Below are 56,544 nucleotides of genomic sequence, written 5' to 3'. Positions count from 1 at the left end.
AGTGGTACTGCGTCTGGCTGGCCGTCAGGCGAGACACCGGAGGCAGTACGCCGAACGCATCCGCCGTCAGGAAAATAACCTTCGTGGCATGACCCGCTTTTGACACCGGCTTCACGATATTGTCGATGTGGTAGATCGGATAAGAGACGCGGGTGTTTTCCGTTTTCGACGCATCGTCGAAGTCGATAGAGCCGTCGGCACGCACGGTGACGTTTTCCAGCAGCGCATCGCGACGGATCGCGTGGAAGATATCCGGCTCGGCCTCTTCAGACAGGCGAATGGTCTTCGCGTAGCAGCCGCCTTCAAAGTTGAACACGCCGTCGTCATCCCAGCCGTGTTCGTCATCGCCAATCAGACGACGTTTTGGATCGGTAGACAGGGTGGTTTTGCCGGTGCCGGACAGGCCGAAGAAGACCGCCACGTCGCCTTTTTCACCGACGTTAGCCGAGCAGTGCATGGAGGCGATGCCCCGCAGCGGCAGCAGGTAGTTCATGACCGAGAACATCCCTTTCTTCATTTCGCCGCCGTACCAGGTACCGCCGATCAGCTGGATACGCTCGGTCAGGTTGAAGGCAACAAAGTTTTCGGAGTTCAGACCCTGCTCTTTCCACTGTGGGTTGGTACATTTCGCGCCGTTCATCACGATGAAATCAGGGGTGAAGTCCTGCAGCTCTTCGTCGGTTGGACGAATAAACATGTTTTTCACGAAATGCGCCTGCCAGGCCACTTCGGTGATAAAACGTACGGAGAGACGGGTGTCGGCGTTAGCGCCGCAGAAAGCGTCGACAATAAACAAACGCTTGCCGGAAAGTTGATGGGTGACGAGCCCTTTCAGGTGCTGCCAGGTTTCCGGAGAGAGCGGTTTGTTGTCGTTCTTCCCTTTGCCCTTGTCAGCCCACCACAGCGTATCGCGGGTGGTTTCGTCTCGGACGATATACTTATCTTTCGGCGAACGACCGGTAAAGATACCGGTATCGACGGCGATAGCACCAAGATTCGTCAACACACCACGCTCGTATCCTTCCAGTGCTGGATTGAGCTCTTCCTGATACAGCGTATCGTAGTCGGGGTTGTAGACGATTTCCTGGACGTCGTGAATACCATAAGCCTTGAGATCTTGCGGGGTTAAACCAGTAACACGCATATCACTGCTCCTTAGCCAATATGTACTGCCTGAAATTGTAGGGTTTTTCTGGGGTTGTTTACCGCGACGGGGCTCATAGATTCATGCATCTGGACAAAACCCTTACTAACGGAAAACGCTGCGACTCCAGTCACAGCGCAGGCGGATTATCGCAGGAATCGCTTTTTGGGTGGGGAAAATGTTCCGAAAAGGTTAAAGACTGGTGATTTTATCGGAAGGAATGTGAATGTAATCGCATACACGTAAGAAAATTACGTAAGAGTTACATAGGGAAAACGATTCAGCTTGGGTGGAGTTTTTACCCCTCACCCCAGCCCTCTCCTCAAAGGGGAGAGGGTTATAGGGTGAGGGGAAAGAGGTTTAGTGAACCTGTGGATCTGCCGGGGAGGCGTTATTGCGGATCTCAGCGATATCCATTGAATTGAACACATAGTGCGTACCGCAGTAGTCACAGTGCATATCAATTTCACCGTCTTCCGCCATGATGCTGTCGATCTCTTCATCCGGGAGGGTTTTCAGTGCGCCAGCGCAGCGTTCGCGGGAGCAGGTGCACTTAAATTCCACGGACTGCGGGTCGTAAACGGTCACTTCTTCTTCGTGGTACAGACGCCACAGCACGTCAGTCGCTGACAGGTTGAACAACTCTTCCGCTTTGATGGTTTCTGTCAGCGTCGCTAGGTGCTCAAAGTCATTGGTCTGTGCGTCCTGCGCAGGCAGAACCTGCAGCAGCATACCGCCCGCAGCAGGCTGACCGTCCACTTCACCGGTGCGGATGAACAGACGCGTCGGCAGCTGTTCAGAACGCATGAAGTAATCTTCCAGGCAGGCCGCCAGGGTATCGCCTTCCAGACCCACCACGCCCTGATAGCGCTCACCTTCCTCAGGGGAGATGGTGATCACCAGGTAGCCATTACCCACCAGCGTTTTGAGGTCTGCATTTTCAGGCACGTCGCCCTGAACGCGCGCGACGCCGCGCATCTGCTGCTGGTTATTGCCGTTAATGACCGCCAGCGTCATCGGGCCGTCACCCTGCAGCTGCACGGTGATATCACCGGCAAACTTCAGCGTCGCCGTCAGCAGGCTGGTGGCAACCAGCAGTTCGCCCAACAGGGTCTTCACCGGCAGCGGGTAGTTGTGGTTTTCCAGAATCTGTTTCCAGGTTTCAGATACGGTGACCAGCTCGCCGCGCACGGCGAATTGTTCAAACAGATAGCGGTGTAATTGGTCGTGTTGGGCCATTTTCATCTCTCGTGCGGGTGAGGTTATTCAGTCTCACCGTGTTTAAATTTCATCAGGTCGCGGCGCTCTTTTTTATCCGGTCGCCGGTCCGGGTGAGGCATCGTCAGCGCGTTCATTTTGCGCGCCAGCGCGGTCTTCTCGCGCTTTTCAATGCTCTCCGCCGTCTCTTCATAAAGCAGTACGGCTTCCGTTGCGGGTCGACGTTGTTCGGTAATGGCTTTAATCACTACCGTACGTTCATCGTTGCCCTGACGCAGCGTTAAGGTGGCATTCAGCTCAACCAGCTTGCTCGGTTTGCTGCGCTGGCCGTTGTAATGCACTTTTCCGCCGTCAACCATCTCGCGGGCAAGGGCGCGCGTTTTATAAAAACGCGCCGCCCACAGCCATTTATCCAGTCTTACCCCGTCAGAGGGTTTTTCTTTCATGGCGTCTCCTTCACGGTCAGTGAGGGGATCATCTGGCGATAGTCGTTCAGTCCAGGGTGGCGCAGATAGCTTTTTTCAGCCAGGCCAGAGTCAGGATTGGTAACGCCCAAACAGTAGCGGATGCCAAACTTTGCCGCGGAATCCAGAATGGGCTCGCTGTCATCAATGAACAGCGTACGTTCTGGCTGCAAACCCGTCTCTTCCTTCACCGCATGCCACAACCGCTGATCCTCTTTCGGATAACCAAATGTGTGGGTGGAAAGTAATAAATCAAGGTGCGACGCCAGACCCGTATGCTCCAGCTTCACCGCCAGATTATGTGGATGCGCGTTGGTTAGTAAAATACGGCGCTTGCCGCTTGCTTTCAGCGCATCCAGGAACGGAACCGTATCCTCGCGCAATACGGCGCGTGGACCCTGGGCGGTGGTCATGGCACAAATATCCAGACCGAGGCGTTCGCTCCAGTAGTCAAGACAGTACCAGTTTAGCGTATGTTGGACCGCGCTATATTGCGAACGAATGAATGCCTGCGCTTCTGTCGGGGAGATCCCCTGCTGCTCGCCATAGGTTTCAGGAACCAGCGTTTGCCAGAAATAGTTATCAAAGGCGAGATCGAGCAGCGTGCCGTCCATATCCAGCAGAACGGTATCAACCTCCTGCCAGGCGATATCAAGGTGCATAAGGGGGAACTCCAGCCAGAAGAAACGTGCGCGACAGGGTAGCACATCTTGTCGCGCAACGACGTTATCAGATCAGGCTCTCAGACGAGGGGATCAGCTTAGGATTGAGGCAGTTTTCATAATACTGCTGGATGTCGGCAAGCCGGGTGCGCGAGCGCTGGTAGCGGCGCAGGGCCATAAAACCGTTCCAGAAAATGGCAATCAGCATCGCGGTCATCAGCAAAGAGGTGCCAACGTAACGCCATAAACCTGCGCTATCCGGCATCCGGTGCAGGCCGATATGGCGAGTGCCGTTGGCATCGGTGTAGAGGCTTGTGACAATCCCTTCGGCGCTGAACGGCGTTTGCATCAGCATCTGTGCCAGGCGCTGGAATTGGCTCCACTGCTCCTGCGCCGGGTAGTCATAAAGCGCAACCTGCGGGTAAGGCTGATCGACCAGGTCGCTGCCTTCATCGCTGACGATCACAAACCCGCCCGGTGCCGGGCTGTTCAGCGCCTGAGCCGCACGGGTGGTCTCGCGCATCATGAACGGCGAGGTGGAGGTGGCGACCAGGTTATCCAGCGATTCAGCGCTCACCGGACGCAGCAGCACGTTAACACCGTCCAGTCGTCCCGCTTCGGCGCGTTTCACCAGCGAGTCCCAGTCTTTACTGTTACCCAGGTTTACCAGGGCGTTTTTAAGACGTATGCACTCATCCTGAGAGGAGCATAAATCCTGCGTTTTCAGGACGATGTCACCAAAATCATCCAGCAGAACCATGCCTGATTTTTGAATGGCCGAGCGCAGAGCGGGACTGACGCGCGAGTCATCGTCCGTTTTCGGGTGCAACTGACGGTTCACCGTCTGGGTAAGGGCCGTGGCTTTATTCACCACTTCGGATTCCGGCAGCGGCAGCGGCGGTGCGTCGTTCCAGATAATTTGCGAGCAGTCGAACGGCATAAACGGCGAATTCTGGCGGGTGTTCCACGCCCCCGGGGTGTGAATATTACACATCCCGGTACCCTTCAGGCGCAGCGTGTCCCCCACGCGCACACCGGCTTCATCCAGCTTGTTGACGCTGGTCGCTTCGATGGTTTGCGCCCCTTTGATCCACGACAGGGTGAATTTGATGGGCATATCCAGCGGCACGAAAAGCAGCAGCATGACTAAGACCAGCGCCGCGCCTCCGGCAATGACCGTGCTGCGAAGCCAGTGCTGAAGCGGGAAATTTTTCACTTCATCATGCAGGGACAAGAAGCGCCCCTGACGCACAACGTGGCGGTCAAGATAGATATCAATATCCGTTTTCTGACCCAGGTCCTGCGCAATCCACGGTTGCCAGTGGCGCGGGTAGATCAGATCGATAATACCGAGCGAAATATTATTGAGATGTTCCTGATCGTTTTCACCGAACAGGCCCCAGCGCTTTGGCGTACCGCGCAGGCAGTGGATCTCACGCAACGAGGTTTTGGCCGGTGGGGCAAAGAGACCCCAAAGCCCGGCCGCCAGCAGCAGCACCGCGCCTCCCGCCAGCCAGGGGACAAACACATCCGGCGTCAGTAGACAGACAAAAAAGAGCAGGAAGGCGGAGACGATCAGAAGCGCTTCACGAATGCCGTCCGGGCGGCTCAGGGCGTACTCTTCATGGGTTTCCTGGCGAATATTCAGCAGTTCGATCTGCTCAGTCTCTTCGCCACGAATGGAAGCCTGCGTTGAACTCGCACGCTCCAGCGCAAAACGCGGGGCTTCCTGAAGATATTCATTCAGCGTGTGGCCGTTAAGCGAGATAACCAGGGGCAACGAATCGGTGTGAATCAGCTCAACGCTGTTTTCGTCATTAATGTATTGCTCCCAGGATGGAGGGAGATGCACTTCGACGGAATCCAGGTAATAGCGCCATTTGTTGGGGTCATCAGTGGTGATGCCATAGCGCGTGATGGAGCGCGTCACGCAGAGCACGGTATCACTTTGCGCATTGAGCTTTAGCGCGACGGGTGCGGCGGTAGCTCCCGTTGGCCCAGGCGTGAGCTGAGAACGGTTCAGGATTTCGAGATAGTTTTCAACTGCATCGCGCTCGTCTTGCGTGAGTTTACGCGTGGTCGCGCCCGCAAATGCATTTAAAAAGGGCAGACGATAACGGCGCTGTACGCGGCGCCTGTACATCCACCCTGCAACCAATGCGCCGGCCAGCATAGCAGCGAGAACAATCAAAATGGTGCTCATGCTTTCCCCATCTTACTTATCTTACAGGTGTAGTCAGTAGCACCTTTACATTGAATGAGTGTCTGTGGTTGGCTATCGGCAAGTATGGAGTCGAACTTGAGCATTCTGAAGCGCATCCCAGTGACCGGTGATGATAGCAAAGCCTGTTATGGCGCGATATCAGCAAATTCCTGGAAACATTTCAACCTCTTGACATTTGTTTTGAATTGAGGATTGATTCCTGCTAGGTTGCACAAATGTAAATACAGAACAATTGACATTGCCGAAACCGTGCGGCGTATCGCACAATAACCCCAGTTCTCACTGCTAAGACCCATCACGATGAGCAAACCACTACAAAAACCCACCATTCTGAATGTTGAAACTGTCGCCAAATCGCGGCTGTTTAATGTTGAAAGTGTGGACCTGGAGTTCAGCAACGGTGTGCGTCGCGTTTATGAACGTATGCGCCCCTCGTCGCGCGAAGCGGTGATGATTATTCCCATTATCGACGATCATCTGATTTTGATCCGCGAATACGCTGTGGGCACGGAATCTTACGAGCTTGGGTTCTCGAAAGGGCTTATCGATCCGGGTGAAACCGTCTTTGAAGCGGCCAACCGCGAGCTGAAAGAAGAGGTCGGTTTCGGGGCGAATGAGCTTTCATTCCTGAAAAAACTGAGCATGGCGCCGTCCTATTTTTCCAGCAAAATGAATATTGTGGTCGCTGAAGATCTCTATCCTGAATCGCTGGAAGGGGATGAGCCGGAGCCGCTGCCGCAGGTTCGCTGGCCGCTGGCGCACCTGATGGATCTGCTGGAAGACCCTGACTTTAATGAGGCTCGCAACGTGAGCGCGCTGTTCCTGGTACGGGAGTGGCTGAAGGGGCAGGGGCGACTGTAGGCCATAAAAAAGCCGGGTGGCGGCTTCACCTTACCCGGCCTACGATGCTTTGCCCGGTTTTTACCGGGCATTTTTATTTTTAGAACAGCTCGTGCGTTTCGCCGTTGTCAATGATCTCTGTACCCACCTCGTGCACCGCCTGTGTGGTTGGCTGCGTGCCCTCAATGAAATACTCTTCGCGACTGTTACCGCCGTTGGCGAGCTGGCCCGTGCTGCGGTCGATATTGACCGTCACCACGCCTGGCGGTGGCGTCAGCGGCTGCTCCGGCACGCCTTCAAGAACGGACTTCATGTAGGCGTCCCAGGCCGGCTGCGCGCTCTTCGCTCCGCCTTCGTAGCCGGAAATCTGATCCTTAATCGCGCCGGAGGCCGTTGTACGACCTAAGTCGCGGCGGTGATCGTCGAAGCCGATCCAGACCGATGTCACCACGCCCGGCCCGTAACCGGAGAACCACGCATCTTTCGAGCTGTTGGTTGTCCCCGTTTTACCGCCGATATCATGGCGCTGCAAATCACGTCCTGCACGCCAGCCGGTACCCTGCCAGCCCGGTTCACCGAAGATGTTGGTGTTCAGCGCGCTCTTGATCAGGAACGACAGCGGCGTGTTGATCACATGCGGGGCATACTGCTGCGCACCGGTCTGCGCCACCAGCGCCTGGTTCGCCTGTTCCAGCTGCGGCTGCGGCACAACGCCGTTCTGCTGCTCCTGCGACACGGCCGGGTCTTCCATGTCCTTGTTTTCAAGCACGTCGGATTTCGGCGTATTGCCATAAATGACTGGAATATCGCAGTCAGGGCAGGCAATTTTCGGCTTCGCTTCAAACAGCACGCCACCCTGGTCGTTCTCGATCTTGCTGATGAAGTACGGATCAATCAGGAAGCCGCCGTTGGCCATCACCGAGTACCCGCGTGCAACCTGAAGCGGCGTAAAGGAGGCTGAGCCCAACGCCAGCGACTCGGTGCGAACGATATTCTGCGCCGGGAAGCCGAAGCGCTGCAGATACTCTGCGGCATAGTCGACGCCCATCGCGCGCATGGCGCGTACCATCACCACGTTTTTCGACTGTCCCAGGCCCTGACGAAGACGAATAGGACCGGCATACTCCGCAGGGGAGTTCTTCGGCTGCCAGTCGGAACCGGCACCGGCATCCCAGCGGGAAATTGGCACGTCGTTAAGGATGCTGGCGAGGGTCAAGCCCTTATCCATCGCTGCCGTGTAGAGGAACGGTTTGATATTGGAACCGACCTGACGCAGCGCCTGGGTGGCGCGGTTAAATTTGCTCTGGTTGAAATCAAACCCGCCGACCAGGGCCAGGATGGCGCCGTTCTGCGGGTTGATAGAGACCAGGGCCGAGTTGACGTCCGGCACCTGCGCCAGCCACCAGGATTCACCTACCTTGCGCACCCAGATTTGCTGCCCGGTTTGTACCGCGTCGGTCACTTTACGCGGCGTGGCGCCCTGCAGCGTATCCGAGCGGTACGGACGCGCCCAGCGGATACCGTCCATACGCAGGGAGACGGAGGTACCGTCCGCAAGCGTCGCAACGGCCTCCTGAGGATCGGCCTGTGTCACCACGGCAGGAAGGAGCGGACCGTAGGTTGGCAGCGCCTTCAGCGTACTGGTGATTTTTTTGCTGTCCCACGCGCTTTCGCCCACTTTCCACAGCACGTTTGACGGGCCGCGATAGCCGTGACGCATATCGTAGTCCATCACGTTGTTGCGTACCGCTTCCTGCGCCGCCTGCTGAACTTTGCGGGTGACGGTGGTGTACACGCGATAGCCATCTTCATAGGCCTTGTCGCCATAACGATTCACCATCTCCTGGCGAACCATCTCGGTCAGGTAAGGGGAGGCGAAGGCGATCTCAGGGGCGTGGTAGTTAGCGTCAATGACATCGTTACGCGCCTGCTCGTACTCGCTCTGGCTGATGTAGCCTTCGCTCAGCATACGTGACAGGACGACGTTCCGACGCGCGGTGGCGCGATCGAGCGAGTAGAGCGGGTTAAACGTGGACGGCGCTTTTGGCAGACCGGCAATGGTTGCCATTTCGCTTAAGGTGAGTTGCTCAACAGGCTTACCGAAGTACACCTGTGCGGCAGCCCCCACGCCATAAGCGCGGTAGCCCAGGTAGATTTTGTTGAGGTACAGCTCAAGGATTTCGTCTTTGCTCAGCAGCTGTTCAATACGGATCGCAAGGAACACCTCTTTGATCTTACGTATCAGCGTCTTTTCAGGGCTGAGGAAGAAGTTACGCGCCAGCTGCTGCGTAATGGTACTCGCTCCCTGAGAGGCGTGACCAGAGAACAGCGCAATGCTCGCGGCTCGGAAAATCCCCACCGGATCGACACCGTGGTGCTCGTAAAAACGGCTGTCCTCCGTGGCGATAAAGGCTTTCACCATCACGGGGGGAATTTGGTTTAAGGTCAGCGGAATACGACGCTTCTCGCCATACTGCGCCATCAGCTCGCCATCGGCGCTATAGACTTGCATCGGGATCTGGAGTCGCACATCGCGAAGCGTGGCGACATCAGGTAGCTGTGGCTCAATATATTTGTACAAACCGTAAATCGAGCCTGCTCCCAGCAGAATGCAACAGACTGCAAGGATGAATAAATACTTTACGAACTTCACCGGAGATTTCCCATTTGGTTTCACTTGGGCAGTTTCTAAACAATCGCGCGGTAGTATAAAGGCAAGCCTGATTCATTGATATAGCCGTCAGGGTGACGGGCGATAAGGAGATCGTGAAGCATGGCTTTCAAAACATGGCAAACGGGCATTCATATTCAACAGGATAGGGTACTGATCGTCGCACTGGCCCGGGAGAAGTCCGGCTGGTGTTTGCGGCGCTGGTGGGCAATCCCGCTGGCTGAAGGCATTATTCGTGACGGCAAAATTTATCAGCCAGAACAGCTGGTTGATGCGTTACGCGACTGGCGAAAAACGCTGCCGCACTACCACCGGGCGTTCCTCTCTTTCCCGACAGCCCGCACCCTGCAGCGGTCGCTTGCCCGCCCGACCGTTGCGCTGCGCGACAGCGAGCAGCTCTCATGGCTTGGCGCCGCGCTCGCCCGCGAACTGGAGATGTCTGCCGATACGCTCTGTTTCGATTACGTGCAGGATACGTTCAGCAATACCTTTCAGGTGACAGCCGCACAAAACAACGAGGTCGACACCCTTCTGGCGCTGGCGAAGACGCTGCGTTTGCGGCTGATGACCATTACGCCGGATGCCAGCGCTCTGGCGAATCTTCTTCCTGCGGTGACACCAGCGACGTGCATCGCCTGGCGGGATGATCGGCAGTGGCTCTGGGCGATGCGCCACCAGTGGGGACGACGCTTTACCACAGAAGCAGACAATGTGGCTGAGCTGTCGGCGCTGCTGGCGCTTGGTCCGGATGACATCGCGCTGTTTGATTGCCGACGTGACCCGTGGGAAATCCTTGAGCGCTGCCATGCCCCGCTGCCGGACTGCGGCGCTGATTATACCGTTGCGCTGGCGCTGGCCATGAGCGAGGTGCCCGGATGAGCATCATGAACTTTCTGCCCTGGCGTCAGCAGCGACGCGCGCGATGCCTGCGTTTCTGGGGCGCAATGTGTGTCGGTACCGTACTGTTAATCTTCATGGCCATTTTCTGTCTGCGGATGAACCCTCTTATGAGGCTGCACGCGCTGCAAACGGATCTGACGGGCATGCAGGCCGTGCAGCATGTGCTTCTCTCCCGGCAGAGACTCGCCTCACAGGCGCAGCTGCCAGCGCAGGAAATTCAACGACGTGCATGGCAACCGGTGCTGGAAGCCCTTTCCCGCACCATTCCGGCACAGGTCTGGCTGACAGAGCTGCGCTATCAGCCTCCTGCTCTGATGCTGAGCGGGTATGCCATAACCCTGCCGGCCCTGTCTGCTCTGCGCGATGCGCTTGGCCAAATAGCGGGTTTTACGCCCGGGACGGCGGGTGAGCTTCGGCGGGACAGCCAGGGGCGCTGGATGTTCACGCTTCAGCTTAAAAGCGAGGGGTAACGCGTGGATACCCTGTTAGAACGCTGGTGCGAAAGCCGTCCCTGGTATCGGGTGCTCTTCTGGTGTCTGGGGAGTCTCCTGGCAGGACTGGCCGCGTGGGGCACCTTGCTCAGACCGGTAGACAGGCAGTGTGCTGAACGACAGCGCCAGCTGATTCAGGACACGAGAGCTAACGCAGCGTTATGGCCTGCCGTCAGAAAGGTGCCGTTTCGTCCTGAAACGCCGGAATCACGGGAATTGATATCTTTTTCCCCGCTCGATTTTCAGGGTGATAACACGACGCTGATTCACTGGAAGCCGCTGCAGAACGGAGGGGAGCTGATGCTGGAGGTTGAGTGGCAGGCGCTTCCGGCGCTTTTTTCCCGGCTGGCGCAGCGGGATGTGCAGATCGCCGCTTTTGCGATTTCGCCACAAGGTACGGCGTTGCGCCTGTGGCTGGAGCTGGCACATGCGAAATAGCGCGCGATATTTGCTGGTTTGCTCAGCGCTGCTATTGACCGGCATGCGCGATCCATTTCACCCGCCGGACGATCCCTGCGCCATTGGCGAGCTGGCGCAGTGGCACTATCGCGGCATGGTGGGAGGACAGCAGGCTATCGGCATTTTACAGGATGGGCAAAAGCGCTGGTACCGGCTGAAAACGCATGAGCGCTTCCCGGCAGGCTGGACGATAACAGCCATCAATGCAACGGAACTGGTTGTTGATGTGGGTGACACATGTGAACCAGAAAAATGGACGTGGCAACGAGAAGGAACGGATAAGAATGAATTTACGGATAATGCTGTGGCTGCTGGCGTTCAGCCATCCGCTGTGGGCCGCCGCGCCAAAACCGGTCACGCTGGTGGTGGATGACGTTCCTGTGGTCCAGGTGTTACAGGCCTTGGTCGCAAATGAGAACCGTAATCTGGTGGTCTCGCCTGATGTCAACGGCACGATTTCGCTCAACCTGACGCACGTCCCCTGGCGGCAGGCGTTACGGACGGTAGTCTCCAGTGCCGGACTTGTCCTGCGCGAGGACGCGGGCATTTTTTACGTGCATACCGCCGCCTGGCAGCGTGAACAGCAGGAACGTTCAGAACAGGAGCGGGCGCGTCGACAGCTTGATGCGCCGCTGGTGTCTCACACTATCCCTTTTTCCTATGCCGATGCCGGAGAGCTGCAAAAAGCCGCGGAAAAACTCCTGAGCCCGAAGGGGAGTTTATCTGTCGACAAACGCACCAACCGCCTGCTGATCCGGGATAACCAGACGGTGGTGGAGACGCTGCAGCGCTGGGCCGCTCAGATGGATATTCCCGTCGAACAGGTCGAGCTGGCGGCGCACATTGTGACCATTAATGAAAAAAGCCTGCGCGAGCTGGGAGTGAAGTGGAATCTCGCCGACGCCACCGACGCGGGCAAGGTTGGCCAGCTCACCACGCTTGGCAGCGATCTTTCCGTCGCCAGCGCCACCAGCCACGTGGGTTTTAACATCGGACGGATCAATGGTCGGCTGCTGGATCTGGAGCTCTCTGCGCTGGAGCAAAAACAGCAGGTCGATATCATCGCCAGCCCGCGGCTGCTGGCCTCGCATATGCAGCCGGCCAGTATCAAGCAGGGGAGTGAGATCCCGTATCAGGTCTCAAGCGGTGAAAGCGGCGCCACCTCCGTTGAGTTTAAGGAAGCGGTATTAGGGATGGAGGTCACGCCGGTGGTGTTACCGGGAGGGCGCGTGCGCCTGAAATTGCACATCAGCGAAAATATGCCGGGACAGGTTCTGCAGCAGGCTGACGGCGAAACGCTGGCGATCGACAAACAGGAGATAGAAACCCAGGTGGAGGTAAAAAGTGGAGAAACGCTGGCGTTGGGCGGAATTTTTTCGCAGAAGAACAAAACCGGCAGTGACAGCGTGCCGGGGCTGAGAAAAATCCCCTGGCTTGGTCAGCTTTTTCGCCATGACGGGAAAGACAACGAACGGCGGGAGTTAGTGGTGTTTATTACACCACGTCTGGTCGGTATTCGCTGACGGGTAACGATCCCCGCAATGAATTTGCATTCAGTTTGTTGCAGATGTTTGACGTGGGGCATGAATTAGCATACAAGGAGTACCGATTTGAGTTGGACTTACGTCTTATTACCTTATGCGCCCGGCGCGGTGATTTAATCAGTTGCCAAACAAGCCGGAGTATTGAGATAATTTTTAGTCTGACTCTCGCTCTATTGCATATGAGGTTTCAGTTCATGTCCTGCTACGCCGGGTGTCTGCGCAGCGGGGATTACCATTAACGAATAGTCTTAGTAGTACCGATAAAATGGCAGAGAAACGCAATATCTTTCTGGTTGGGCCTATGGGTGCCGGCAAAAGCACTATTGGGCGTCAGTTAGCTCAACAACTCAATATGGAATTTTACGATTCTGATCAAGAGATTGAGAAACGAACCGGAGCTGATGTGGGCTGGGTTTTCGACGTAGAAGGCGAAGAAGGTTTCCGTGACCGAGAAGAAAAAGTGATCAACGAACTCACGGAAAAACAGGGCATCGTTCTGGCAACAGGCGGCGGCTCTGTGAAATCTCGCGAAACCCGCAACCGTCTCTCCGCCCGTGGCGTAGTGGTCTATCTTGAGACGACTATCGAGAAACAGCTGGCACGTACGCAGCGCGATAAAAAGCGCCCGCTGCTGCAGGTTGAAACGCCACCACGCGAAGTTCTGGAAGCGTTGGCCGATGAACGCAATCCGCTGTATGAAGAGATTGCCGATGTGACCATTCGTACTGACGACCAGAGCGCTAAAGTGGTTGCAAACCAGATTATTCATATGCTGGAAAGCAACTGATTCTGGCTTTATATACACTCGCCTGCGGGTAAAAGCATTAAAGGTGGATGTCGCGTCATGGAGAGGATTACAGTTACTCTCGGGGAACGTAGTTACCCTATCACCATCGCGGCTGGTTTGTTTAACGACCCAGCTTCCTTTTTACCACTGAAAGCGGGTGATCAGGCGATGCTGGTCACCAATGAGACGCTGGCTCCGCTTTATCTCGACCGCGTACGCCACCTGCTTGAGCAGGCGGGCGTAAAAGTCGACAGTGTGATTCTCCCCGATGGCGAGCAGTATAAAAGCCTGACGGTACTGGATACCGTCTTTACCGCATTGCTGCAAAAACCACACGGTCGCGATACAACACTGCTTGCCCTGGGCGGCGGTGTTGTTGGCGATCTGACCGGTTTTGCGGCCGCAAGCTATCAACGTGGCGTCCGTTTTATTCAAATCCCGACCACGTTGCTGTCCCAGGTCGACTCCTCTGTCGGTGGCAAAACGGCAGTCAACCATCCGCTCGGTAAAAACATGATTGGCGCCTTCTACCAGCCCGCATCGGTGGTGGTGGATCTCGACTGTCTGAAAACGCTGCCGAAGCGTGAGCTGGCTTCTGGTCTGGCGGAAGTGATCAAATACGGCATTATTCTGGATGGCGAGTTCTTTAGCTGGCTTGAAGAGAATATGGATGCGCTGCTGGGCCTGGATGAGGCTAAACTGGCATACTGCATTCGTCGTTGCTGTGAGCTGAAAGCAGAAGTTGTTGCCGCAGACGAGCGTGAAACGGGCTTACGTGCTTTACTGAATCTTGGGCATACGTTTGGTCACGCGATTGAAGCCGAAATGGGCTACGGTAACTGGCTGCACGGTGAAGCCGTCGCGGCCGGCATGGTGATGGCGGCTCGCACCTCCGAACGTCTCGGGCAGTTCAAGCCGGAAGAGACGGCACGCATCATTGCGCTGCTTGAGCGTGCAGGTTTGCCGGTGACCGGGCCGCAGGAGATGTCGGCGCAAGCGTATTTACCCCACATGATGCGCGATAAAAAAGTATTGGCAGGCGAGATGCGTCTTGTACTCCCGCTTGCAATAGGGAAGAGTGAAGTGCGCGGCGGAGTGCCGCACGATGTCGTTCTTGGCGCTATCGCTGACTGTCAGCAGGCGTAACAACTAGAAAGGTCAGGCCACTGTCGCAGGTGGTCGTTTAGCTTCAGGTGAAATGCAAAGTCGTTGGCATAAGCCTTTGAGTGGGGTGTTAAATGGATGAATTCAAACCAGAAGACGAGCTGAAACCCGATCCCAGCGATCGTCGTACTGGTCGTTCTCGTCAATCTTCAGAACGTGATAACGAGCCGCAGATCAACTTTGACGATGTTGATCTGGATGCAGACGATCGTCGCCCTTCGCGCAGCCGCAACGCGCACGAGGAGCGAGAAGAAGAGGATTATGAGTCCGAAGAAGATTCAATGGACGAACAGCCTGTAGAGCGTCGCCCGCGTAAACGTAAAAAAGCCGCTGCGCCAAAACCGGCTTCCCGCCAGTACATCATGATGGGCCTTGGCGTTCTGGTGCTTGTGCTGCTGATTGTCGGCATTGGCTCCGCGCTTAAAGCACCATCAACGAACTCAACCGAGCAAACTGCTTCCGCTGAGAAGAGCATCAACCTGTCCGGTAACGATGCGTCCAATCAGGCGAATGGTGCGCAGCCTGCTCCGGGTACCACTTCCGCAGAGCAGACCGCAGGGAACACCACAGCGCCGCAGGATGTTTCTCTTCCGCCTGTTTCTTCAACCCCTGCTCAGGGTCAGTCACCTGCTACGCCTGAAGGCCAGCAGCGCGTAGAAGTTCAGGGAGACCTGAACAATGCGCTGACGCAGCCGCAGAACCAGCAGCAGGTTGATAACGTCGTGGTTAACTCTACGCTGCCAACTGAACCTGCAACCGTTGCCCCGGTTCGCGGTGGTAACGCTCAGCCGCAAGCGGCCGCGACGGAAACCAAGCCGCGCCAGGCACAGACTGCGACACGTCCTGAACGCAAGCAGGCGGTGATTGAGCCTAAGCGTGAAACCAAACCTCAGGCAGTTGTTAAAGCGCCTGAAGTGAAAGCTGTTCCGGCCCAGCCGAAACATACCGAAACGGCCGCGGTGAGCGAGCCGGCTAAAGCGCCCGTCACGCAGACTGCGCCGAAAGCCACGGCGACCACCACGGCACCGGCTGCCACAGCTGCGCCTGCAGCAACGGCTCCAGCAGCCACGGCAACAGCCTCCAGCAGCGCAGCAGGTAAAACTGCAGGTAACGTTGGCTCGCTGAAGTCTGCGCCATCCAGCAACTACACGCTACAGCTGAGCAGTTCGTCTAACTATGACAACCTCAACAGCTGGGCGAAGAAATCAAATCTGAAAAACTACGTTGTTTATCAGACGACCCGTAACGGTCAGCCGTGGTATGTGCTGGTGAGCGGTGTTTATTCGTCCAAAGATGAAGCAAAACGTGCCGTAGCGGCGCTGCCAGCTGATGTTCAGGCGAAAAACCCATGGGCGAAGCCGATTCATCAGGTTCAGGCCGATCTGAAGTAATGTTTAAAGCGCAGGATGCTGTCGGAGCTTTCTCCACAGCTGGAGAAGGTGTAATCAGTTAGTCAGCATGAAAAAAAATCGCGCTTTTCTGAAATGGGCAGGGGGGAAATACCCCCTGCTCGATGATATTAAAAAGCACCTGCCTAAAGGCGAGTGTCTTATCGAACCTTTCGTGGGTGCAGGATCGGTGTTCCTCAACACCGATTTTTCTCGTTATATCCTGGCGGATATCAACAGCGACCTTATCAGCCTCTATAACATCGTTAAGCTGCGTACCGATGAGTATGTCGCCGAGGCACGCAAACTGTTTACGTCCGAGAACAATAACCCGGACGTTTACTACCAGTACCGCGCGGAGTTTAACCAGAGCCAGGACCCGTTCCGCAGAGCCCTGCTGTTTCTCTACCTCAACCGACATGGTTACAACGGCCTGTGCCGGTATAACCTGCGCGGGGAATTTAACGTGCCTTTTGGCCGCTATAAGCGCCCGTATTTTCCGCAGGACGAGCTGTATCACTTTGCCGAAAAAGCGCAGAACGCAGAGTTTCATTGCCTCTCCTATGAAGAGTGTATGGAACTGGCAGGCGTAAACTCGGTGGTTTACTGTGACCCGCCTTACGCGCCGCTGTCTGCGACGGCGAACTTCACCGCCTATCACACCAATAGCTTCAGCCCGGCCGAACAGGCTCGTCTGGCTGAGATGGCGGAAAAGCTGGTCAGCAAAAGAATTCCGGTGTTAATTTCGAATCACGATACCCCTGATACGCGCGAATGGTACAAAGCCGCGAAGCATTTTCAGGTCAAAGTGCGGCGTAGCATTAGCAGCAACGGCGGCACACGTAAAAAGGTGGACGAACTTCTGGCTCTTTATCGCCCCTGAGCCGTTTTGCCCGCCGGTAAACACATTTCAAGGAGAAGCGGATGAAACAGTTTTTGATTGCTCCCTCAATTCTGTCGGCCGATTTTGCCCGTCTGGGTGAAGATACCGCCAAAGCTCTCGCGGCTGGCGCAGATGTCGTCCATTTCGACGTGATGGATAACCACTACGTTCCGAATCTGACCATTGGTCCAATGGTGCTCAAGGCATTGCGTAACTATGGCATTACCGCGCCGATCGACGTTCACCTGATGGTGAAGCCTGTTGACCGCATCGTGCCTGACTTCGCCGCGGCGGGTGCCAGCATCATCACCTTCCATCCGGAAGCCTCTGAACACGTCGACCGCACGCTGCAGCTGATCAAAGAGAACGGCTGTAAAGCGGGTCTGGTGTTTAACCCGGCCACGCCGCTGAGCTATCTCGACTATGTCATGGACAAGCTGGACGTGATCCTGCTGATGTCCGTTAACCCGGGCTTTGGCGGCCAGTCGTTTATCCCCCACACGCTGGATAAGCTGCGTGAAGTTCGCCGTCGTATTGACGAGTCAGGCTACGATATTCGTCTGGAAGTGGACGGCGGTGTGAAAGTGAATAACATTGGTGAAATTGCGGCAGCGGGCGCGGATATGTTTGTTGCCGGTTCAGCCATTTTCGACCAACCGGATTACAAAAAAGTCATTGATGAAATGCGCCGCGAGCTGGCGAAGGTAAGTCATGGATAAATTACAGGTTATTCGGGGTGTGGCATTCGACCTCGACGGTACGCTGGTCGACAGCGCGCCGGGCTTAACGAGCGCCGTAGATCAGGCGCTGTACGCACTTGAGCTGCCCGTTGCAGGTGAAGAACGCGTGGTAACGTGGATTGGCAACGGCGCCGATGTTCTGATGGAGCGTGCGTTGACGTGGGCTCGCCAGGAGCGCGCGTCGCAGCGTTCCGCGCAGGGTAAACCGAGCGTCGATCACGCTGACATTCCTAAGGATGAGCAGCTGCGTATTCTGCGCAAACTGTTCGATCGTTTCTACGAAGAGACCGTCGAGGAGGGCAGTTTCCTGTTCCCGGACGTTCAGGAAACGCTGAACGCGCTGCACGCTAAGGGCATCCCGTTGGGGCTGGTGACCAACAAGCCAACCCCGTTCGTTGCGCCTCTGCTGGAAGCGCTCGATATCGCGAAGTATTTCTCCGTGATTGTGGGCGGCGATGACGTGCAGAACAAAAAGCCGCATCCGGAACCGCTACTGCTGGTGGCAGGAAAATTATCCTTAACGCCCGCGGAGCTGCTCTTTGTCGGGGATTCGCGCAATGATATTCTGGCTGCCCGAGCGGCAGGGTGTCCTTCCGTCGGATTAACCTATGGCTACAACTACGGTGAGGCCATCACGCTAAGTGAGCCGGATGTGGTCTTCGACCACTTCAAAGATTTGTTGCCCGCACTCGGGCTTTCGCACAGTGAACATCAGGAATTGAATAATGACTAAGCCCATCGTTTTTAGTGGCGCACAGCCTTCAGGTGAATTGACCATTGGTAACTACATGGGTGCGTTACGTCAGTGGGTCAGCATGCAGGATGACTACCATTGCATCTACTGCATCGTCGACCTCCATGCGATTACCGCGCGTCAGGATCCTGAGAAACTGCGTAAAGCCACGCTGGACACCCTGGCGCTGTATCTGGCCTGCGGCATCGATCCTGAGAAAAGCACCATCTTCGTTCAGTCTCACGTGCCGGAGCACGCGCAGCTGGGCTGGGCGCTGAACTGCTACACCTATTTCGGCGAGCTGAGCCGTATGACCCAGTTCAAGGATAAATCCGCGCGCTACTCTGAAAACATCAACGCCGGTCTGTTTGACTATCCGGTGCTGATGGCGGCGGACATCCTGCTGTATCAAACCAACCAGGTCCCGGTGGGTGAAGACCAGAAGCAGCATCTGGAGCTGAGCCGCGATATCGCCCAGCGCTTTAACGCGATCTATGGCGATGTGTTCAAAGTGCCAGAGCCGTTTATTCCAAAATCCGGTGCGCGCGTGATGTCGCTGCTGGAGCCGACCAAAAAGATGTCCAAGTCTGACGATAACCGCAACAACGTTATCGGCCTGCTGGAAGATCCGAAATCCGTCGTCAAAAAGCTCAAGCGCGCGGTCACCGACTCCGACGAGCCGCCTGTTGTGCGCTACGACGTGCAGAACAAAGCGGGCGTCTCCAACCTGCTGGATATCCTCTCCGGCGTGACCGGCCAGAGCATTCCTGAGCTGGAACAGCACTTCGAAGGCAAGATGTACGGCCACCTGAAAGGTGAAGTGGCAGACGCCGTTTCCGGCATGCTGACCGAGCTTCAGGAGCGCTATAACCGCTATCGCAATGACGAAGCCTTCCTGCAGAAGGTGATGAAAGAGGGCGCGGAAAAAGCCAGCGCGCGCGCGTCCGAAACCCTGAAAGCGGTATACAACGCTATTGGGTTTGTTGCGAAGCCTTGAGTCTGCTTGCCGGGTGGCGCTAACGCTTACCCGGCCTACAGGATCGTGTAGGTCGGGTAAGGCAAAGCCGCCACCCGACAAAAAACACACTCTCCAAAACTAAAAAACCGGGACATCCCGGTTTTTTTACGCCTGTAAAACGTTTACTGCTGCGCCGCCGGGCCGCAACCACCGATGATCTTCGAAATGGAGATCGCCGGGTGCAGCAGGTAATCATAGCTACAGTTATTTTTGGTGTTCTGTACGTGACCGGTGCAGGCCGTCAGAGTCGATAACAGGCCAACCAGAACGGCGGCTTTTGCCAGTTTGAACATACGCATTCCTTGTCTTAAAAACGAAAATTGGATGTAACTCAATGGAATAAAGGGAAAAGTTCCACTTCGGGGCGGTATGTTATCGACAGCGGTAAGAGGGGAGTAGTCCGCTTAAGGACTACTCCGGAAAGGAAGAGTATGCGTTAGTGATTCGAGAACCAGTTCAGCCTGTCGCGCAGTTCAACCACACGGCCCACCACAATCAGCGCAGGACTTTCAACCTGCTGCGCCAGCTCACCGAGCTGCGTCAGTACACCATTCACCACGCGTTGCTTGATGGACGTACCGTTTTCCACCAGCGCGACCGGCATATCTGCCTTCATGCCGTGCTCCAGCAGCTTCGCCTGGATCGTGGCGGCCTGGTTCAGCCCCATGTAGAACACCAGCGTCTGCTTTTCGGCGGCCAGATTATGCCAGTCCAGCTCGCTGCCGGTCTTCAGGTGGCCCGTCACCAGACGCACGCTCTGGGCGTAATCCCGGTGGGTCAGCGGAATGCCAGAGTACGCTGAGCAGCCGGATGCTGCCGTAATACCCGGCACGACGGAGAACGGAATGCCCGCGTCGCACAGGGTTTCCAGCTCCTCGCCGCCGCGACCAAAGATAAACGGATCGCCGCCCTTAAGGCGCACTACGCGTTTACCTTTCTGCGCCTCGCGCAGCAGGATCTGGTTAATCTCCTCCTGCGGCACGCAGTGGTAGCCCGCCCGTTTGCCCACGAAGACGCGGTCGGCATCGCGACGGACCAGATTCATGATGTCATCAGAAACCAGACGGTCGTACACCACGATATCCGCCTGCTGGATCTGCTGTAGTCCTTTTAACGTCAGCAGACCCGCATCGCCGGGACCTGCGCCCACCAGCACCACTTCGCCTCGATGATCCAGGGGTTCGGAGAGTAACTGCGTCGTTGTCTCTTCAACCGCCTTCACGTCCTGATTCGCCAGCGACTGCGCCAGCCTGTCGTTCACAAAGAATTTTTCCCAGAAGCGACGGCGCTCGCCCACTGTCGAGAAGGTTTGCTTCACGCGGGAGCGGAGTTGCCCGGCATAATGCGCAATCTGACCAAGATGCTGGGGCAACAGGGCTTCCAGTTTTTCACGCAGCAGACGCGCGAGAACCGGTGAACGTCCCCCGGACGATACCGCAATCATCAGCGGCGAGCGGTCGATAATCGATGGCATGATAAAGCTGGCCTCTTTCGGCGCATCCACCACGTTGCAGAAGATACGGCGCGCTTCGCAGGCATCGCTCACGCGCTGGTTCACTTCATCGTTATCCGTCGCGGCAATGGTCAGCCAGCAGGTAGCCAGCAGGGATTCATTAAACGCACCCTGTTCCAGCGTGAGCATCCCTTCCTGCGCCCAGACCTCAAACTGGGGGGCGAAGGAAAGGGCGTTAACGGTCAGTCGGGCGCCAGCTTCTAACAGCAGGCGCGCTTTGCGTTCAGCCACGTCGCCGCCGCCCACGAGCAGGCAGTCGCGGTTGCGTAATTGACAAAAAATCGGCAGGTGATCCACGACGTTACCTCGCAGCATTCATGGAGGGGGTAAGAATTGACGTCAGGATAACAGCAGGGATCGTACAGAACATACGACTTTCCTGCCGTTATCCCTAAAAGGGCGGGGGATTAGCCTTTCAGCTGCACTTTACCGTCCTTCACGCGGACGTCGTAGTGCTTCACAGAGCGGCTCTCATCTTCCATGCAATACCCGTCGCTTAAGCGGAAACGCTGCTTTTTCAACGGGCTGGCGACCCACAGTTCACCCTGGTGCTCGGCAATCAGTCCGCGGGAGAGCACGCTAGCCTCGAAGAACGGGTCGATATTGCTGATAGCAAAGACCTGTTCATCGTGACGAGGGCGGAAAATCGCCACCTGCTCATTGCCCAGCAGCGCACAGACGCCGGTGGCGGGGAGAATGTCGTTAATATTGCAGATGTTTACCCACTGACTCATGCGTTTTCCTCCACCAGCGTGACCGGAATACGTTCATACGGCGTCGCCGGACGATGCTGTTCGCGCTCCGGCACAACCTGTACGTTCGGGTCGCGCTGGGTGCTGTTGATAAAGTGTTTGAAGCGCGTCTGTGCCGCCGGGGTGTTGACGGTTTCCGTCCACTCGCAGATCACCGCCTCGCGCAGGCGCGCCATCTCCGCTTCCAGATGTTCGTTCAGGCCCAGCTTGTCGTCGATGATGACCGATTTCAGATAGTCGATGCCGCCCTCGAGGTTATCGAGCCAGGAGGCGGTACGGGTCAGCTTATCGGCGGTACGGATGTAGAACATCATGAAGCGGTCGAGATACTGAATCAGCGTGTCGCGATCGAGATCCGCCGCTAGCAGGTCCGCATGGCGCGGTTTCATCCCGCCGTTGCCGCACACATACAGGTTCCAGCCTTTCTCGGTGGCAATAATACCCACGTCTTTACCCTGCGCTTCCGCACATTCGCGGGTGCAGCCAGAGACGCCAAACTTCATTTTGTGCGGGGTACGGATGCCTTTGTAACGGTTTTCCAGCTCCACGCCGAAGCCCACGCTATCGCCCACGCCGTAGCGACACCAGGTGCTGCCCACGCAGGTTTTCGCCATGCGCAGCGCTTTGGCGTACGCGTGGCCGGTTTCGAAGCCCGCTTCAATCAACTGACGCCAGATTTCCGGCAGGTCGTCCTTCTGCGCGCCGAACAGGCCGATACGCTGGGAGCCGGTAATTTTGGTGTAAAGGTTAAATTCACGTGCGATACGGCCCACCGCGACCAGCCCTTCCGGCGTGATTTCGCCACCGGCGGAACGTGGGATAACGGAGTAGGTGCCGTCTTTCTGAATGTTGGCCAGGAAGTTGTCGTTGGTGTCCTGCAGCGGCGTGTGCTCCGGCTTGAGCACGTACTCGTTCCAGCAGGAGGCCAGCAGGGAGCCGACGGTCGGTTTACACACTTCACAGCCGTAGCCCTGGCCGTGCTTAGCCAGCAGCTCGTCGAAGGACTTAATGCCTTCCACGCGGATCAGGTGGTACAGCTCCTGGCGAGAATACGCGAAGTGCTCGCACAGGTTGTTGTTCACTTCGATGCCCTGTTTCGCCAGTTCGGCGTTCAGCACCTGAGTGACCAGCGGAATACAGCCGCCGCAGCCGGTACCGGCTTTGGTTTCCGCTTTCAGCGCCGCAACGGTGTGGCACCCTTTGTTGATGGCAGAGATCAGCATGCCTTTAGTGACGTCGAAGCAGGAGCAAATCTGCGCGCTGTCCGGCAGTTTATCCACGCCGATAGACGGCTTGCCGCTGGAGGCGTGCGCCGGGAGGATCAGCGCGTCCGGGTTTTCCGGCAGCTCGATGGCGTTCAGCACCAGCTGGAGCAGGTTGCCGAAGTCGCTGGTGTCGCCCACCAGCACCGCGCCGAGCAGGGTTTTATTATCCTGGCTGACGATAAGACGTTTGTAGACCTCTTTGCTTTCGTCGAGATAGACATAGCTGCGGGAGTTCGGGGTGCGGCCGTGCGCATCGCCAATACCGCCCACGTCCACGCCCAGCAGCTTCAGCTTGGCGCTCATGTCTGCGCCAGTAAACGCGTTTTCGCTGCCGAGGATATGGTCCACGGCGACCTGCGCCATTTTGTAGCCCGGCGCCACCAGACCGTATACGCGGTTGTTCCAGCTCGCACATTCGCCGATGGCGTAGATATCCGGATCGGAGGTCTGGCAGGCGTCGTTAATCATGATCCCGCCGCGCTGCGCCACGGCCAGACCGCACTGGGTCGCCAGCTTGTCGCGCGGACGAATACCGGTGGAGAAGACGATGAAGTCGACTTCCAGCTCGCTGCCGTCGGCAAAGCGCATGGTTTTGCGCGCTTCAGTCCCTTCCTGAACGATCTCTTTGGTGTTCTTGCTGGTGTGAACCTTCACGCCCATGCTTTCGATTTTACGACGCAGCTGGTCACCGCCCATGTGGTCCAGCTGTTCGGCCATCAGCATCGGGGCAAATTCGATGACGTGGGTTTCAACGCCGAGGTTTTTCAGCGCGCCAGCCGCTTCCAGGCCCAGCAGACCGCCGCCGACCACCGCACCGCGCTTGCTGCGGCGTGCGCAGGATTCGATGGCGTTGAGATCTTCAATGGTACGGTAGACGAAGCAATCCTGCGTTTCCGAGCCTTTAATCGGCGGGATCCACGGATAGGAGCCCGTCGCCATGATCAGCTTGTCGTAAAAAACCGTACGCCCGGCGCTGGAGTGGATCACTTTTTCCTGACGGTTGATGGTGATAGCGCGTTCGCCCACCAGCACTTTTACGCCATGCTTCTCGTAGAAACCTTCGCGCACCAGAGAGAGCTCTTCGGCGGTATGATGGGAGAAGTAGGAAGAGAGGTGCACACGGTCGTACGCCTTGCGGGGTTCTTCACAGAACACGGTAATATCGAACTGCTCAGCATCGGCCTTATCGAGAAGATCCTCGATAAAGCGGTGGCCGACCATGCCGTTACCGATGATAGCGAGTCTGACTTTGCTCATTATTGCCTCGATTTCTTTTCTATTATTGCCTACCTTAACGATTCAGCAGAGGCGCTTATTGATGCAAATCAAATACGTCTTCGCCTACTCCTTAGGTGGTATATGACTGATTTGTCAGGATTTTTATAAGTAGTGGAAATCGAAGGCTTTTCGTGTTCGTTGAATTTGTGTACAACTCAGGGGCGATTTTGCAAAAAACGATACGCCTGAATATCAGCGGCGTTTTTTAGGGGAAAGGTATGTCTACAGCACCGTTATGGCTTGTTCAGAATGTTCGTTTACCGGGTCGGGAAGGGCTGTGGCAGCTCGCTATTGAGAACGGGCGATTTGGTGACATCACCCCGATGGACGACACCCATGCCGAAAGTTATGAAGTACTGAATGCGCGCGGTGGGCTGGCTATCCCGCCTTTCATTGAGCCGCATATCCATCTTGATACCACCCAGACGGCGGGTGAGCCGAACTGGAACCAGTCCGGCACGCTGTTCGAAGGCATCGAGCGCTGGGCCGAGCGCAAGGCGTTGCTCAGCCACGAGGACGTTAAAGCGCGCGCATGGAAAACGCTGAAGTGGCAAATTGCCAACGGCATCCAGTTTGTTCGCACCCATGTGGATGTCTCCGACCCGACGCTCACCGCCCTGAAGGCGATGCTGGAGGTGAAGCAGGAGGTGGCGCCGTGGGTAACGCTGCAAATCGTCGCGTTTCCGCAGGAAGGTATTCTCTCTTACCCGAACGGCGCGGCCCTGCTGGAAGAGGCGTTAAAGCTGGGGGCCGACGTGGTGGGGGCGATCCCACACTTCGAGTTCACCCGCGAGTATGGCGTCCAGTCGCTGCACATCGCGTTCGAGCTGGCGAAGAAGTATGACCGTCCGCTGGATATTCACTGCGACGAAATCGACGATGAACAGTCTCGGTTTGTCGAGACGGTGGCCGCGCTGGCGTATGAGGCCGGTATTGGGCCGCGCGTGACGGCCAGCCACACCACCGCCATGCACTCCTACAACGGCGCTTACACCTCGCGGCTTTTCCGTCTGCTGAAAATGTCGGGGATTAACTTCGTCGCGAACCCGTTGGTCAACATCCACCTGCAGGGGCGCTTTGATGACTATCCGAAGCGTCGCGGCATCACCCGGGTGAAAGAGCTGCAGGAGGCGGGCATTAACGTCTGCTTCGGTCACGACGACGTCTTCGACCCGTGGTACCCGCTCGGTACCGGCAACATGCTGCAGGTGCTGCATATGGGGCTGCACGTCTGTCAGATGATGGGCTATCCGCAAATCGACAGCGGCCTGAACCTGATCACCCATAACAGCGCCCGGACCTTTGGCCTGAGCGATTACGGTATTGAAACGGGAAACCCGGCAAACCTGATTATTTTGCCTGCGGAGAGCGGGTTTGAAGCGGTGCGCTGCCAGGTGCCGGTGCGCTGGTCGATTCGTCAGGGACGCGTGATCGCTACGACGCAGCTGGCGCAGACCTGGATCCAGACGGACGTCGGGGGAGAAGAGGTGAGTTTCGCCAGAAACAGCCCCTCTGCGTAATGCAAAGGGGCGCAGGGTTTAGTGCGATGCCGCTGCCGCGTTGTGCTGGCGGTGGCGGGTCACAAAGCCCAGGATGAAGCACATGATGAACACCACGGCGTACAGACCGTTCGCGGTATGCAGCGCGGCCAGCGGGCCGCTGTGGGCAACGATCGGGCCCGTCACCACGAAGGTCAGCATGGTGCCGATGGTGCCGCAGGTCAGAACGAAGTTAACCAGCTTCGGCGAGGCCACTTTGGTCTGCAGGGAGCCCAGGGTGATGATCGAGGTATAAATGGCGCTGGAGAAGAAGCCCAGGGTCAGAATGAACCACGGCATATGTTCTGGTGAACCGTTGATGAACAGGTACATCAGCACGGTCGCCAGGCCTGCCAGCACGGTCAGAATGCGCTGCAGGTCGAAGAAGCGCAGGATGAAGCTAAACGCCCACATGCCGAACATGTAAGACATCCAGAAATCGCTCACCAGTTTACCCGCATCGTTCAGGCTCATGCCCAGACCTTTGGCGTATTCCGGTACCCAGGAGATAAAGCCCAGCTGGCCCAGGATATAGCACAGGGCGGCGATGGAGAGGAACAGCACGCCGATGCCCCACTTCTCTTTCGCGACGGGTTCTGCGGTGGTTTGCGCTTTCTTGCCCAGCACCGGGAACTCGCAGCCGAAGGTCAGAATGAAGATGGCAACGTAGACCAACCCAATGCAGGCATAGACCCAGTACCACTCAATGCTGCGCGCCAGCAGAACGGCCGCGACCATCGGGAAAATCATTCCGGCCATGCTGAAGAAGGAGTCGGTAAACAGCAGGCGTGCACCGCGCTGGCGGCCTTCATACATATGGGTAATCAGGAACGTACCGATCGACATGGTGATCCCGCTGACCAGACCAAGCACGAACATCGCGGCGGAGAACAGCGCGATGCTGTGGCTTAGCATCAGGCCCGCCACGGCGGCGACCATCAGCACAAAGCCAAAACGCAGCTGGGTTTTCAGCGGCACGATTTCCATCAGCCAGGCATTCAGGAAAATAGAGATCAGGATCCCTGCGTTGAGGAAGGTGAAGGTATTACTCATGCTGGAAACGGGCAGCTGGAAGTAGTCTGCGATATTTCCCATCACCATCCCGGTGACGATCACCAACGCGCCGGTCAGGGCGTAGGAGAAGAAGCTGATCCATGTGAGCTTGATGCGATTGCTGTTAGTCATGTCTGGCCTGTTCAGAAAAAGAAAAGCGCCCAGGGGGCGCTGAGAGCGGGCAGATTTTAGACATTAAAGTGATCTATTCATATCTTTTAAGAGAAATTAGAACTTCATTGCATGTTTTTGTGTGATCCTGATCACACAAAATGGTGCTAAAGCCAACCGTTTGCGTGGTTACAACTGTTTCAATTTCGTAAAATTAGGTAAAAGGCTGGTCTCCGTTCATACTGCTCTTTAGAATCAAGCCATTCGCTTTTTATACTGCGCTTTGTTAAGGAATTCTCATGCTCAAATCAACACTGGCGGCTGTCGCAGCTGTGTTTGCTCTTTCTGCCGTTTCCCCTGCTGCGCTGGCAGCCAAAGGGGACCCTCACGTTCTGCTGACCACCTCCGCCGGGAACATTGAGCTGGAACTGAATAGCCAGAAAGCTCCGGTTTCTGTGAAAAACTTCCTCGACTACGTGAACAGTGGTTTCTATAACAACACCACCTTCCACCGCGTGATCCCAGGCTTTATGGTGCAGGGCGGCGGTTTCAACGAGCAGATGCAGCAGAAGCAGCCGAACCTGCCTATTAAAAACGAAGCGGACAACGGCCTGCTGAACAAGCGCGGCACCATCTCCATGGCGCGTACCGCAGACAAAGATAGCGCGACCAGCCAGTTCTTCCTCAACGTGGCGGATAACGCCTTCCTCGACCACGGTCAGCGTGACTTCGGCTATGCGGTGTTCGGTAAAATCGTGAAAGGGATGGACGTGGCTGACAAGATTTCTCAAGTGCCTACTCACGACGTCGGTCCGTATCAGAATGTGCCGTCAAAACCGGTGGTTATCCTCTCCGCAAAAGTTCTGCCGTAATTCTTCTGAACGCGGGCTCTCCTGCCCGCGTGATGTCACCCTCCCTGCGAAAGCGCGTTTTGCTGCTTATACTTGTGGCAAACGGACTATTCAGGGAGGCGTTAAGTGAAAAAACTCACCGACAAGCAAAAATCCCGTCTCTGGGAACAGCAGCGTAACGTCAATTTACAGGCCAGTTGTCTCCTTGAAAAAGGTAATGGTCCCTCAGAACCCCACATTGAGACGCTGGAGCTTGGGCCTTCCGCGCCTGGGTTGCCCCATCTGTGCCTTATTCATCGTCATCTGTACCGCAGCGAGATGAAGCGGGCAGGCGAACTCCGTACCGACGATATTTTCAAGGGTGACATTCCCTTCTGCCATTTCGAATACATCGAAAAGATGGGTAACGAGCTGATGGCGGCGCTGGAAAGCGAAAAATATCTTGTGGGTCTTGAGAAAGCGGCGTTTGTTGACCGGGTTAGCCACTATTACTGCGAAATCAACATGCTGCATCCCTTCATGCGCGGCAACGGTATTGCCCAACGCGTTTTCTTCGAGCAGCTGGCGCTCCACGCGGGCTACGCGCTGGACTGGCGCGATATCGATCCCGAGCAGTGGGTGGCGGCTAACCGCAGCGGCGCAACGGGTGATTTATCCGCGCTAAACGCTATCTTTGCCAAAGTAGTGAGCGAAGCGCGGGAATCTGAGTAGAATAGGGCGGCATTTTTTTCGGGAGCCGCCATGATTCTGCTGATTGATAACTACGATTCCTTCACCTGGAACCTTTACCAGTATTTTTGCGAACTGGGTGCCGAGGTGGTTGTTCGTCGCAACGACGAGATCGATCTCGCCGATATCGAGACGCTGGCTCCACAGAAAATCGTGATTTCTCCCGGGCCGTGTACGCCCTCGGAGTCGGGTATTTCTCTGGATGTGATCCAGCACTATGCCGGCAGGCTGCCGATCCTGGGCGTCTGTCTGGGCCATCAGGCGATTGCCCAGGCGTTTGGTGCCACCATCGTGCGCGCCGCCAAAGTGATGCACGGTAAAACCTCGCCGGTCACCCACACGGGCACCGGAGTGTTCACGGGGCTCAATAATCCGTTAACCGTGACGCGCTACCATTCCCTGGTCATTGACCCGTCGACGCTGCCCGACTGCTTTGAGGTCACCGCCCGGAGCGATACGCAGGAGATCATGGGGATTCGTCACCGCGAATGGGACCTCGAAGGCGTGCAGTTTCACCCGGAAAGCATCCTCAGCGAGCAGGGCCATGCGCTGCTGGCAAATTTCCTCCATCGCTGAATAACTGTTGCCTTGTTGTGATTTTTTATGCATATTTTGTGATTATATTTTCACAATCAATGTGACATAAAATGGATGGGCATGACATGGCAACTGAACAACCAGCAATTACCCGCGCGACATTTGATGAAGTGATCCTGCCGATTTATGCACCGGCTGAGTTTATCCCGGTGAAGGGAAAGGGCAGCCGCGTCTGGGATCAGCAGGGTAAAGAGTATGTGGATTTCGCGGGCGGTATTGCGGTCACGGCGCTGGGTCATTGCCATCCCGCGCTGGTTGAGGCGCTAAAAACCCAGGGCGAAACCCTGTGGCACACCAGCAACGTGTTCACCAACGAACCGGCGCTGCGCCTGGGACGTAAGATCATCGATGCCACCTTCGCCGAGCGCGTGCTATTTATGAACTCCGGCACCGAAGCCAACGAAACCGCCTTTAAGCTGGCGCGCTACTACGCGACAACGCGTCACAGCCCGTACAAAACCAAAATCATCGCCTTCCACAATGCCTTCCACGGACGCTCCTTCTTTACCGTCTCCGTTGGCGGCCAGCCGAAGTATTCCGACGGGTTTGGCCCGAAACCGGCTGATATCGTCCACGTGCCGTTTAACGATCTGCACGCGGTGAAAGCGGTGATGGACGACCATACCTGCGCGGTAGTCGTTGAGCCGATCCAGGGTGAAGGCGGCGTGACGGCGGCAACCCCGGAATTCCTGAAAGGGCTGCGCGAACTGTGCGACGAACATCAGGCGCTGCTGGTCTTTGATGAAGTGCAGTGCGGAATGGGACGTACCGGCGATCTGTTCGCGTATATGCACTACGGCGTGACGCCGGATATTCTGACCAGTGCTAAAGCGCTCGGCGGCGGTTTCCCGGTGAGTGCGGTACTGACGACGCAGGAGATCGCCTCCGCGTTCCACGTTGGCTCTCACGGTTCTACCTACGGCGGTAACCCGCTGGCGAGCGCCGTGGCGGGTGCCGCGTTCGACATTATCAATACGCCGGAAGTGTTGAACGGCGTTAGCGCGAAGCGCGAGCTGTTCGTAAAACATCTGCAAAAGATTGACGAGCAGTACGATGTGTTCAGCGAGATCCGCGGGATGGGGTTATTGATTGGTGCCGAGCTGAAGCCGCAGTATAAGGGCCGCGCGCGCGACTTCCTGCACGCCGCCGCTCGCGAAGGGGTGATGGTGCTCAACGCCGGGCCGGACGTAATGCGTTTCGCACCTTCGCTGGTGGTGGAAGACAAAGACATCGAAGAAGGATTAACCCGCTTTGCCGCCGCGGTCGCGAAGATCGTAAAAGGTTAATACGCCGTCCGCTTCAACCTGCGGGTTAGCCAAATCCCGTGATGCGGACGCTGACGCCATGCCACCGACGAAATGGTGTGCATGGTGTTCAGATGCCCCAGTACGCGCTGCAAATGCTGCTCCAGGGTGCTCATTGGCCCGTGGGTTAACGTTTCCGGCGCTTCCAGAATGTTCGAATCTCCCGACTCACCCGGCGAGTCATATTCCAGACGCTGCTGACACCGTTGCAACGCAATTTCACACGACTGCAAATAGCGCTGCGCCAGATCCGGCGTCAGCATCGTGTGCTCGCGCGCCAGCGTGGTCATGGCGTTAATGTGCTCGACGATAAACTGGCTGTGCGTCACCCAGAGCTTCATGTCTGCCAGATAGTGCGAATTAAAGCCCGGCTCCTGCATTGCCTGGTTGAGTGAGTTGAACAGGGCGTTGTGCGCCTGGTTGACCTTCATGCGCTGATAAGCCAGCGGCGACGGCTGCGGGTCGTCGCTCAGGATCAGGCGAATGGCCTGCTGGTCGGCTTCCAGCGCGTCGTGGGCGTTCTGGCGCAGCAGTCCACTTTGCCACTGCGGCCACAGCCAGACCATGCCGCCAAAAGCAATCAGGCAGCCGATCAGGGTATCAATCAGCCTGGCGACAATAAACTGTTCGCCATTGAGCGTGAGCAGCTGCAGGGTATATACCGCCGTCACCGTAAAGCCCACCATCGCCCAGCCGTAGTTTTTGCGGATAATCAGGTAGCTTACCAGCGTGATCGCCAGCATGCCTGCCAGGGTATAGCCTTCCGGCACGTGGAAGTGCAGCGTCACGCCCGCGATGATCAGCCCGGCCATGGTGCCGCCCGCCCGATGCAGAATACGCACCCGCGTGGCGCCGTAGCCGTTCTGAGTGACAAACAGCACGGTCATTAATATCCAGTAGGGTTTCGGCAGATGCAGCGCCATGCCCATCAGGCTGGCGGTACTGAGCATCACGCTAATTCGTGCGGCGTTGCGCAGGGCGGACGATTTAAGAGAAAGATAGCTTTTGAGCGCGGGCAATAGCGGCAGCCGTTTCTGCTTATCCGCCATCAGGTCGCGGGGATAAAGCGGGCGCTGGGTGCGCAACACGCGGGCGATACGGCTGAAGTGCCAGGCGGCAAACTGGCCGACCGGATTATCCGGATGCTGACGAGCGATTTTCTCCAGCGCGCCCAGCTGCTTATCCATGTTAAAGCGCGTCGGGTAGCGGTGATAGAGAATATCATCGGCCAGCACGCGCAGGCGTGCGGACACCGTCTGCGCGTTCCAGCGGATCACCGCTTCGGCGTGACTGCGCTCGACCAGCTTTTGCACCTCCTGCGGGTGGTGCAGGCTCACGGAGATATGCTCCTGCAGATCCAGCCCGACCTGGAAGGTGCGCAGCAGCCGTTTGTACTCGTGGTTCTTGTTGGCGGCGAGCATATGCAGCTGCTGATAGCACTGGCTTATCAGATCCACCACCTTCTGCTGGCGCGTCAGCAGGGGCGGTAAGGATTTTTCCGGATCGGTATGCTGGGTCAGCAGGGTGTATTTGGCTTCGCAGTAATCCGCAAGCTGCACATAGAGCAGGCTCAGGGATTCACGCAGCGGCTGCTCCCGCCACAGCCAGAACCAGAACCAGTTGAACAGGCCGTACCATAATGTCCCCAGGGCGTAGATCAGCAGCGGCTCCCACACCGGCATATTCCCGGCGAGGCTCAGCGTGAAAATGGCCGCAATCAGCGAAGCGGGAAGCAGGCGGGCGTGCAGAGAACTGATTTCCGCCGTGACGCCGAGGGTCATCGCCAGCACGGTCAGGATCAGCGGCAGCGGGATATCCCGAGCCAGTAAAAGCTGTACGGCGAGGCTACAGCCCGCAAACAGGCAGCCGCCGATAATCAGGCGTTTGAAAAAGCGCTTATGCGGCGTGTCCAGACCGGCGATGTTGCAGCAGGCAGGTACGAGGGAAAACAGCAGACCTTGCTGAAGATGTCCGAGGATCAAGCCTATGGCCACGGGAAGACACAACACCAGCGTTTGTCGCAGTGCGTAGTTAACTTCCGGGTGATAGATCAGCCTGCGCCACATGGGGAGTAGAGACAAAAACGGCGTGACACCTTGCGATGGCACGCCGTTTAAGCGGAATTAACGCGTTCCGTAGACCACGATGGTTTTACCGTGGGCAGAGATCAGGTTTTGATCTTCCAGCATTTTCAGGATACGGCCCACCGTTTCACGAGAGCAACCGACGATCTGACCAATTTCCTGACGGGTAATTTTAATTTGCATGCCGTCCGGGTGGGTCATAGCGTCTGGCTGTTTCGCCAGGTTCAGCAGGGTCTGTGCGATACGGCCTGTCACGTCCAGGAAGGCGAGGTTGCCCACTTTCTCTGAGGTGACCTGCAGACGGCGCGCCATCTGGGAAGAAAGACGCATCAGTATGTCAGGGTTAACCTGAATCAGCTGACGGAACTTCTTGTAAGAAATTTCAGCCACTTCACATGCTGTCTTTGCACGAACCCAGGCGCTACGTTCCTGGCCCTCTTCAAACAGGCCCAGTTCACCGATGAAATCGCCCTGGTTCAGATAAGAAAGGATCATCTCTTTCCCTTCTTCATCTTTGATCAGCACTGCCACCGAGCCTTTAACGATGTAATACAACGTTTCCGCTTTTTCACCCTGGTGAATCAGCGTGCTCTTTGATGGGTACTTATGAATGTGGCAATGAGACAAGAACCATTCGAGAGTCGGGTCTGTTTGCGGTTTGCCAAGCACCATGCGCTGTTATCCTCTGTTATAAGCTGTCACCAGAGTCATCAGATGCATCCGGACTCTGGGGTTGCAATCGAATTCTTACCCATACCCTGGGAAGTCGGCTACCGTAACGTTTCGCAGCCAGTAAAGTTTGATGTCCTCTGCATACATGTGTAACGTCAATGTATTACTGTAGCATCCAGAGTGTTTTAGCATAGCTTTCGCCGCGTGTCTCCTGGTGTCTCGCTTCAGCATGATGCAGGTCGCCTTCCATTGCGAGAAATGTAACGCACGCGTAATCTGTCACCAAAAATGCAACGTTGGAGTTTAAGAATATGCAAGCGCGCGTGAAATGGGTTGAAGGTTTAACGTTCCTGGGCGAGTCCGCGTCAGGACACCAGATTTTGATGGACGGTAACTCCGGCGATAAAGCGCCAAGCCCAATGGAAATGGTGCTGATGGCGGCAGGGGGATGCAGCGCCATTGACGTGGTGTCGATTCTGCAAAAAGGTCGTCATGACGTGACGGATTGTGAGGTTAAACTCACGTCAGAACGTCGCGAAGAGGCGCCACGCCTGTTCACCCATATTAATCTGCACTTTGTGGTCACCGGTAAAGAGTTGAAGGACGCAGCGGTCTCGCGTGCGGTGGATCTGTCTGCGGAGAAGTACTGCTCTGTGGCGTTAATGCTGGAGAAAGCGGTAAAAATCACGCATTCGTATGAAGTGATCGAGGCTTAATCTTTTGGCGGGTGGCGCTTCGCTGACCCGCCCTACAAAAGCATGACCGTAGGCCCGGTAAGCGCAGCGCCACCGGGCAAAACAGCTCACGCAATCTGCTTCCCTTCCATCAGTCGCTCCACCAGCGGCGTCATGATGAGCTCCATCGCCAGCCCCATTTTTCCGCCCGGCACGACTAACGTATTCATGTGCGAAATAAACGAGCCCTGCAGCATGGCCAGTAGCCAGGGGTAATCAATGCCTTCGAGATTGCGGAAATGGATCACCACAAAGCTCTCATCCAGAGACGGGATGCTTTTGGCGGCAAACGGGTTGGAGGTGTCCACCGTCGGCACCCGCTGGAAGTTAATATGGGTGCGGGAGAACTGCGGCGTCAGGAAGTTGATGTAATCTTCCATGGAGCGCACCACCGAGTCCATCACCGCCTCTCGCGAATGGCCGCGCTCGCTCATGTCGCGCGTCAGCTTCTGGATCCACTCCAGGTTAACGATAGGGACCACGCCAACCAGCAGATCCACGTGGCGCGCCACGTCGTGTTGAGGGGTGACCACGCCACCGTGCAATCCTTCGTAAAACAGCACGTCGGTGGGTTCCGGCAGCGGTTGCCACGGGGTGAACGTCCCCGGCACCTGATTCCAGGGAACAGCTTCATCATAGGTATGCAGATACTTGCGAGACTGCCCTTTGCCGCTCTGACCGTACTCTATAAAGGTTTGTTCCAGCAGGCCGAAGTCATTGGCTTCCGGGCCGAAATAGCTGATGTGTTTACCCAGATCGCGCGCTTTACGGATGGCCATGTCCATCTCCGGACGCGTGTAGCGGTGAAAGCTGTCGCCTTCGACCTCCGCCGCACGAAGATTCAGCTGGGCGAAAATCTTGCGAAAGGCGAGGCTGGTGGTGGTGGTTCCCGCACCACTCGACCCCGTAACGGCAATAACCGGATGTCTGGCAGACATAGCAACTCCCTGACTTAAAAGGGTGGAAGATCAGCCGTGAAACGCGTTGCGGGGCATGATATTGACCGTCTCATGCAGTTCTGACCACACCAGCACCACGTCGCCGCTTTTCAGCTGGCGCTTAACATCGTTGACCTTTTGCTCAAGCGAGCGTTCCTGTTCACCATAATCGGTGCCTTCGCGTAATACAAAGCTTTCAATCAGATTATCGAGTGTTTCGGGAGCCAGATCCTGCCAGGGAATAATCATTTTGCACCGTCCAGATAAGGGGTTAGCCAGTCAGGAATACGCGTCTCAAGCCACATTTTCGGGCGGCGCAGCGTACCGCCGATAAACCCGACGTGGCCGCCGTGCTCGGTCAACTGATAGTGAACGTTGTCGGGCAGGAATTCCTGAGCGGGGATCGAGTGATGATCCATAAACGGGTCATCTTTGGCATGAATGATCAGCGTCGGCTGCGTGATCTTGCTGAGCAGCGGCATGGCGCTGCACTGACGATAATAGTCAATCGCATCGGCGAAGCCGTGGATTTTCGCGGTGATCAGGTCGTCGAACTCGCGAATACGGCGCACCTTTTTCAGCTGACGCAGGCTGACCGGCAGGGTATCCGGGTAGGCTTTCAGCTTACGCGCCGCGTTGGCCTTCAGCAGGTTGAGCAGGTAGCGCTGATAGACGCGGGAAAAGCCTTTATCCATGTGGTAGCTGCACTGCTCCAGCATAAACGGTGCGGAGACAATGACGGCGGCATCCAGCGGGACGCTTTCACCCTCTTTGGCCAGCAGGCAGGCCAGCATATTGCCGCCCAGCGAGTAGCCCACCGCGGCGGTTGGCACGGTGCCAAAATTGTCCCGCAGCCAGTGTAAAAACCACGTTCCGTCTTCGGTTTCACCCGAGTGATAAATGCGTTTCTGACGATTCGGTTCGCCGCTGCAGCCGCGAAAATGCATCACCACGCCGAGCCAGCCGCGCGCTTTTGCCGCCTCAATTAACCCGTGTGCATACGGGCTGTGCAGGCTGCCTTCCAGACCGTGAAAGACCACCAGGCGCGGCTTATGGCGGGCCTGCTCCGGCGCTTCGCTCCAGGCGAGATCCAGAAAATCACCGTCTGGCAGGTCAAGCCGCTGCCAATGTGGGGTGAACTGAACCTTGCGGCGGATCAGTCGCGGCAGCATGGTCTGCAAATGGCGATTGGCCACGCCGCGCATAGGCACGAACTCAGTGCTGTCTTCGGCCGCAATGTCGAAGTCTGATGGAATGATTTGGGTCATAAGGGCGATGCTGATTCTTGTCAGAAATTTACGGTACTTTCCGAATTGTACCCCGTTTAGCCTGGTTTTCCGAAACATGAACTGATCCCGATCACAAATCTTTACCTTGATTATTACTCTCAGGCTAATGATTCCACTCTACGCTTAATTGATGCCTTTCTCACCAGAGCGCACACTTTACTCAACGTTAAGCAAATCAAAATGATTAGCTGAATCAGGAGGTTAATAATGTTATCTGGGCAAACACCCACCCGGCAATGGAACACGCGACGCAGCGAAAAAGCGCGTCGCCTGGCGTCCGTACCGGTGCAGGGCAAGGTACTGCCAACCGGCGATCTTGTCGCCATGCTGGAAAAATTAATCGCGCCTGGCGACAAGGTCGTTCTGGAAGGTAACAACCAGAAGCAGGCGGATTTCCTTTCCCGCTCGCTGGCCGAAGTGAACCCGCAAATTGTCCACGACCTGCATATGATCATGCCGAGCGTCGGCCGCAGCGAGCATCTGGATATCTTCGAGAAAGGCATCGCTCGCAAGCTGGATTTCTCCTTCTCCGGGACGCAGAGCCTGCGAATCTCCCAGCTGCTGGAAGACGGTCAGCTCGAAATCGGCGCAATTCACACCTACATCGAACTTTACTCACGTCTCTACGTCGACCTGTCGCCCAACGTGGCGCTGATTGCCGGCTTTAAAGCCGACCGCAAAGGCAACCTCTACACCGGGGCGAGCACCGAAGATACCCCGGCGCTGGTGGAAGCCGCCGCGTTCCACGACGGGATTGTCATTGCCCAAGTGAACGAGCTGGTGGACGACGAATGCGAGCTGCCGCGCGTGGATATCCCGGGCTCCTGGATCGATTACGTCGTGGTTGCCGATAAGCCGTTCTTTATCGAACCGCTGTTCACCCGCGACCCGCGCCTCATTAAACAGGAACATATCCTGATGGCGATGATGGCCATCAAAGGCATCTACGCGGAGCACCAGGTGCAGTCCCTGAACCACGGTATCGGCTTTAACACCGCGGCGATCGAGCTGCTGCTGCCCACCTACGGCGAACAGCTCGGCCTGAAGGGCAAAATCTGTAAACACTGGACGCTGAACCCCCATCCGACGCTGATCCCCGCCATCGAAAGCGGTTGGGTGGAGAGCGTGCACTGCTTCGGCGGCGAGCTGGGGATGGAAGAGTACATCCGTGCTCGTCCGGACGTCTTCTTTACCGGTGCCGACGGCTCTATGCGTTCCAACCGCGCCTTCTGCCAGCTGGCAGGTCAGTACGCGGTGGATATGTTTATCGGCTCTACGCTGCAGGTTGACGGCTATGCCAACTCCTCAACCGTGACCCGCGGTCGTCTTTCCGGCTTCGGCGGTGCGCCAAACATGGGCCATGACCCGCACGGTCGCCGCCACGCCACGCCGGCCTGGCTGAACATGATCACCGAGCCTGACCCGATGCAGCGCGGTAAAAAGCTGGTCGTGCAGATGGTCGAAACCTTCCAGGCAGGCGTGAAGCCAACCTTCGTGGAAAAACTCGATGCCGTAGACGTGGCGAAAGCCTCCGGCATGCCGCTGGCACCGGTGATGATTTACGGAGATGACGTGACGCACGTGCTGACGGAAGAGGGGATTGCCTACCTCTACCGGGCGAAAGATCTGGAAGAGCGTCGGGCCATGGTTGCCGCCGTCGCGGGGATCACCGACATCGGCCTGGGCGTGGACGCCAAACGCGTGGCGGAACTGCGCCAGAGCGGCAAGGTTGTGTATCCGGAAGATATGGGGATTCGCCGCACTGACGCCACCCGCTCTCTGCTGGCTGCGGGCAGCGTGTCTGACCTCGTTGAGTGGTCCGGCGGTTTGTATAACCCACCTGCGAAATTCCGGAGCTGGTAATGAAACTTCTCCCCCAGATTCAGGTTGAAGGCGGTGCCGAATGGCTGGCGCGAACCGCCACGCAGTGTCTGATTGACGAAGCACGTTTAAGTCCGAAACCCGGTCTGGTGGACAGTCGGGGGAACGGCGCGCACCACGATTTATCCCTTGCGCTGATGGAGCGCTCCGCGCACAGCCTGACCTCCACGTTTCAGGCGCTGGCGCAGCAAAGCTGGCAGCGTCCGGCAGATATCGCACTTCGGCAAACCGTCGGGCGACTCGGTCGCGAAGGCGAGCAGCAAATGATGTCCGCAACCGGGGGCGTAAACACCCATCGCGGCGCGATTTGGGCGCTGGGGCTGCTGGTCAGCGCGGTGGCGATGCTCGGCGGTGATGCCAGGGCGCAAGATGTCGCCCGCACCGCCGCGCAGCTGGCAAAGCTGCCGGATGATGCGGCGCCGAAGGTGTTCAGTAAAGGCCTGCGCGCCACGCACCGTTACCGCGTGCCGGGCGCGCGTGAAGAGGCGCAGCAGGCGTTTCCGCACGTTATGCAGCGTGCGCTGCCGCAGCTTCGTCTGAGCCGCCTCAACGGCAGCAGCGAAACGCACGCCAGGCTCGACGCGCTGATGGCCATCATGACCTCACTCACCGACACCTGCGTGCTGTCACGTGCCGGAATGGAAGGGCTTGACGCCATGCAGGACGGTGCCCGAGCGGTGCTGAATACCGGCGGCAGCGCAACGCCTGCGGGCCAGCAGGCGCTGGCCAGGTTAGACCGTCAGATGCTGGCGCTCAACGCCTCACCGGGCGGCGCTGCCGACCTGCTTGCCGCCACGCTGTTTCTCGACCGCATCGAAACGCCAAATTCAAAGCATTAAGAGGATGTTATGGAAAAAATCACATTGACCGTGCCAGCCAGCCGCGCGTTAAGCGGCAGGGCGCTGGCAGGGGTAGTTGGTTCCGGGGATATGGAGGTGCTCTTCACCGCCGAACCGGGCCAGACGCTAACCATTGATATCACCACCTCCGTGGACAACAGCCGGGGTCGCTGGGAGGCGCTGTTCAACCGTCTGCAAACCGTCAGCAGCCTGCCCGCAGGGAAGCTGACCATCCACGACTTCGGCGCGACGCCGGGCGTGGCGCGCATTCGTATCGAACAGGTTTTTGAGGAGGTGAGCCATGCGTGATGACAGCAGCTTTATCGAACTGAAAGCGCGCCAGCGCGCGCAGGCTCTGCTCGACGAGGGCAGCTACCGCGAACTGCTGGATCCGTTTGAAGGCATTATCTCTCCGTGGCTTGGGCCACAGGGCATTGTGCCGCAGGCGGACGACGGCATGGTGGTAGCGAAAGGCACCATCAACGGCAAGCCTGCCGTCGTCGTGGCGATTGAAGGCGCGTTCCAGGGCGGCAGCATGGGCGAAGTGTCCGGCGCCAAAATGGCGGCGGCGCTGGAATTGGCGGCGGAAGATAACCGCAACGGCATTCCGACTCAGGCGGTGCTGTGCCTCGAAACCGGCGGCGTGCGCCTGCAGGAAGCGAACCTCGGCCTGGCGGCGATTGCCGATATCCACGCCGCGATTGTTGACCTGCGCCGCTACACCCCGGTGGTGGGGATTGTGGCCGGGACCGTGGGCTGCTTCGGCGGGATGTCCATCGCGGCAGCGCTGTGCAGCTACCTGATTGTGACCCGCGAAGCGCGTCTTGGTCTTAACGGCCCGCAGGTTATCGAGCAGGAGGCGGGCATTGAGGAGTACGACTCCCGCGATCGTCCGTTTATCTGGAGCATGACCGGCGGCGAAGTGCGCTATCAAAGCGGGCTGGTGGATGCGCTCGTCGGCGACGGTATCAACGCGGTGAAACAGGCGATGAACGACGCGATTGCTAAAGGCGTTCCCGCGGAACACCGCACCGACAACTACGACGATTACCTGAACCGTTTAACGAATTTCGACACCCGCAAACAGGCCGATGCCGAACAGATTAACGCGCTTTTTGCCCGGGAGGTGAAATGATGAGTAATTCAAAAAGCCGTGGCGAGCTCTGGCTGGAAACCCTCGCTCCGAATGTCAAACGTATCGCGGGGCTGTGCCCGTCCGTCCAGGCGGCAGACGGTGAGCTTAACGGCGAGGCGGTGCGCTTTGTCGCCGTGGTGCCGGATGCCAACAACCACTTCCCGCGCGCGGCGAAAGGGGAAGTCGGTCTGCTGGAGGGCTGGACCCTGGCGAAAGTGGTCAGCGAAACCGTCGCGGCGGATGCCGATAAGGGCGTGAAGCGCCCGATTGTGGCAGTGATCGACGTTCCAAGCCAGGCCTATGGCCGTCGCGAAGAGGCGTTTGGTATTCATCAGGCGCTGGCCGGTGCGGCGGCAGCCTATGCGAATGCTCGCCTGGCCGGTCACCCGGTGATTGGGCTTATCGTCGGCAAGGCGATGTCCGGCGCGTTCCTGGCGCACGGCTACCAGGCCAACCGTCTGATCGCCTTTAACGACAAGGGCGTGCTGATCCATGCGATGGGCAAAGAGTCCGCCGCGCGCATCACGCTGCGAACCGTCGAGGCGCTGGAAAAACTGGCGGCAACCATTCCGCCAATGGCATACGACATCGGCAACTACGCCACGCTGGGGCTGCTCTCTAACCTGCTGGATATCAGCAACCCGGATGCCCCGTCCGATAACGATCTGGAGCAGGTGAAAACCACCCTGCAACAGGCCATCAGTGACGCTCGTCAGGACGCGACGCTTAAAAATCGTCTGGGTGCTGACAACCGCCGCAGCTCTGCGCTCGTACGCGAACGTATGCGAGCCAGCTGGTAAGTAAAAAAAAGACCTGCCGGAGATGCAAACCCCGTGGGCGCGCCCGTTGCGCCCGCGTGGGAGCCTGCATCCTGAAAAATAATAAACATCGCACCAGTGCTAAAACTTTTTTTACTACAGGTGATTTATGACTTACGTAATTGTTCATGCTCTTGCACCGATTTTCGTCATCATGCTGCTGGGATTCTGGGCCGGTAAGGCAAAGATGGTCGATAACAAAAACGTTTCCCTGCTCAATATATTCGTCATGGATTTTGCACTGCCTGCCGCGCTGTTTAGCGCCACCGTGCAAACGCCGTGGACCGGCATCGTGGCGCAGTCGCCGCTGATTCTGGTTCTCACTCTGGCGATGTGGATCACCTATGCGGCCATCTACTTCCTCGCCACGAAAGTCTTTAAGAAATCCCCGCAGGACGCGGCCGTGCTGACCCTGACGGTAGCTTTACCGAACTATGCAGCGCTTGGCCTGCCGATTCTGGGCAGCGTGCTGGGTGAAGGTTCGTCCACGTCGCTTTCCGTTGCGGTCTCTATTGCCTGCGGTTCGGTGCTGATGACCCCGTTCTGCCTGCTGATTCTGGAGCGTGAGAAAGCACGCGCCGAGGGGAATAACTCGGGCTCGACGCTCTCCATGCTGCCGGTGCTGATGTGGCGCTCCATTAAAAAACCGATCGTGATGGGCCCGCTGCTGGGCGTGATTCTTTCCGCCATTGGGATCAAAATGCCGGAACTGGTTCTTGCAGCGATTAAACCGCTGGGGCTGTCCGCCACCGCTGCCGCGCTGTTCCTGACCGGGGTGATCCTCTCTGCCCGTAAGCTGCAGATCAACACCATGGTGATTACGTCAACCATCGCCAAGCTGCTGATTCAGCCAGCGATTGCCTGGGGTATTGTGCTGATCTTCGGCCTGCATGGCTCCGTGGCGATCACCGCTATCCTGATGATTGCACTTTCTGCGGGCTTCTTCGGCGTGGTGTTCGGTAACCGCTTTGGCGTGCAGTCGCCGGATGCTGAAGCCGTGCTGCTGTTAAGCTCCGTACTGTGTATCCTGTCGCTGCCGCTGTTTATCTCGCTGACTTCAGGAATGTAATCATGACCACAACATTACGCCCGCACGACCTCATCTGGCTTACCGCGCGCGACGCGCTGGAAGGCATCACCGAATCCTGGGTGGAGGCGGCCTGGCATACCGGCCTGCCGGTGGTGGTGCGGCGTGATGTTGACAGTGAAGGCCGGATCCCCGTTGGCGTGCGCGGACTGCGCCGCGACCAGCGGGCGGCCGGGTGGGTGAAGCCGGAAAACGTGTTACGCGTGGTTTCACCGGAAGACCTGAGCGTTGCGGCCGATCTGCTGCGCTCGCCGTTTGTTACCCAGCCACCCGTTCAGGTGGCGCTGCAGCTTTCTCAGCAGGCGTGGCCGTGGACGTGGGGCATTACCGGCAGCACCGGCTACGCGCTGGCGACCGGTATTCCGGTTATTCATGCCGACAGCGATCTTGATCTGCTGATCCGCGCCCCGCACGCCGTTTCCCCTGATGCGTTTGCTGGCTGGCAGTCTCAGCTTAGCCGGGCGCTGTGTCGGGCGGATACGCAGGTGGATACCCCCGAGGGTGGCTTTGCGCTGGCAGAGTGGCTGCGCGACGGCAAAACGCTGCTGAAAACCCGCCGAGGACCGCGCCTGGTGGCGGATCCGTGGCGCAGGGAGGAGTGATGAAAATAGTGTTTACCTTTCCGGGACAGGGCACGCAGCACGAAGGTATGCTGCAAAACCTGCCGGGAACGGAACTGGCTCAGGCGCATGAGGTGCTTGGCGCCGAAGTGGATACGCTGGATAGCGCAGACGCATTAACCCACACCCGCGCGGTTCAGCTTTGCCTGCTGATTTCAGGCGTGGCCTGGGGGCGCGAGCTGGAGCGGCGCGGCGTGACGGCGGATATCGTTAGCGGGCTGTCCATCGGCGCTTATCCTGCGGCGGTTGTCGCAGGCGCACTGGACTTTACGGACGCGCTAAAGCTGGTGGCGCTGCGTGGCGATCTGATGGAGCAGGCGTATCCGCACGGCTACGGCCTGACGGCAATTATGGGGCTCACCCTGCCGCAGGTGGAAGACCTTATCCAGGGCACCGGAACCTACATTGCCAACCTGAACGCTGAAACGCAGATCGTGATTGCCGGAAGCGATGACGGGATGGCGCAGGCGGCGGCACGCGCGCTGGCGAAAGGGGCGAGCAAGGCCAAACGGCTGGCGGTAAGCGTGCCGTCCCACTGTGAACTGCTGGCGGAACCGGCACAAAAGCTGGCGGCGGCGTTTGAATCCGTCACGCTTTCACGCCCACGCTGCGCCTATCTGAGCGGCAGCACCGGGCGCGTGCTGTGGCAGCCGGAAAAGATCGCCGACGATCTGGCGATGAACATGGCGCGTACGGTGCGCTGGCAGGAGGCGATGATTTCAGCGAATGAACGCGAAGCCCGGCTGGCGATCGAGATGCCGCCCGGCGGCGTGCTGACCTGCCTGACGCGTCAGGCGCCGTGGGAAGGAGAGACGATTTCACTGGAGCGCAGCGGGGTGGACGTTGCGGTGCATCTGGCGAAGCGGCTTCAGCGGTGAGAATTTTGCCCGGTAGCGGCTGCGCCTTACCGGGCCTACGGGTTCGATTGCCTTGTTTTGTATCACGTATTTTCCTGCAGGCTGCGCGCATACATCCGCCCTTCGGCGGCTAATGCCCGCAGGCTCGGGTCCTGCTCGCGGTTGCGGGCAAAGACGATCGCGATCAGCTGCTGCATCTGGTACGGCTCCGCCAGCTTCAACAGCTGGACGGAATTCTCATACACTTTCTTCATCCTGCCCGGCATTAGCGTAAATCCAACGCCTGCCTGCACCAGGCTCAGCATCGAGAAGATGTCATTTACGCGCGTGACGATTTCCGGCTCGAACCCGGCGATATGAAAGGCTTCCTGAAACCCTGCATACGTGGCAAACCCTTCTGCAAGAGCGACAAATTTCTGGTCTTTGTAATCACGCAGATCCGCGGGTCCGCGGGTATTCAGCGTGGCGGAAGCCGGTGCGGCAAGGAAAATGTCGTCGTGGAACAGGGGCAGCACTTCAAGGCTGTTACGGTCAATGTCGCTTTCGGAGATGGAGATAAGAATCGCGTCCAGCAAGCCTTCATCCAGCATGTGCAGCAGGGTGTCGTTGGAGCCCATCGTCAGATCCATCTCCAGATCCGGACGGCGCAGCTTCATGCCCATGATCAGGCGCGGCACGGTTTCCAGGGTGAGCGAGTAGAGCGTCCCGACTCGCAGCCGCCCCTGACCGATCCCGGCAATTTTGCGCGACTCTTCCAGCCCGCGCTCCATCACCTGCATCACCTCCTGGCAATACTCCAGCAGCGTCCAGGCGGAAGGCAGGGCAATCAGGTTGCGCCCCTTGTGGGTGAAGAGCGGGCAGCGCACGTTCTCTTCCAGGGTGTGCAGCGCACGGTGCACGCTCACGCCGCTCAGGCCCAGAGTTTCGGCGGTACGCGCGATATTCCCCTTCTCCATAAACGTCATGAAGATGCTGAGCTTGCGGAATGTAATCTCGCTCGTGTTATCGAAACTCATAACCCTCCCGGCGTGTTATTCAGCCTGCAGCATCGCTTCCAGCTGTTCCTGTGCGTCGAGCCACGCCATTTCGCACTCTTCGAGGCTGGATTTGGTCTTCGCCTGGGTTTGCAGGCAGTCCGTCAGCTCAGCCTTGCGGCTCTGGTCATACAGCCCGCTGTCGCCGAGCTTCTCTTCAACAGCGGCAAGCGTGGCGTTGAGTTTTTCCATCTCTTTTTCGAGACGGGTAATCTCTTTACGCAGCGGCTGCGTCTGGGTGCGCAGCTCCGCTTCACGACGCTTCTGGCCTTTACGCGCCTGCGCGCTGTTGGCGTTATCTTTCGCGGACTCTTCCGGCTGGTTTTCCTGCTTCTGCACGTCCGTCAGCCACTGCTGGTAGTCTTCCAGATCGCCGTCGAACGGTTCGACTTTGCCGCCATGCACTAAATAGAGATCGTCCGTGGTGGAGCGGATCAGGTGACGGTCGTGCGAAACCACAACCAGCGCGCCTTCGAACTCGATCAGCGCTTCGGTCAGCGCCTGACGCATATCGAGATCCAGGTGGTTGGTCGGTTCATCGAGCAGCAGCAGGTTCGGGCGCTGCCAGACGATCAGCGCCAGCACCAGACGGGCCTTTTCGCCGCCCGAGAAGCGCTCGGTGTTTTCCGTCACCTTATCGCCCTGGAAGCCGAAGCCGCCGAGATAGTCGCGCAGCTTCTGCTCCATCTCCTGCGGTGCCAGACGCGCGAGGTGCTGAATCGGCGATTCATCCGCGCGTAAAAATTCCAGCTGATGCTGGGCGAAGTAGCCAAGCTTGATGCCCTTCGCCAGGCCGATTTCACCGCTGACCGGGCTAAGCTCGCCCGCCAGCAGCTTGATCAGCGTCGATTTACCGGCGCCGTTACGCCCCAGCAGGCCAATGCGCGAACCCGGCACCAGGTTGAGCTTGATGGAGTCGAGAATAATGCGGTCGGCATAGCCCGCGCTGACCTTCTCCATCTTCAGCAGCGGGTTCGGCAGACTTTCCGGCTCGCGGAAGCTGAAGTGGAACGGGTTATCCACGTGCGCCGGGGCAATCATCTCCATGCGTTCCAGCATCTTGATACGGCTCTGGGCCTGCTTGGCTTTTGAGGCTTTGGCCTTAAAGCGATCCACAAAGCTTTGCAGGTGCGCCACGCGCTGCTGCTGGCTTTCGTACATGGACTGCTGCTGGGCAAGGCGCGTCGCGCGCTGACGCTCGAAGGAGCTGTAGTTGGCGGTGTACTCGAACATCGTTTGCTGTTCGATGTGAATGATTTTATCCACTACCGGGTCGAGGAAGTCGCGGTCGTGGGAGATCAGAATCAGAGTGCCCTGATAGCTCTTGAGCCACTTCTCCAGCCAAATAACCGCATCGAGATCGAGGTGGTTGGTCGGTTCATCGAGCAGCAGCAGGTCAGAGCGACAGATCAGCGCCTGCGCCAGGTTGAGGCGCATACGCCAGCCGCCGGAGAAGTCGCTGACCGGGCGTTCCAGCTGTTCATTGCTGAAGCCCAGGCCGTGCAGCAGGCTGGAGGCGCGGGAGCGAATGGTCCACGCGTCGATAGCGTCCAGCTTGCCGTGAACGGTGGCGATGGCGTGACCGTCGTTGCGCTCGTTAGCGGCGTTAAGTTCCGCCTCGAGCTTACGGTATTCACGGTCGCCGTCGATAACATAGTCGAGTGCCGGTTCGCTCAGCGCGGGCGTCTCCTGGTTTACCCAGGCGAGCTGCCAGTTCCCCGGGAAGGTAAAGTTACCGCCATCCGCGCTAATCTCGTTTTTCAGCAGTGCCAGCAGGGTGGATTTACCACAGCCGTTTTTGCCGACCAGGCCCACTTTTTGGCCCGGGTTGATGGTAGCAGTGGCGTTATCCAGCAGGACGCGCACGCCGCGACGAATTTGTAACGAGGAGAAAACAATCATAGAAGCGCCGTATGTTCCGACTATGTTAATTTGTCATTATGATAATGTAAGGTGTGGGCCATTTTCCGCACCGGGCCGCCATGGTAGCCCAAAACAACGACGATACACAAAAACAGAAACAAGACCGGGAGGGGAATGATGTCTCAGACAGCAAAAGTGCTGCTGCTGTATGCCCATCCGGAATCTCAGGACTCGGTGGCAAACCGGGTGCTGCTTAAGCCGGCCACACAGCTCAGCAACGTGACGGTGCACGATCTCTACGCGCACTATCCTGATTTCTTTATTGATATCCCTTACGAGCAGGAACTGCTGCGTCAGCATGACGTCATTGTGTTCCAGCATCCGCTTTACACCTACAGCTGTCCGGCGCTGCTCAAAGAGTGGCTGGACCGCGTGCTGAGCCGGGGCTTCTCCAGCGGGGTGGGGGGCAACCAGCTGGCGGGAAAGTACTGGCGTAGTGTGATCACCACCGGAGAGCCGGAAAGTGCTTACCGCCACGACGGGCTGAACCGCTATCCGATGAGCGATATTCTGCGGCCTTTCGAGCTGACGGCGGCGATGTGCCGTATGCACTGGATGAGCCCGATTATTGTCTACTGGGCCCGACGTCAGGATCCGAAAGAACTGGCCAGCCACGCCAGAGCCTATGGTGAATGGCTGGCGTCACCGATTCCGGCAGGAGGTCGTTAATGGAAGGATCGAATTTGCTCCTCGCCGGGGTGCTGTTTTTATTTGCGGCCGTCGTCGCGGTGCCGCTTGCGGCACGTATTGGTATCGGTGCGGTGTTGGGGTATCTGCTGGCGGGGATCGCGATTGGCCCCTGGGGACTGGGATTCATCAGCGATGTAGATGAGATTCTCCATTTCTCCGAACTGGGCGTGGTGTTCCTGATGTTCATCATCGGGCTGGAACTGAATCCTTCGAAATTGTGGCAACTCCGACGCTCTATCTTTGGCGTGGGCGCCGCGCAGGTGATGTTCAGCGCCGCGATCCTGGGTGGCCTGTTAATGCTGACCAACTTTTCATGGCAGGCGGCGGTGATTGGCGGGATAGGCCTTGCGATGTCGTCGACGGCGATGGCGCTGCAGCTGATGCGCGATAAAGGGATGAATCGCAACGAAGCCGGCCAGCTGGGCTTTTCGGTGCTGCTGTTCCAGGATTTGGCAGTCATCCCGGCTCTGGCGCTGGTGCCGCTGCTGGCGGGGTCCGGGGACGATCACTTTGACTGGGCGAAAATCGCCATGAAGGTGCTGGCCTTCGCGGGCATGCTGATTGGCGGTCGTTTCCTGTTACGTCCCGTATTCCGCTTTATTGCCGCGTCGGGCGTTCGCGAGGTATTTACCGCCGCGACGCTGCTGCTGGTGCTGGGGTCGGCGTTGTTTATGGACGCGCTGGGGCTGTCGATGGCGCTCGGGACCTTTATCGCCGGGGTGCTGCTGGCGGAGAGCGAGTATCGGCACGAGCTGGAAATTGCCATCGATCCCTTCAAAGGGCTGCTGTTAGGCCTGTTCTTTATTTCGGTGGGGATGGCGCTCAACCTTGGCGTGCTCTATACCCATCTGCTGTGGGTTGTGGTGAGCGTCGCCATCCTGGTGGCGGTGAAAACGCTGGTGCTGTACGTCATGGCGCGCATTTATGGCTTGCGCAGTGCGGAACGCATGCAGTTTGCCAGCGTGTTAAGCCAGGGGGGCGAGTTCGCGTTTGTGCTGTTCTCTACCGCCTCCTCCCAGAAGTTGTTTAAAGACGATCAGATGGCGCTTTTGCTGGTAACGGTCACGCTGTCGATGATGACCACGCCGCTGCTGATGAAGCTGGTGGATAAACTGCTGTCGCGCCGCCTGAATCCCACTGACGATGAAGACGAAGCACCGTGGGTGGAAGACGACAAGCCGCAGGTGATTGTGGTGGGCTTTGGTCGTTTTGGACAGGTTATCGGGCGTTTGCTGATGGCGAACAAAATGCGCATTACGGTACTGGAGCGGGATATCAGCGCGGTTAACCTGATGCGTAAATATGGCTATAAGGTTTACTACGGCGACGCGACCCAGCTTGAGCTGCTACGCTCGGCGGGGGCGGAAGCGGCAGAGTCCATCGTCATTACCTGTAACGATCCGGAAGATACGATGAAGCTGGTGGAGCTGTGTCAGCAGCATTTCCCGCATCTGCATATTCTGGCGCGTGCGCGGGGACGTGTTGAAGCTCACGAATTATTGCAGGCGGGTGTGAAACACTTCTCCCGTGAGACGTTCTCCAGCGCGCTGGAGCTGGGCCGTAAGGCGCTGATCTCGCTCGGCATGCATCCGCATCAGGCGCAGCGTGCCCAGATGCACTTCCGCCGGCTGGATATGCGGATGCTGCGCGAGCTGATGCCGGTCCATACCGATACGGCGCAGATCTCCCGCGTGCGGGAAGCGCGTCGCGAGCTGGAGGAGATCTTCCAGCGCGAGATGCAGCAGGAACGACGCCAGCTCGATGGCTGGGATGAATTTGAATAAAGGGTAACGAAAGATGGCTGTACGTAAACGCTTTATCGCGGGTGCAAAATGCCCGACCTGCCAGGCGCAAGATACCCTGGCGATGTGGCGGGAAAATAATATTGATGTTGTTGAGTGTGTTAAGTGCGGTCACCAGATGCGTGAGGCCGATAAAGAGGCCCGCGATCACGTTCGCAAAGAAGAGCAAGTTATCGGGATTTTTCATCCGGACTAGCGATATGCCCTGAGTTTTTTTAAGCTAAAGGGTACACAGGTGCAGATTTCCGCTACAATCTGCGCCAGCAATTTTCCCACGCTCAGGAGATATCATGAAAGTAGCAAAAGACCTGGTGGTCAGCCTGGCCTATCAGGTACGTACAGAAGACGGTGTGTTGGTTGATGAGTCTCCGGTGAGTGCGCCGCTTGACTACCTGCATGGTCACGGTTCCCTGATTTCCGGCCTGGAAAACGCGCTGGAAGGTCATGAAGTTGGCGACAAATTTGACGTTGCTGTAGGCGCGAACGACGCTTACGGTCAGTATGACGACAACCTGGTTCAGCGCGTTCCTAAAGACGTATTCATGGGCGTTGACGAACTGCAGGTTGGCATGCGCTTCCTGGCTGAAACTGACCAGGGCCCGGTTCCTGTTGAAATCACCGAAGTGGAAGATGACCACGTCGTGGTTGATGGTAACCACATGCTGGCTGGCCAGAACCTGAAGTTCAACGTAGAAGTTGTTGCGATCCGTGAAGCGACCGAAGAAGAGCTGGCTCATGGCCACGTTCACGGTGCGCACGGTCACGACCATGACCACGATCACGGCCACGACGGCTGCTGCGGTGGTCACGGCCACGACCATGGTCACGACCACGATCACGGTAAAGGTGGTTGCGGTAACGGCGGCTGCGGTTGCCACTAATTCCGTCATGCGGAAAATAAAAAAGCGGGATAATCCCGCTTTTTTTACGCCTCAATAATGAGGAGGTGGCGTCTCTTCTGACTGAGAGGCAATGTTTGACGGCTGCGTGGCCTTCAGCTTTTCCGTCAGCAGGCGCATATGATCCCGCAGTTTTGCCATTTCGAGCTCATGTGCGGTCACGGTCTGGTTTAGCTCTTCGATGGTGATGTCCTGAAAAGCCAGGCGGCTTTCCAGCTCAGCCATTCTCGCTTCTAATGCTGTATCCTTCATCATTCACCTCGTTTATTTCAGATTCGCCATATTGGTCCTGCGGCGGCGCAGTTTAACTGAGTTTATCCTTAAGTACAGTCCGCATCCCCTTGGCAGGAAACTTATTTAAACAAAAATAGTCTGAAAAGTGGCGAGAATTGGAAGTGTCTGTCTGTAGATTTCTTCCGCAACGTTTTATAGTACGTAACTCATTTACGTTTAACGCTGGGGTGAGAGTCCCCAGGCCCTGGAGATATGGATGAAATCACTGTTTAAAGTAACGCTGCTGGCGACGACGATGGCTGTTGCGCTGAACGCGCCGCTGTCATTCGCTGCTGATACTGCTGCGAAGCCTGCTGCCACTGCAGACAGCAAAGCGGCGTTCAAAAATGACGACCAGAAATCCGCCTATGCACTGGGCGCATCTCTGGGCCGTTACATGGAAAACTCTCTGAAAGAACAAGAGAAACTGGGCATCAAACTGGATAAAGCTCAGCTGATCGCGGGCGTTCAGGACGCATTTGCAGATAAGAGCAAGCTGTCTGACCAGGAAATTGAACAGACCCTGCAGGCGTTTGAAGCGCGCGTGAAGGGTGCCGCGCAGACTAAGATGGACGCGGACGCTAAAGACAACGAAGCGAAAGGCAAAGCCTACCGCGACACCTTTGCTAAAGAGAAGGGTGTGAAAACCTCTTCTACTGGCCTGGTGTACAAAGTTGAGAAAGAAGGCACCGGCGATGCGCCTAAAGACAGCGACACCGTTGTTGTGAACTACAAAGGTACGCTGATCGACGGTAAAGAGTTCGATAACTCTTACACCCGCGGTGAGCCGCTCTCCTTCCGTCTTGATGGTGTGATCCCGGGCTGGACTGAAGGCCTGAAAAACATCAAGAAAGGCGGCAAGATCAAGATGGTTATCCCACCGGATCTGGCCTATGGCAAAACCGGCGTGCCGGGTATCCCTGCCAACTCTACGCTGGTCTTTGACGTAGAGCTGCTGGACATCAAACCAGCACCGAAAGCGGATGCCAAGGCAGACGCGCCGGCTGACGATAAAGCCGCTGCTGCTAAGAAGTAATGCTGAAAAAAAACCGCCGCCTTTAAGGCGGCGGTTTTTTATTGTGGGGCAGATATAATTAACACTGGAAAGCGTTAGGCACGCTGTATTAATTTAGTTGTCCGTGTAGATAATGAGCCTGCCCTGAAAACCTAACGACAGGCTCCTGAAAAGGAGTGTTTTTTTCATGTCCAGGTCGCTTTTAACCAACGAAACCAGTGAACTTGATTTGCTGGATCAACGTCCTTTCGATCAGACCGACTTCGATATTCTGAAATCCTATGAAGCGGTAGTGGACGGGTTAGCGATGCTCATTGGCTCCCACTGCGAAATCGTATTGCACTCCCTGCAAGATCTGAAGTGTTCCGCCATCCGTATTGCGAATGGTGAGCATACTGGCCGTAAAATTGGTTCGCCAATTACCGACCTTGCATTGCGTATGCTGCATGACATGACCGGCGCGGACAGCAGCGTCTCCAAATGCTATTTCACCCGCGCCAAAAGCGGCGTGCTGATGAAATCAGAAACCATCGCGATTCGAAACCGCGAGCATCGTGTTATTGGACTGCTGTGCATCAACATGAACCTTGATGTGCCATTCTCGCAAATCATGAGCACCTTTATTCCGCCAGAAACGCCGGACGTTGGCTCTTCTGTTAACTTTGCCTCCTCCGTTGAAGATCTGGTGACGCAGACGCTTGAGTTTACGATTGAAGAGGTGAATGCCGATCGCAACGTCTCGAACAACGCCAAGAATCGTCAGATCGTGCTCAATCTCTATGAAAAAGGGATTTTTGATATTAAAGACGCCATCAACCAGGTGGCCGATCGTCTGAACATCTCCAAGCACACGGTCTACCTCTATATTCGCCAGTTCAAAAGCGGCGATTTCCTGGGGCAAGACAAGTAATGCGTTTTGCGTTAATGGTAACAGGCCCGGCGTACGGTACTCAGCAGGCCAGCAGCGCGCTGCAGTTTGCGCATGCGCTACTGGCGGCTGGACATGAGCTGGCGAGCGTCTTCTTCTATCGGGAAGGGGTGTATAACGCGAATCAGTTTACCTCACCGGCGAGCGATGAGTTCGATCTGGTGCGCGCCTGGCAGGCATTAAACGAAAAGCAGGACGTAGAACTGCACATCTGCGTGGCGGCGGCACTGCGCCGCGGCGTGACCGATGCAACCGAAGCCGCGCGTTCTGGTTTATCGGGTTCTAACCTGCAGCCCGGTTTTTCGTTGAGTGGTCTGGGTGCACTGGCACAGGCGGCATTAACCTGCGACAGAGTGGTGCAATTCTGATGAAGCGCGTGGCATTTGTTTTTACGTCTGCGCCGCACGGCAGCGCTTCCGGCCGCGAAGGGCTGGATGCGTTACTTGCGACGTCCGCGCTGACCGAAGATATCGGCGTCTTCTTTTTGGGGGACGGGGTGTTTCAGCTTCTGGCGGGTCAGCAGCCACAGGCCATTCTTGCGCGGGATTACATCGCTACCTTCAAAGTGTTGCCGCTGTACGACATTGAAACCCTGTATGTCTGCGCCGACTCGCTGGCCGCTCGCGGTTTGGATGAGAAGACGCCTTTCGTGCTGGATGTGACCGTCCTGTCTTCTGCTGCATTGCGCGAACACCTTTCCCACTACGACACCGTTCTGACTTTCTGAGGCCGCCATGCTCCATACTCTGAGCCATTCACCGTGGCAATGTGATATCGACGCGTTACTGAGTATGCTGCGCGAAGGTGACGATCTGCTGCTGATTCAGGACGGCGTGCTTGCCGCACTGGAAGGCAGTCGTTTCGTTGAAATTCTCACGAACGCCCCCATAACAGTCTCTGCGCTGAAAGACGATCTGGATGCGCGGGGTCTTTCTGGTCAAATTTCAGCCAAAATTGACGTGGTTGGCTATACTGATTTCGTCAATCTTACTGTGACGCACGCCAGTCAAATGAACTGGTGATCTGAGATCGCTGTATATTTCTTGACACCTTTTCGACGTAGCCCTAAAATTTCGCGTCCTCATATTGTATGAGGTCGATTTATTACGTGTTTACGAAGCAAAAGCTAAAACCAGGAGCTATTTAATGGCAACAGTTAACCAGCTGGTACGCAAACCACGTGCACGCAAAGTTGCGAAAAGCAACGTGCCTGCGCTGGAAGCCTGCCCGCAGAAACGTGGCGTATGTACTCGTGTATATACCACCACTCCTAAAAAACCAAACTCCGCACTGCGTAAAGTATGCCGTGTGCGTTTGACTAACGGTTTCGAAGTGACTTCCTACATCGGTGGTGAAGGTCACAACCTGCAGGAGCACTCCGTGATCCTGATCCGTGGCGGTCGTGTTAAAGACCTTCCGGGTGTTCGTTACCACACCGTTCGTGGTGCGCTGGATTGCTCAGGTGTTAAAGACCGTAAGCAGGCTCGCTCCAAGTACGGCGTGAAGCGTCCTAAGGCTTAATGGTTCTCCGTTAAGTAAGGCCAAACTGATTTATCTTAATGTCACACTAAACTCTTTGAGTTTTGGACAATCCTGAATTAACAACGGAGTATTCCCATGCCACGTCGTCGCGTCATTGGTCAGCGTAAAATTCTTCCAGATCCGAAATTCGGATCAGAACTGCTGGCAAAATTTGTAAATATCCTGATGGTAGATGGTAAAAAATCTACTGCAGAAGCAATCGTATACAGCGCGCTTGAGACCCTGGCTCAGCGTTCTGGTAAAAATGAACTGGAAGCTTTCGAAGTCGCTCTCGACAACGTTCGCCCAACTGTAGAAGTTAAGTCCCGCCGCGTTGGTGGTTCTACTTATCAGGTTCCAGTTGAAGTTCGTCCGGTTCGTCGTAATGCCCTGGCAATGCGTTGGATCGTTGAAGCTGCTCGTAAACGCGGTGATAAATCCATGGCTCTGCGTCTGGCGAACGAACTTTCTGATGCTGCAGACAACAAAGGTACTGCAGTTAAGAAACGTGAAGACGTTCACCGTATGGCAGAAGCCAACAAGGCGTTCGCACACTACCGTTGGTAATCCCTTCGGAGTCTTAGTCACCAGGCGGGCGCTTCAGAGAAGCCGCCCGCTCTGGGTAACTTAACTGAACGCCTAAAGATATAAACGAGGAATCAAATGGCTCGTACAACACCCATCGCACGCTACCGTAACATCGGTATCAGTGCGCACATCGACGCCGGTAAAACCACTACTACCGAACGTATTCTGTTCTACACCGGTGTAAACCACAAAATCGGTGAAGTTCATGACGGCGCAGCCACCATGGACTGGATGGAACAGGAGCAGGAGCGTGGTATCACTATCACCTCCGCAGCGACTACTGCATTCTGGTCAGGTATGGCTAAGCAGTACGAACCGCATCGCGTAAACATCATCGACACCCCAGGGCACGTTGACTTCACCATCGAAGTAGAACGTTCCATGCGTGTTCTTGACGGCGCGGTAATGGTTTATTGCGCAGTTGGTGGTGTTCAGCCACAGTCTGAAACCGTATGGCGTCAGGCAAACAAATATAAAGTTCCACGCATCGCGTTCGTTAACAAAATGGACCGTATGGGTGCTAACTTCCTGAAAGTTGTTGGTCAGATCAAAACCCGTCTGGGCGCGAACCCTGTTCCGCTGCAGCTGGCAATTGGTGCTGAAGAAGGCTTCACCGGCGTTATCGACCTGGTGAAAATGAAAGCCATCAACTGGAACGATGCAGACCAGGGCGTTACCTTCGAATACGAAGATATCCCAGCTGCAATGCAGGACCTGGCTGACGAATGGCACCAGAACCTGATCGAATCCGCTGCTGAAGCTTCTGAAGAGCTGATGGAGAAATACCTGGGTGGTGAAGAACTGACTGAAGAAGAGATCAAAAAAGCTCTGCGTCAGCGCGTTCTGAACAACGAAATCATCCTGGTAACCTGTGGTTCTGCGTTCAAGAACAAAGGTGTTCAGGCGATGCTGGATGCGGTAGTTGACTACCTGCCATCCCCGGTTGACGTTCCTGCGATCAACGGCATCCTGGACGACGGTAAAGATACCCCGGCTGAGCGTCACGCAAGCGACGAAGAGCCATTCTCTGCACTGGCGTTCAAAATTGCTACCGACCCATTCGTGGGTAACCTGACCTTCTTCCGCGTTTACTCTGGTGTGGTTAACTCCGGTGACACCATCCTGAACTCCGTGAAAGCGGCGCGTGAGCGTTTTGGCCGTATCGTACAGATGCACGCTAACAAACGTGAAGAGATCAAAGAAGTGCGTGCGGGCGACATCGCTGCAGCTATCGGTCTGAAAGACGTGACCACTGGTGACACCCTGTGTGACCCGGATCACCCGATCATTCTGGAGCGTATGGAATTCCCAGAGCCGGTAATCTCCATCGCAGTTGAACCAAAAACCAAAGCTGACCAGGAAAAAATGGGTCTGGCTCTGGGCCGTCTGGCGAAAGAAGACCCATCATTCCGCGTATGGACTGATGAAGAATCTAACCAGACCATCATCGCTGGTATGGGTGAACTGCACCTGGACATCATCGTTGACCGTATGAAGCGTGAATTCAACGTTGAAGCGAACGTGGGTAAACCTCAGGTTGCTTACCGCGAAGCGATTCGCGCGAAAGTTACCGATATTGAAGGTAAACACGCTAAGCAGTCTGGTGGTCGCGGTCAGTACGGTCACGTTGTGATCGACATGTACCCACTGGAGCCGGGCTCTAACCCGAAAGGTTACGAGTTCATCAACGACATCAAAGGTGGTGTAATTCCTGGCGAATACATCCCAGCCGTTGATAAAGGCATCCAGGAACAGCTGAAAGCGGGCCCTCTGGCTGGCTATCCGGTTGTTGACATGGGTGTTCGTCTGCACTTCGGTTCTTACCACGACGTTGACTCCTCTGAACTGGCGTTTAAACTGGCTGCGTCTATTGCCTTTAAAGAAGGCTTTAAGAAAGCAAAACCAGTTCTGCTTGAGCCAATCATGAAGGTTGAAGTAGAAACTCCTGAAGAGAACACCGGTGACGTTATCGGTGACTTGAGCCGTCGTCGCGGTATGCTGCGTGGTCAGGAATCCGAAGTAACTGGCGTTAAGATCCACGCTGAAGTTCCGCTGTCTGAAATGTTCGGATATGCAACTCAGCTGCGTTCTCTGACCAAAGGTCGTGCATCATACACCATGGAATTCCTGAAGTATGATGATGCGCCTAACAACGTTGCTCAGGCCGTTATTGAAGCCCGTGGTAAGTAATCCACAGGATTAAAACCTAAGTCCCGTGCTCTCTCCACAGGGGAGAGCACTATAGTAAGGAATATAGCCGTGTCTAAAGAAAAATTTGAACGTACAAAACCGCACGTCAACGTTGGTACTATCGGCCACGTTGACCATGGTAAAACTACCCTGACTGCTGCAATCACTACCGTTCTGGCTAAAACCTACGGTGGTTCTGCTCGTGCATTCGACCAGATCGATAACGCACCAGAAGAAAAAGCTCGTGGTATCACCATCAACACCTCTCACGTTGAGTACGACACCCCGACTCGCCACTACGCACACGTAGACTGCCCAGGCCACGCCGACTATGTTAAAAACATGATCACCGGTGCTGCGCAGATGGACGGCGCGATCCTGGTTGTTGCTGCGACTGACGGCCCAA

At 56.7% G+C, this 56,544-nt stretch carries 59 protein-coding genes (1 of these 59 only partly in view); 40 read left to right on the top strand and 19 right to left on the bottom strand.

All coding sequences use genetic code 11. From position 1 onward, the window contains the following. The 5 genes from pckA to P349_RS04660 form a co-directional block, all read right to left on the bottom strand. Positions 1–1,144: the 5' portion of a phosphoenolpyruvate carboxykinase (ATP) gene (pckA, locus tag P349_RS04640; RefSeq protein ID WP_023309493.1), read on the bottom strand. The gene continues 476 nt to the left of window position 1, outside the view; 1,144 of the gene's 1,620 nt are visible here — the first part of the coding sequence; the start codon lies at positions 1,142–1,144; its stop codon lies beyond the left edge, outside the window. A 360-nt stretch (positions 1,145–1,504) separates the two neighbouring features. After that, on the bottom strand, positions 1,505–2,389 hold the full coding sequence (gene hslO, locus P349_RS04645) for an Hsp33 family molecular chaperone HslO (protein ID WP_161495995.1): 885 nt from the start codon (positions 2,387–2,389) through the stop codon (positions 1,505–1,507). Positions 2,390–2,406: 17 nt separating this feature from the next. Further along, positions 2,407–2,808: a ribosome-associated heat shock protein Hsp15 gene (gene hslR / locus P349_RS04650; protein ID WP_023333710.1), complete on the bottom strand. Its 402-nt coding sequence runs from the start codon at positions 2,806–2,808 to the stop codon at positions 2,407–2,409. Beyond that, complete coding sequence (gene yrfG, locus P349_RS04655) at positions 2,805–3,488, bottom strand: GMP/IMP nucleotidase (protein ID WP_032648326.1); 684 nt, start codon at positions 3,486–3,488, stop codon at positions 2,805–2,807. Before yrfG ends, hslR begins: the two co-directional genes overlap by 4 nt. A gap of 67 nt (positions 3,489–3,555) precedes the next feature. Continuing rightward, positions 3,556–5,691, bottom strand: coding sequence for an intracellular growth attenuator family protein (locus P349_RS04660; RefSeq protein WP_024907914.1), 2,136 nt, complete (start codon positions 5,689–5,691; stop codon positions 3,556–3,558). A 321-nt stretch (positions 5,692–6,012) separates the two neighbouring features. On the opposite strand from P349_RS04660, the gene nudE reads away from it, so the two are divergent. Beyond that, on the top strand, positions 6,013–6,573 hold the full coding sequence (nudE, locus tag P349_RS04665; RefSeq protein WP_023333707.1) for an ADP compounds hydrolase NudE: 561 nt from the start codon (positions 6,013–6,015) through the stop codon (positions 6,571–6,573). Between the two features lie 79 nt (positions 6,574–6,652). On the opposite strand, the gene mrcA is transcribed toward nudE, so the two are convergent. After that, positions 6,653–9,205: a peptidoglycan glycosyltransferase/peptidoglycan DD-transpeptidase MrcA gene (gene mrcA / locus P349_RS04670; RefSeq protein ID WP_032648328.1), complete on the bottom strand. Its 2,553-nt coding sequence runs from the start codon at positions 9,203–9,205 to the stop codon at positions 6,653–6,655. A gap of 120 nt (positions 9,206–9,325) precedes the next feature. On the opposite strand from mrcA, the gene P349_RS04675 reads away from it, so the two are divergent. From P349_RS04675 to trpS, 12 genes are all read left to right on the top strand, one after another. After that, complete coding sequence (locus P349_RS04675; RefSeq protein WP_032648330.1) at positions 9,326–10,102, top strand: pilus assembly protein PilM; 777 nt, start codon at positions 9,326–9,328, stop codon at positions 10,100–10,102. Next, positions 10,099–10,593 (top strand): PilN domain-containing protein, encoded by a 495-nt coding sequence (locus tag P349_RS04680; RefSeq protein WP_032648332.1) that lies wholly within the window; start codon positions 10,099–10,101, stop codon positions 10,591–10,593. Before P349_RS04675 ends, P349_RS04680 begins: the two co-directional genes overlap by 4 nt. Positions 10,594–10,596: 3 nt before the next feature. Beyond that, positions 10,597–11,052: a HofO family protein gene (locus tag P349_RS04685; protein WP_032648333.1), complete on the top strand. Its 456-nt coding sequence runs from the start codon at positions 10,597–10,599 to the stop codon at positions 11,050–11,052. Then, entirely contained in the window at positions 11,042–11,446 is a 405-nt protein-coding gene (locus tag P349_RS0124600; RefSeq protein WP_032645261.1) for a HofP DNA utilization family protein, read from the top strand. Before P349_RS04685 ends, P349_RS0124600 begins: the two co-directional genes overlap by 11 nt. Continuing rightward, complete coding sequence (hofQ, locus tag P349_RS04690) at positions 11,358–12,596, top strand: DNA uptake porin HofQ (RefSeq protein ID WP_032648335.1); 1,239 nt, start codon at positions 11,358–11,360, stop codon at positions 12,594–12,596. Before P349_RS0124600 ends, hofQ begins: the two co-directional genes overlap by 89 nt. 286 nt (positions 12,597–12,882) lie before the next feature. Continuing rightward, a complete protein-coding gene (aroK, locus tag P349_RS04695; RefSeq protein ID WP_003861630.1) occupies positions 12,883–13,404 on the top strand; it encodes a shikimate kinase AroK in 522 nt (173 codons plus the stop codon). Positions 13,405–13,461: 57 nt separating this feature from the next. Further along, on the top strand, positions 13,462–14,550 hold the full coding sequence (gene aroB, locus P349_RS04700; protein ID WP_024907920.1) for a 3-dehydroquinate synthase: 1,089 nt from the start codon (positions 13,462–13,464) through the stop codon (positions 14,548–14,550). A gap of 92 nt (positions 14,551–14,642) precedes the next feature. Further along, on the top strand, positions 14,643–15,959 hold the full coding sequence (gene damX / locus P349_RS04705) for a cell division protein DamX (protein ID WP_032648337.1): 1,317 nt from the start codon (positions 14,643–14,645) through the stop codon (positions 15,957–15,959). Positions 15,960–16,026: 67 nt separating this feature from the next. Next, positions 16,027–16,839: an adenine-specific DNA-methyltransferase gene (gene dam, locus P349_RS04710; protein WP_032648339.1), complete on the top strand. Its 813-nt coding sequence runs from the start codon at positions 16,027–16,029 to the stop codon at positions 16,837–16,839. Positions 16,840–16,880: 41 nt separating this feature from the next. Continuing rightward, on the top strand, positions 16,881–17,558 hold the full coding sequence (gene rpe, locus P349_RS04715; RefSeq protein WP_024907923.1) for a ribulose-phosphate 3-epimerase: 678 nt from the start codon (positions 16,881–16,883) through the stop codon (positions 17,556–17,558). Then, positions 17,551–18,312 carry a phosphoglycolate phosphatase gene (gph, locus tag P349_RS04720; RefSeq protein ID WP_032648341.1) on the top strand — a complete coding sequence of 254 codons (762 nt, stop codon included), beginning with the start codon at positions 17,551–17,553 and terminating at the stop codon, positions 18,310–18,312. Before rpe ends, gph begins: the two co-directional genes overlap by 8 nt. Beyond that, positions 18,305–19,309 carry a tryptophan--tRNA ligase gene (gene trpS, locus P349_RS04725; protein ID WP_032648344.1) on the top strand — a complete coding sequence of 335 codons (1,005 nt, stop codon included), beginning with the start codon at positions 18,305–18,307 and terminating at the stop codon, positions 19,307–19,309. The genes gph and trpS overlap by 8 nt, the downstream gene beginning before the upstream one ends. A 143-nt stretch (positions 19,310–19,452) precedes the next feature. On the opposite strand, the gene P349_RS04730 is transcribed toward trpS, so the two are convergent. The 4 genes from P349_RS04730 to nirB form a co-directional block, all read right to left on the bottom strand. Continuing rightward, positions 19,453–19,623: a YhfL family protein gene (locus P349_RS04730; protein WP_008503029.1), complete on the bottom strand. Its 171-nt coding sequence runs from the start codon at positions 19,621–19,623 to the stop codon at positions 19,453–19,455. Positions 19,624–19,766: 143 nt separating this feature from the next. Further along, positions 19,767–21,140, bottom strand: coding sequence for a siroheme synthase CysG (gene cysG, locus P349_RS04735; protein ID WP_032648346.1), 1,374 nt, complete (start codon positions 21,138–21,140; stop codon positions 19,767–19,769). A gap of 110 nt (positions 21,141–21,250) precedes the next feature. Beyond that, complete coding sequence (gene nirD, locus P349_RS04740) at positions 21,251–21,577, bottom strand: nitrite reductase small subunit NirD (protein WP_032648347.1); 327 nt, start codon at positions 21,575–21,577, stop codon at positions 21,251–21,253. Continuing rightward, positions 21,574–24,117 carry a nitrite reductase large subunit NirB gene (gene nirB, locus P349_RS04745; RefSeq protein WP_032648349.1) on the bottom strand — a complete coding sequence of 848 codons (2,544 nt, stop codon included), beginning with the start codon at positions 24,115–24,117 and terminating at the stop codon, positions 21,574–21,576. Before nirB ends, nirD begins: the two co-directional genes overlap by 4 nt. Positions 24,118–24,356: 239 nt before the next feature. Here nirB and P349_RS04750 point away from each other — a divergent pair, with 239 nt between their 5' ends. Continuing rightward, complete coding sequence (locus P349_RS04750) at positions 24,357–25,658, top strand: cytosine deaminase (RefSeq protein ID WP_032648350.1); 1,302 nt, start codon at positions 24,357–24,359, stop codon at positions 25,656–25,658. An 18-nt stretch (positions 25,659–25,676) separates the two neighbouring features. On the opposite strand, the gene tsgA is transcribed toward P349_RS04750, so the two are convergent. Continuing rightward, positions 25,677–26,861, bottom strand: coding sequence for an MFS transporter TsgA (tsgA, locus tag P349_RS04755; protein WP_021242206.1), 1,185 nt, complete (start codon positions 26,859–26,861; stop codon positions 25,677–25,679). A 278-nt stretch (positions 26,862–27,139) separates the two neighbouring features. Between tsgA and ppiA the strand changes: the two genes are divergently transcribed. The 4 genes from ppiA to argD all read left to right on the top strand — a co-directional run bounded on the left by ppiA (position 27,140) and on the right by argD (position 30,303). Continuing rightward, entirely contained in the window at positions 27,140–27,712 is a 573-nt protein-coding gene (ppiA, locus tag P349_RS04760) for a peptidylprolyl isomerase A (protein WP_032648352.1), read from the top strand. A 105-nt stretch (positions 27,713–27,817) separates the two neighbouring features. Beyond that, the gene (locus tag P349_RS04765; protein ID WP_024907930.1) at positions 27,818–28,402 is read left to right on the top strand and encodes a putative adenosine monophosphate-protein transferase Fic; all 585 of its coding nucleotides are present in this window, start codon (positions 27,818–27,820) and stop codon (positions 28,400–28,402) included. A gap of 30 nt (positions 28,403–28,432) precedes the next feature. Beyond that, on the top strand, positions 28,433–28,996 hold the full coding sequence (gene pabA / locus P349_RS04770) for an aminodeoxychorismate synthase component 2 (RefSeq protein WP_032648354.1): 564 nt from the start codon (positions 28,433–28,435) through the stop codon (positions 28,994–28,996). 86 nt (positions 28,997–29,082) lie between these two features. Then, positions 29,083–30,303, top strand: coding sequence for a bifunctional acetylornithine/succinyldiaminopimelate transaminase (argD, locus tag P349_RS04775; RefSeq protein ID WP_193745676.1), 1,221 nt, complete (start codon positions 29,083–29,085; stop codon positions 30,301–30,303). On the opposite strand, the gene P349_RS04780 is transcribed toward argD, so the two are convergent. Together P349_RS04780 and crp are read right to left on the bottom strand one after the other, a co-directional pair. Further along, positions 30,300–32,387 carry a YccS/YhfK family putative transporter gene (locus P349_RS04780; RefSeq protein WP_032648358.1) on the bottom strand — a complete coding sequence of 696 codons (2,088 nt, stop codon included), beginning with the start codon at positions 32,385–32,387 and terminating at the stop codon, positions 30,300–30,302. The two genes, argD and P349_RS04780, sit on opposite strands and share 4 nt — an antisense overlap. Positions 32,388–32,444: 57 nt before the next feature. Beyond that, a complete protein-coding gene (gene crp, locus P349_RS04785; RefSeq protein ID WP_000242758.1) occupies positions 32,445–33,077 on the bottom strand; it encodes a cAMP-activated global transcriptional regulator CRP in 633 nt (210 codons plus the stop codon). Positions 33,078–33,388: 311 nt separating this feature from the next. Here crp and P349_RS04790 point away from each other — a divergent pair, with 311 nt between their 5' ends. After that, a complete protein-coding gene (locus tag P349_RS04790; RefSeq protein WP_008503018.1) occupies positions 33,389–33,793 on the top strand; it encodes an OsmC family protein in 405 nt (134 codons plus the stop codon). An 86-nt stretch (positions 33,794–33,879) separates the two neighbouring features. Here P349_RS04790 and P349_RS04795 read toward each other — a convergent pair whose 3' ends face one another. The 3 genes from P349_RS04795 to P349_RS04805 are packed head-to-tail and all read right to left on the bottom strand — an operon-like array spanning position 33,880 to position 36,017. Beyond that, complete coding sequence (locus P349_RS04795) at positions 33,880–34,749, bottom strand: phosphoribulokinase (protein WP_008503017.1); 870 nt, start codon at positions 34,747–34,749, stop codon at positions 33,880–33,882. Between the two features lie 30 nt (positions 34,750–34,779). Continuing rightward, a complete protein-coding gene (locus tag P349_RS04800) occupies positions 34,780–34,998 on the bottom strand; it encodes a YheU family protein (protein WP_008503016.1) in 219 nt (72 codons plus the stop codon). Further along, positions 34,995–36,017 carry a hydrolase gene (locus P349_RS04805; protein WP_032648359.1) on the bottom strand — a complete coding sequence of 341 codons (1,023 nt, stop codon included), beginning with the start codon at positions 36,015–36,017 and terminating at the stop codon, positions 34,995–34,997. Before P349_RS04805 ends, P349_RS04800 begins: the two co-directional genes overlap by 4 nt. 228 nt (positions 36,018–36,245) lie before the next feature. Between P349_RS04805 and mdcA the strand changes: the two genes are divergently transcribed. The 8 genes from mdcA (at position 36,246) to mdcH (ending at position 43,296) form a co-directional block, all read left to right on the top strand. Beyond that, the gene (mdcA, locus tag P349_RS04810; RefSeq protein ID WP_032648362.1) at positions 36,246–37,901 is read left to right on the top strand and encodes a malonate decarboxylase subunit alpha; all 1,656 of its coding nucleotides are present in this window, start codon (positions 36,246–36,248) and stop codon (positions 37,899–37,901) included. Beyond that, a complete protein-coding gene (locus P349_RS04815) occupies positions 37,901–38,758 on the top strand; it encodes a triphosphoribosyl-dephospho-CoA synthase (protein ID WP_032648364.1) in 858 nt (285 codons plus the stop codon). Before mdcA ends, P349_RS04815 begins: the two co-directional genes overlap by 1 nt. A 9-nt stretch (positions 38,759–38,767) precedes the next feature. After that, the gene (mdcC, locus tag P349_RS04820; RefSeq protein WP_032648366.1) at positions 38,768–39,067 is read left to right on the top strand and encodes a malonate decarboxylase acyl carrier protein; all 300 of its coding nucleotides are present in this window, start codon (positions 38,768–38,770) and stop codon (positions 39,065–39,067) included. After that, complete coding sequence (locus P349_RS04825) at positions 39,060–39,893, top strand: biotin-independent malonate decarboxylase subunit beta (protein ID WP_032648368.1); 834 nt, start codon at positions 39,060–39,062, stop codon at positions 39,891–39,893. Before mdcC ends, P349_RS04825 begins: the two co-directional genes overlap by 8 nt. Continuing rightward, on the top strand, positions 39,893–40,693 hold the full coding sequence (gene mdcE, locus P349_RS04830) for a biotin-independent malonate decarboxylase subunit gamma (RefSeq protein WP_032648371.1): 801 nt from the start codon (positions 39,893–39,895) through the stop codon (positions 40,691–40,693). Before P349_RS04825 ends, mdcE begins: the two co-directional genes overlap by 1 nt. Before the next feature lie 127 nt (positions 40,694–40,820). Continuing rightward, the gene (locus tag P349_RS04835) at positions 40,821–41,780 is read left to right on the top strand and encodes an AEC family transporter (protein WP_024907941.1); all 960 of its coding nucleotides are present in this window, start codon (positions 40,821–40,823) and stop codon (positions 41,778–41,780) included. Between the two features lie 2 nt (positions 41,781–41,782). Further along, positions 41,783–42,400, top strand: coding sequence for a malonate decarboxylase holo-ACP synthase (locus P349_RS04840; protein WP_032648373.1), 618 nt, complete (start codon positions 41,783–41,785; stop codon positions 42,398–42,400). After that, positions 42,400–43,296, top strand: coding sequence for a malonate decarboxylase subunit epsilon (gene mdcH / locus P349_RS04845; RefSeq protein ID WP_032648375.1), 897 nt, complete (start codon positions 42,400–42,402; stop codon positions 43,294–43,296). The genes P349_RS04840 and mdcH overlap by 1 nt, the downstream gene beginning before the upstream one ends. 62 nt (positions 43,297–43,358) lie before the next feature. On the opposite strand, the gene P349_RS04850 is transcribed toward mdcH, so the two are convergent. Together P349_RS04850 and P349_RS04855 are read right to left on the bottom strand one after the other, a co-directional pair. After that, a complete protein-coding gene (locus P349_RS04850; protein WP_032648377.1) occupies positions 43,359–44,291 on the bottom strand; it encodes a LysR family transcriptional regulator in 933 nt (310 codons plus the stop codon). A gap of 15 nt (positions 44,292–44,306) precedes the next feature. Beyond that, a complete protein-coding gene (locus P349_RS04855; RefSeq protein ID WP_032648378.1) occupies positions 44,307–46,211 on the bottom strand; it encodes an ABC transporter ATP-binding protein in 1,905 nt (634 codons plus the stop codon). 138 nt (positions 46,212–46,349) lie between these two features. Here P349_RS04855 and kefG point away from each other — a divergent pair, with 138 nt between their 5' ends. The 4 genes from kefG to slyD all read left to right on the top strand — a co-directional run bounded on the left by kefG (position 46,350) and on the right by slyD (position 49,605). Continuing rightward, positions 46,350–46,901, top strand: a complete 552-nt coding sequence (gene kefG / locus P349_RS04860; protein WP_014885493.1) for a glutathione-regulated potassium-efflux system ancillary protein KefG — start codon at positions 46,350–46,352, stop codon at positions 46,899–46,901. Next, a complete protein-coding gene (gene kefB / locus P349_RS04865) occupies positions 46,901–48,706 on the top strand; it encodes a glutathione-regulated potassium-efflux system protein KefB (protein ID WP_032648380.1) in 1,806 nt (601 codons plus the stop codon). Before kefG ends, kefB begins: the two co-directional genes overlap by 1 nt. A 13-nt stretch (positions 48,707–48,719) precedes the next feature. Further along, entirely contained in the window at positions 48,720–48,920 is a 201-nt protein-coding gene (locus P349_RS04870) for a YheV family putative zinc ribbon protein (protein WP_010436300.1), read from the top strand. Positions 48,921–49,014: 94 nt separating this feature from the next. Continuing rightward, positions 49,015–49,605 carry a peptidylprolyl isomerase gene (slyD, locus tag P349_RS04875; RefSeq protein WP_024907947.1) on the top strand — a complete coding sequence of 197 codons (591 nt, stop codon included), beginning with the start codon at positions 49,015–49,017 and terminating at the stop codon, positions 49,603–49,605. 51 nt (positions 49,606–49,656) lie between these two features. On the opposite strand, the gene P349_RS04880 is transcribed toward slyD, so the two are convergent. Beyond that, complete coding sequence (locus tag P349_RS04880; RefSeq protein WP_024907948.1) at positions 49,657–49,875, bottom strand: protein SlyX; 219 nt, start codon at positions 49,873–49,875, stop codon at positions 49,657–49,659. A 238-nt stretch (positions 49,876–50,113) separates the two neighbouring features. On the opposite strand from P349_RS04880, the gene fkpA reads away from it, so the two are divergent. The 9 genes from fkpA to P349_RS0124590 all read left to right on the top strand — a co-directional run. After that, a complete protein-coding gene (gene fkpA, locus P349_RS04885; RefSeq protein ID WP_023309460.1) occupies positions 50,114–50,932 on the top strand; it encodes an FKBP-type peptidyl-prolyl cis-trans isomerase in 819 nt (272 codons plus the stop codon). Positions 50,933–51,098: 166 nt separating this feature from the next. Beyond that, entirely contained in the window at positions 51,099–51,821 is a 723-nt protein-coding gene (locus P349_RS04890) for a helix-turn-helix transcriptional regulator (protein ID WP_003861697.1), read from the top strand. Then, the gene (tusD, locus tag P349_RS04895; RefSeq protein WP_032648382.1) at positions 51,821–52,207 is read left to right on the top strand and encodes a sulfurtransferase complex subunit TusD; all 387 of its coding nucleotides are present in this window, start codon (positions 51,821–51,823) and stop codon (positions 52,205–52,207) included. Before P349_RS04890 ends, tusD begins: the two co-directional genes overlap by 1 nt. Beyond that, positions 52,207–52,566: a sulfurtransferase complex subunit TusC gene (tusC, locus tag P349_RS04900; RefSeq protein ID WP_032648384.1), complete on the top strand. Its 360-nt coding sequence runs from the start codon at positions 52,207–52,209 to the stop codon at positions 52,564–52,566. The genes tusD and tusC overlap by 1 nt, the downstream gene beginning before the upstream one ends. Positions 52,567–52,573: 7 nt before the next feature. After that, positions 52,574–52,861 (top strand): sulfurtransferase complex subunit TusB, encoded by a 288-nt coding sequence (gene tusB / locus P349_RS04905; protein WP_024907951.1) that lies wholly within the window; start codon positions 52,574–52,576, stop codon positions 52,859–52,861. A gap of 124 nt (positions 52,862–52,985) precedes the next feature. Next, positions 52,986–53,360 carry a 30S ribosomal protein S12 gene (rpsL, locus tag P349_RS04910; protein ID WP_000246815.1) on the top strand — a complete coding sequence of 125 codons (375 nt, stop codon included), beginning with the start codon at positions 52,986–52,988 and terminating at the stop codon, positions 53,358–53,360. A gap of 96 nt (positions 53,361–53,456) precedes the next feature. Further along, entirely contained in the window at positions 53,457–53,927 is a 471-nt protein-coding gene (rpsG, locus tag P349_RS04915; protein ID WP_004106370.1) for a 30S ribosomal protein S7, read from the top strand. 96 nt (positions 53,928–54,023) lie between these two features. Then, the gene (gene fusA, locus P349_RS04920; RefSeq protein ID WP_008503004.1) at positions 54,024–56,138 is read left to right on the top strand and encodes an elongation factor G; all 2,115 of its coding nucleotides are present in this window, start codon (positions 54,024–54,026) and stop codon (positions 56,136–56,138) included. Between the two features lie 69 nt (positions 56,139–56,207). Beyond that, positions 56,208–56,544 (top strand): GTP-binding protein (locus P349_RS0124590; RefSeq protein WP_019725119.1); only part of this gene is annotated, 337 nt, incomplete at its 3' end.

The sequence above is a fragment of the Enterobacter sp. DC4 genome (genome assembly GCF_000568095.1).
Lineage (GTDB): Bacteria > Pseudomonadota > Gammaproteobacteria > Enterobacterales > Enterobacteriaceae > Enterobacter > Enterobacter pseudoroggenkampii.
This window is presented reverse-complemented; position numbering and strand designations above follow the sequence as displayed.

Coding starts and splice junctions, on each gene's coding strand:
- slyD (WP_024907947.1), top strand. CDS start 49,015: ATGAAAGTAGCAAAAGACCTGGTGGTCAGCCTGGCCTATCAGGTACGT.
- fusA (WP_008503004.1), top strand. CDS start 54,024: ATGGCTCGTACAACACCCATCGCACGCTACCGTAACATCGGTATCAGT.
- mdcA (WP_032648362.1), top strand. CDS start 36,246: ATGTTATCTGGGCAAACACCCACCCGGCAATGGAACACGCGACGCAGC.
- yrfG (WP_032648326.1), bottom strand. CDS start 3,488: ATGCACCTTGATATCGCCTGGCAGGAGGTTGATACCGTTCTGCTGGAT.
- P349_RS04780 (WP_032648358.1), bottom strand. CDS start 32,387: ATGTGGCGCAGGCTGATCTATCACCCGGAAGTTAACTACGCACTGCGA.
- P349_RS04870 (WP_010436300.1), top strand. CDS start 48,720: ATGGCTGTACGTAAACGCTTTATCGCGGGTGCAAAATGCCCGACCTGC.
- P349_RS04730 (WP_008503029.1), bottom strand. CDS start 19,623: ATGTTCAAACTGGCAAAAGCCGCCGTTCTGGTTGGCCTGTTATCGACT.
- hslO (WP_161495995.1), bottom strand. CDS start 2,389: ATGAAAATGGCCCAACACGACCAATTACACCGCTATCTGTTTGAACAA.
- P349_RS04890 (WP_003861697.1), top strand. CDS start 51,099: ATGTCCAGGTCGCTTTTAACCAACGAAACCAGTGAACTTGATTTGCTG.
- P349_RS04835 (WP_024907941.1), top strand. CDS start 40,821: ATGACTTACGTAATTGTTCATGCTCTTGCACCGATTTTCGTCATCATG.
- P349_RS04815 (WP_032648364.1), top strand. CDS start 37,901: ATGAAACTTCTCCCCCAGATTCAGGTTGAAGGCGGTGCCGAATGGCTG.
- P349_RS04675 (WP_032648330.1), top strand. CDS start 9,326: ATGGCTTTCAAAACATGGCAAACGGGCATTCATATTCAACAGGATAGG.
- rpsL (WP_000246815.1), top strand. CDS start 52,986: ATGGCAACAGTTAACCAGCTGGTACGCAAACCACGTGCACGCAAAGTT.
- rpe (WP_024907923.1), top strand. CDS start 16,881: ATGAAACAGTTTTTGATTGCTCCCTCAATTCTGTCGGCCGATTTTGCC.
- mdcC (WP_032648366.1), top strand. CDS start 38,768: ATGGAAAAAATCACATTGACCGTGCCAGCCAGCCGCGCGTTAAGCGGC.
- P349_RS04795 (WP_008503017.1), bottom strand. CDS start 34,749: ATGTCTGCCAGACATCCGGTTATTGCCGTTACGGGGTCGAGTGGTGCG.
- P349_RS04855 (WP_032648378.1), bottom strand. CDS start 46,211: ATGATTGTTTTCTCCTCGTTACAAATTCGTCGCGGCGTGCGCGTCCTG.
- nirB (WP_032648349.1), bottom strand. CDS start 24,117: ATGAGCAAAGTCAGACTCGCTATCATCGGTAACGGCATGGTCGGCCAC.
- P349_RS0124600 (WP_032645261.1), top strand. CDS start 11,042: ATGCGAAATAGCGCGCGATATTTGCTGGTTTGCTCAGCGCTGCTATTG.
- rpsG (WP_004106370.1), top strand. CDS start 53,457: ATGCCACGTCGTCGCGTCATTGGTCAGCGTAAAATTCTTCCAGATCCG.
- kefB (WP_032648380.1), top strand. CDS start 46,901: ATGGAAGGATCGAATTTGCTCCTCGCCGGGGTGCTGTTTTTATTTGCG.
- P349_RS04750 (WP_032648350.1), top strand. CDS start 24,357: ATGTCTACAGCACCGTTATGGCTTGTTCAGAATGTTCGTTTACCGGGT.
- nirD (WP_032648347.1), bottom strand. CDS start 21,577: ATGAGTCAGTGGGTAAACATCTGCAATATTAACGACATTCTCCCCGCC.
- argD (WP_193745676.1), top strand. CDS start 29,083: ATGGCAACTGAACAACCAGCAATTACCCGCGCGACATTTGATGAAGTG.
- kefG (WP_014885493.1), top strand. CDS start 46,350: ATGTCTCAGACAGCAAAAGTGCTGCTGCTGTATGCCCATCCGGAATCT.
- gph (WP_032648341.1), top strand. CDS start 17,551: ATGGATAAATTACAGGTTATTCGGGGTGTGGCATTCGACCTCGACGGT.
- ppiA (WP_032648352.1), top strand. CDS start 27,140: ATGCTCAAATCAACACTGGCGGCTGTCGCAGCTGTGTTTGCTCTTTCT.
- tsgA (WP_021242206.1), bottom strand. CDS start 26,861: ATGACTAACAGCAATCGCATCAAGCTCACATGGATCAGCTTCTTCTCC.
- nudE (WP_023333707.1), top strand. CDS start 6,013: ATGAGCAAACCACTACAAAAACCCACCATTCTGAATGTTGAAACTGTC.
- hslR (WP_023333710.1), bottom strand. CDS start 2,808: ATGAAAGAAAAACCCTCTGACGGGGTAAGACTGGATAAATGGCTGTGG.
- P349_RS04790 (WP_008503018.1), top strand. CDS start 33,389: ATGCAAGCGCGCGTGAAATGGGTTGAAGGTTTAACGTTCCTGGGCGAG.
- P349_RS04850 (WP_032648377.1), bottom strand. CDS start 44,291: ATGAGTTTCGATAACACGAGCGAGATTACATTCCGCAAGCTCAGCATC.
- P349_RS04660 (WP_024907914.1), bottom strand. CDS start 5,691: ATGAGCACCATTTTGATTGTTCTCGCTGCTATGCTGGCCGGCGCATTG.
- trpS (WP_032648344.1), top strand. CDS start 18,305: ATGACTAAGCCCATCGTTTTTAGTGGCGCACAGCCTTCAGGTGAATTG.
- hofQ (WP_032648335.1), top strand. CDS start 11,358: ATGAATTTACGGATAATGCTGTGGCTGCTGGCGTTCAGCCATCCGCTG.
- aroB (WP_024907920.1), top strand. CDS start 13,462: ATGGAGAGGATTACAGTTACTCTCGGGGAACGTAGTTACCCTATCACC.
- P349_RS04680 (WP_032648332.1), top strand. CDS start 10,099: ATGAGCATCATGAACTTTCTGCCCTGGCGTCAGCAGCGACGCGCGCGA.
- P349_RS04825 (WP_032648368.1), top strand. CDS start 39,060: ATGCGTGATGACAGCAGCTTTATCGAACTGAAAGCGCGCCAGCGCGCG.
- P349_RS04840 (WP_032648373.1), top strand. CDS start 41,783: ATGACCACAACATTACGCCCGCACGACCTCATCTGGCTTACCGCGCGC.
- tusB (WP_024907951.1), top strand. CDS start 52,574: ATGCTCCATACTCTGAGCCATTCACCGTGGCAATGTGATATCGACGCG.
- mdcE (WP_032648371.1), top strand. CDS start 39,893: ATGAGTAATTCAAAAAGCCGTGGCGAGCTCTGGCTGGAAACCCTCGCT.
- tusD (WP_032648382.1), top strand. CDS start 51,821: ATGCGTTTTGCGTTAATGGTAACAGGCCCGGCGTACGGTACTCAGCAG.
- fkpA (WP_023309460.1), top strand. CDS start 50,114: ATGAAATCACTGTTTAAAGTAACGCTGCTGGCGACGACGATGGCTGTT.
- P349_RS04805 (WP_032648359.1), bottom strand. CDS start 36,017: ATGACCCAAATCATTCCATCAGACTTCGACATTGCGGCCGAAGACAGC.
- pabA (WP_032648354.1), top strand. CDS start 28,433: ATGATTCTGCTGATTGATAACTACGATTCCTTCACCTGGAACCTTTAC.
- crp (WP_000242758.1), bottom strand. CDS start 33,077: ATGGTGCTTGGCAAACCGCAAACAGACCCGACTCTCGAATGGTTCTTG.
- P349_RS04800 (WP_008503016.1), bottom strand. CDS start 34,998: ATGATTATTCCCTGGCAGGATCTGGCTCCCGAAACACTCGATAATCTG.
- dam (WP_032648339.1), top strand. CDS start 16,027: ATGAAAAAAAATCGCGCTTTTCTGAAATGGGCAGGGGGGAAATACCCC.
- damX (WP_032648337.1), top strand. CDS start 14,643: ATGGATGAATTCAAACCAGAAGACGAGCTGAAACCCGATCCCAGCGAT.
- aroK (WP_003861630.1), top strand. CDS start 12,883: ATGGCAGAGAAACGCAATATCTTTCTGGTTGGGCCTATGGGTGCCGGC.
- mdcH (WP_032648375.1), top strand. CDS start 42,400: ATGAAAATAGTGTTTACCTTTCCGGGACAGGGCACGCAGCACGAAGGT.
- P349_RS04880 (WP_024907948.1), bottom strand. CDS start 49,875: ATGAAGGATACAGCATTAGAAGCGAGAATGGCTGAGCTGGAAAGCCGC.
- tusC (WP_032648384.1), top strand. CDS start 52,207: ATGAAGCGCGTGGCATTTGTTTTTACGTCTGCGCCGCACGGCAGCGCT.